The organism is Lentzea kentuckyensis, from assembly GCF_002150765.1.
GTDB classification, from domain to species: Bacteria; Actinomycetota; Actinomycetes; order Mycobacteriales; family Pseudonocardiaceae; genus Lentzea; species Lentzea kentuckyensis.
In genome coordinates this window covers 280-57950 of sequence record NZ_MUYM01000007.1, presented here as the reverse complement: position 1 = coordinate 57950, position 57671 = coordinate 280, and the positions used below count along the sequence as shown (strand labels likewise).

Sequence of the window (57671 nt, the reverse complement as noted above, 5' to 3'; positions counted from 1 at the left end):
GGCTACGGCGACGGCGGTGGCGGCCCCACCCGCGAGATGATGGAGACCGCGCACCGCGTCGCGAACCTCGAAGGCTCGCCGACGGTCAAGGTCGAGCCGCCGCGCGAGTTCTTCCAGGCGGCGCAGGACGAGTACCCGGACGCGCCGGTGTGGGCGGGCGAGCTGTACCTGGAGAAGCACCGCGCCACCTACACCACGCAGGCCAAGACCAAGCAGGGCAACCGGCGCAGCGAACACCTGTTGCGCGAGGCCGAGCACTGGACCACCGCGGCCGCGCTCGGGGGCCACGACTACCCGTACGAAGAGCTGGACCGGCTGTGGAAGACCGTGCTGCTGCACCAGTTCCACGACATCCTGCCGGGCAGCTCGATCGCCTGGGTCCACCGCGAGGCCGAGGCCACCTACGCCCGCGTGGCCGCCGAGCTGAGGGCGCTGACCACCAAGGCCATCGACGCGATCAAGGGTGAGGGTGACGACGAGCTGACGTTCGACGTGCTCGGCGGCGACGCGCCGAAACCGTTCGTGGCGCCGGAGAACGGCGTCCTGGACAACGGCCGGCTCCGCGTCACGATCGACGCCGACGGCATCGTGTTGTCCGTCTTCGACCTGGAGGAGGACCGCGAGGTCCTGCCGCCACACGGGTTCGCCGGCATGCCGCAGCTGCACCGCGACAACCCGAACCAGTGGGACGCCTGGGACATCGACCCGTTCTACCGCAACTGGAAGGCCGACCTGATCCCGTCCGAACGCGTCGACGCCGCGGACGGCGTCGTGGTCCGGGCTGAGTTCGGCAACTCGGTGCTCACCCAGACCATCCGGCTGCGCGAGGGCGCCAAACAGGTCGACTTCGAGACCGAGGTCGACTGGCAGGAACGGGAGAAGCTGCTCAAGATCGCGTTCCCGCTCGATCTGCGCGCGGAGGTCTCGACCGCGGAAACCCAGTTCGGCCATCTGCACCGCCCGGTGCACACCAACACGTCCTGGGAAGCGGCGAAGTTCGAGATCTGCGCCCACCGCTTCCTGCACGTCGGCGAACCGGGCTACGGCGTCGCGGTGGTCAACGACTCGACCTACGGCCACGAGGTCACCCGCACCACCCGCGAGGACGGCGGAACCACCACGACCGTGCGCCTGTCCCTGCTGCGCGCGCCGAGGTTCCCCGACCCGGAGACGGACCAGGGCGAGCACCACTTCCGCTACGCGCTGGTCGTCGGCGGCCTGCCGGAGGCCATCGACGCCGGCTACCGCATCAACCTGCCGCCGCAGTCGGCCCGCGGCTCGCAGGCGCCAGAACCTTTGGTGCGCACGGACAACCCGGCGGTCCGGGTCGAGGCCGTGAAGCTGGCCGACGACCGGTCGGGCGATGTCGTCGTCCGTCTCTACGAGGCGCACGGCGGTCGTGCACGTGCTTCTATCAGCACTTCCTTCACCTACCAGGGCGTCCAGGAGACCGATCTGCTCGAACGGCCGCTGGGTGACGTGCCGGCCGAGGTGGTGCTGCGCCCCTTCCAGGTGATCACCCTGCGATTCACGAGGTAGCGACTGAGCCGAACGGAGCAATTCGGGGCGGGGTGGGCAACCAACACCCCGCCTCGCCGCGTTAGGAGGCGGGTGCCCTCGCAGGTGTTGGTGAGGGCAAGTGAAGAGGGGGACGTTTTCGCATGCCTTCATGGAGATCGATCGCGGTGGTCACCGCGATCGCACTGGGGTTGATCACGCCGGGTGTCGCGCACGCGGCGCCGCCGTCGAACGACGACTTCGACGCGTCGGCGGCCATCACCACGTTGCCGTTCACCGCACAGCTGGACCGGTCCGAGGCCACCAGGGCCCTCGACGACCCTCTCAACTGCAACAGCTGGGCCCCCGAGGGATCGGTGTGGTTCCACCACACGGCGACCGAGGACGGCTTCCTCCGCGTCGGCACCGCCGGCAGCGACCTGGACGTGAGGACGTCGGCGTTCACCGGCGACCGCGGTGACCTGCGGCCGGTGCAGTCCGGGTGCAGCGGCGGGCCGAACAGCCCGATGACGATCCGCGTGACCGCCGGGCAGACCTACCACTTCATGGTCACCGACGGGTACGACGGCCGTGGCGCGGCGACGAACCTCTCGGTGCAGCGCCTGGCACCGCTGCCCAACGACGACTTCGCCAACGCGCAGCCGCTGACGTCGCTGCCGTCGAGTACGCCGTCACCCGACTTCTCGACCGCGACGTTCCAGCTTGACGAGCCGTCCTCCACGCCATGCCGCACGACCGAGGGCGCACGTTCGGTCTGGTACTCCTACACGCCGTCCGTGACGCAGTCCGTCGTCGCCAGAGTGCGGGTCAACGGAGGCAGTGGCCCGACGCTCGCCGTCTACGAGGGCGCGTCACTGCCGGAGCTGCGGTCGCTCGGCTGCACCGAGTCGTCGTACCGCGGTGGCAAGCCGTTCCGGCTCGTCGCCGGCACGACCTACCACCTGCAGCTGCAGGTGTGGACCTCGACGGTCGAACCGTCCACTTTGGAGCTGGAGGCGGCTCTCCCGCTGACGACCGACGTGTCCTCCGGTTCGTCCGGCGAGCGGTCGATCTTCAACGACATCAACTTCTCGCTCTACCACCAGAACAACTACGACCAGCCGGTCTCGACGGAGTGGGACTTCGGTGACGGCACGGTCCTGCCGGCGAGCACCGACACGTCCAAGACCCACCGCTACTCCGCCGACGGCAACTACACCGTGACGGTGCGCGCGAGCACCCAGGACGGCCGCACGACGACCGACACCACCACCGTGGTCGTGAAGACGCACGACGTCGGCATCGCCAAGTTCGCCGTGCCCGCCTCTGCCACGGCCGGGCAGCAGAAGCCGATCTCGGTGCAGGTGTCGAACACGCGGTACCTGGAGAAGAACGTCACGGTGACGCTCTACCGGTACGGCGACTTCGGCTGGGTGGAGGTCGGTCAGCAGAAGCTCGACGTGCCGGCGCACCCGACCCGCAAGGTCACCTTCCCGTTCGCGTACACGTTCACGCCCGAGGACGCCGTGCGGGGCAAGGCGACGTTCCGCGCTGTCGTCTCGGTGCCGTACCCGACGTTCGACGCGCTGCCGCTGGACAACGAGGCGATCTCCACCGCCACGACCGTCCGGCCCGCGGCCACCGTCCACGCCGTCGCGAACTGAGCTGGGGGAACCATGTTGAGACGCACACGTTTGTCCGCACTGGCGTTCGTCACCGCGGCCCTCGCCGCGCTGGCACCGGCCGTCGCGCACGCCGCACCGGCCGCCGACGACTTCGACTCGGCCACCGAGATCACCTCGCTGCCGCTGACCACGACGACCACCACCAGCGGTTCCACCAAGGCCGACGACGACCCGAACCCGTGCAACTTCTGGGGTCAGGGCTCGGTGTGGCTGAAGTACACGGCCACAAGCGACAAACTGCTGCGGGCGACCGCGCGCAAGAGCTCGTGGGGCACGATGCTGGCCGTCTACACAGGACAGCGTGGCGCACTGGCCCTGGAACCGGCCGGGTGCGTCGTGAACGACAGCTACACCGTGCACGCCAAGGCCGGCACCACGTACTACTTCATGCTGGTCGAGTACAGCGCCGACTACGGAGGTGACATCTCGTTCGCCCTGCGCGACGGCACTGCGGAGGCGAACGACAACCAGGCGTCGGCCACGACGACGACCGTGCCCAGCGACCACCAGGGCGACCTGTCCCTCGCCACCGCCGAACCCGGCGAGGTGCCGTCGAGCTGCGACGCCACCGCGGTGCGCTCGGTCTGGTACCGGTACACGCCCACCAGCGCGCGCTACGTCCAGGTGACGTCGTCGCAGGCGATCAGCGTTCACCGCGCGACCGATCTGTCCGAAGTGGACTGCGTGAAGGCCGGTGAGGGCACCTACGGCGGCGCGGTGTTCAACGCCGCGGCGAACCAGACCTACCTGGTCAGGCTGGCCGCCGCACCGGAGCGCGCGGGCAGGTTCACGGTGGCCCTGCGGACCGCACCGCCGATCTCGCCCTACCTGTCCACGTGGCCCGGTACCCCGAACGTGGTGACCGACACCACCCTCGGCGCCTCGGCCGGTGACCCGATCAGCCAGCCGGTCGCGACGGGCACCATCGATCTCGGTGACGGCACGGTCATCCCGGTCACGGGCGGGAACGTGACGCACCGGTTCACCAAGGACGGCGATTACCGCGTCACGACCACGGTCACGACCACTGACGGCCGCACCGGCAGCACCGTGCGGACGTTGAAGGTCGAGACGCACGACGTCTCGGTCGCCGCCCTGACCGTGCCGGCCTCGGCGCGCGCCGGCCAGACCAAGCAGATCAAGGCGTCGATCGCCAACATCCGCAGGGACGACAACGTCCTGGTCACCCTCTACCGGTCCGGCCCTGGCGGTGCGGGCGAACGGGAGATCGGCCGCCTCACCCAGCTGGTCGTGGCCTCGCCGGACGGCAGGACCGAGTTCCCGTTCGCCTACACCTACTCGCCGGAGGACGCGGTCGCGGGCCAGGTCCAGTTCCGGGTCCGGGCCGAGGTGCTCGGCTACGGCTGGGCGGCCGACGACAAGCGCGACGACAACGAGGCCCGTGCCACCACGGCGTCGGTGAAGCCCGCCGCCGCGGGCAGCTCCCGGGCCGACTGAGCGAAGCGCGTCCCATGGCCCCTTACGAGCACCGCGGGCTTCGTCCGATCCAGCCGGCGGACCGCGGCGTAAGGGGTCGCACGGCGTTCCCTTAGGTGATCGTCCGATGCAGGAGGCCACCCCTCAGGAGCAATCTCACTCTCGTCAGCGAACGAACTGAGGAGTGAGTCAGATGGAGTGGACGCCCGAAGCGATCAAGGCGGAGATGGACTACCGGCAGGCGGCGCTGCGCGAGGACGCCCGTCGTGTCCAGGAGTTCTACCGCAACGGCGGGAAGCCACGTTCGTGGTGGCACCGCATGACGCACCGCCACGAGCCTGAGGTGCCCAACGGCCAACAGGCTGCGTAATGCCGGGGGTAGCCGTGAGGGGTGGTTCCGCTCGTCCTGGAACCACCCCTCACGGCTGTTGCGCTAGTGCGGCGCTAGGCCTTAGCGGTCCACGCCTTGACCTTGTCGGCGTTGGCGTCGACCCACTTCTTGGCCGCGTCCTCGGGCTTCATCTTGTCCTCGGCGATGTACTTCGCCACGGTGTTCTGGTCCTCGTTGGTCCACTTGAAGTTCTTGACCAGCTGGAAGGCCGGACCGTTCGCGTCGGCGAACTTCTTGGACACGATCTTGTCGAGGTCGTAGTCCGGGTAGTCGCAGGCGACCTTCTCGGCGTCGGCGTCACAGCCCGCCTTGTACTCGGGCAGCTTCACCTTCTCCAGCTTGACCTCGTTGAGCAGCCACTGCGGCGAGTAGAAGTAGCCGATGACCCACTTCTTGTCCTTCTCCGCCTGGCGGAAGGCCTGGATCAACGCGGTCTCGCTGCCGCCGTAGACGACCTTGTAGTTGAGGCTCAGGTTCTTCACCAGAGCCTCGTCGTTCGTCACGAACGACGGGTCGCCGTCGAGCAGCTGGCCCTTGTCGCCGGACTCGGACGTCTTGAACTGGTCGGCGTACTTGTTGAGGTTGTTCCAGTCGAGGATGTCGGGGTGCTCCTTGGCGAGCCACGGCGGCACGTACCAGCCGATCTGGCCCTTCACCCCGGTCGACCCCGCGCTGACGGCGGTCTTCTGCTCGTCGATGTACTTCTTGCGCAGGTCGTCGTGACCCCAGTTCTCGACCACGGCGTCTACCTCACCGGTGCCGAAGCCCTGCCAGGCCACCTCTTCCTTGAGCTCCTTCTTGGTGACCTTGCACTTGAGCTCCTTCTCGGCCACGTACGCGAGCACAGCCGCGTTCGCCTCGTAGCCGACCCACGGGTTGACCGCGAGGTTGAACGTGCCGCAGTCGCCGGTCGCGCCCGAGGAGGAGTCACCGACCTTGGCGCCACTGCAACCAGAAAGCGCGAGTGCCCCTACGAGCACCGCTCCCAGCACGTTGTGCCTAGCCACTTTCCAGACCTCCTAGTTGGTCCACCGCTTGGCCGCCGCCTGAGTGAGGCGGTCGAGCATCACGCCCAGCACGACGATCGCGACACCGGCCGCGAGCCCCTTGCCGTACAACTGACCCTGCGAGAAGCCGGCCACCACGTCGTAGCCGAGCGCGCCGGCGCCGACGAGACCGCCGACGACGACCATCGAGAGCACGTAGATCAGCCCCTGGTTGGCGGCGAGCGTCAACGCCCCGCGCGCCATCGGCAGCTGCACCTTCACGATCGTCTGCCACGAGCTGGACCCGAGCGCCGTGGACGCCTCGACCGTCGTGGGCGACACCGCGCGGATGCCGTCCGCGATGATCTTGATGGCGACCGGTGCCGCGAACACCACGGCGGCGATGATCGCCGTGAACCTGCTGGCGGAGAACAACGCCAGGAACGGCACCAGGTACACGAACGCGGGCATCACCTGCCCGGCGTCCAGGATCGGCCGGATGAACCGGTCCGCCTGCTTGCTGCGTCCCATCCAGACACCGACCACGATCCCGAGGATCATCACCATGATCGTGGCGACCAGCGTGGACGCCAGCGTGATCATCGAGTCCTGCCACAGGCCGGTCGCCACCAGCAGACCCAGGCACACGGCCGAAACCACCGCGGCCCGGACCCCGCCGATCAGGAACGACAGCGCCACGATCACCAGCGCCACCAGGAACCACGGCGACTCCGCCAGCAGCGCCTGCAGCGGGTTGATCAGCACGAACGTCACGAAGTCCTTGAAGCCACCGGTGATCAGCGGCAGCGAGTCCTGCGCCCACTCCGTCACGGCCGTCGCGCCCTGCCGGATCGAGCTGCCGATCTCCACGTCGGACTGGAACTCGGCCGCCCACAGGTAGGTGTAGGAGAGGTACACCAGCACGCCCGTGACACCCAGCCCGCCGAAGAGGGCCCAGCGCGGCAGCTTGCGGCGTTCGGTCGCGGCGGTCGTCACGCGGTCCAGCACGATCGCCAGCACCACGATCGCCAGACCAGCGTTGAACGCCGTGCCGACGTCGAGCGTCTGCAACGCCTTCACGACCGTCTTGCCGAGACCCGGCGCGTCGATCAGCGCGGCGATCGTGACCATCGACAGCGCGGCCATGATCGTCTGGTTCACGCCGAGCACGATCGTCTTGCGCGCGGACGGCAGCAACACCTTCACCAGCGTCTGCTGCCGGGTCGCGCCCAGGGATTCGGAGGCCTCGACGGTGTTGCGCGGCACCGAGCGGATGGCGTGCGCGGTGATCCGGATCGCCGGCGGCGCCGCGTAGATCAGCGTGGCGATCGTCGCCGAGGCCGGGCCGATCAGGAAGAACAGCGTCAGCGGCGCCAGGTAGACGAACGTCGGCATGGTCTGCATGAAGTCGAGCACCGGCGTGATCAACCGGTTGGCCCGATCGGACAGTCCCGCCCAGATCCCGAGCGGAATGCCGAACAGCAACGAGATCACCACGGCGGAGAGCGTCAGCGAGAGCGTGTCCATGCTCTCCTGCCACAAACCCTGCAGCCCCAGGAAGACGAAGCCCGCGACCGTCAGCAGCGCCACCCGCCAGCCGGCGACGACGAGGCTGACGAAGCCCGCGATGCCGACCACGCCGAGCCAGCCGATCACCGGCACCGGCCGGCCGAACGACGGCTGCGCGATCAACGCCTGCACGAAGGTCACGAACTCGTCGATGACGAGCCGGATCTCGTTGAAGAAGTAGAGGAACACCGGGTTGGAGTTCCTGGACGCGCCGATCGCGTCGTTGATGTCGTTGACCCACCGGTGCAACGGGGTCAGTGCGGACGCGTCGAGCGGCAACGTCCCGATGTTGCGGAACAGCAGCCACAGCACCAACCAGGCGAGCACGATTCCGCCGATGATGAGGGCCTGCTTGTATCGATGCAACAGTCGTGGAAGCTGCCGAGGGGCGGCGACGGCAACCATTCACGCCTCCCCGGCGACGACCCCGAGGATCTCCTCGTCCGCCACGACACCGAGCAGTTCGCCGTCCCGCACGACCTTCACCGGCTTGTCCGCGCTGAGCACGCTGCGCACGGCCTCGCGCACAACGGTTTCCGGCGACAGCTCCGGCCCGTCCAGCTCGTCGTCGGGACGTGGCGGCCGCATGATCCACTTCAGCGTCAGCACGTTCGAGCGCGGCACGTCCTTCACGAAGTCGCGCACGTAGTCGTCCGCGGGCGCGCCGACCAGCTCGTCACCGGTGCCGACCTGCACGACCTGCCCGTCCCGCATGATCAGGATGCGGTCGCCGAGCTTGAGCGCCTCGCTCAGGTCGTGAGTGATGAAGACCATCGTCTTGCCGACCTCGCGGTGCAGCCGGATGACCTCGGACTGCATGTCGCGCCGGATCAGCGGATCCAGCGCGGAGAAAGGTTCATCGAAAAACAATACATCTGGATCTCCGGCGAGAGCCCGCGCGAGACCGACGCGCTGCTGCATGCCGCCGGAGAGCTGGTCCGGATAGGACTTCTCGTAACCGGTCAGGCCCACGAGGTCGATCACTTCCTGTGACCGCTCTCCACGTTTCACCCGTGGTACCCCGCGGATTTCCAGTCCGTAACCGACGTTGTCGGCGACCGTCCGATGAGGAAGCAAACCGAAGTGCTGGAACACCATGGAGAACTTGTTCCGGCGCAGGTCACGGAGACGTTTTGGATCAGCCTCGAGAATGTTCTCGCCCTCGAACATGATCGTGCCGGCGGTCGGCTCCACCAGTCTCGTCAGACAGCGGACCAGTGTGGACTTGCCCGAACCGGACAGCCCCATGACCACGAACATCTCACCCGGAGCGACCTCGAAGTCCACTCCGCGCACTGCCGCGACGGCACCTGTGCGATCCATCAGCTCCGACCGTGACAACGATTTCAACTCGTCCGATGCCACCACTTGAGACGCGTTGGAGCCGAACACCTTCCACAGGTCCCTGACCGAAATCACGGGATCCACGCCAAACCACTCCGACCTGTTGCGTACTACGCACAACGTTTCTCGATGCGCGACAGCATCGACCTTCGCACGGATGCGGTCAAGGGTTACGACGAATGGAGTCCTAAAAGGACAACCAATCATCCCATGACTTGACTGAGTTCGACCGGACGGGAAAAGCTGAACTGAGCGGTCTCCTGTACCGCTCTTCCCCTCCACGAGGAGCTGTTCGTGCAAGCCCCCAGAATCGCTCTGGCAATGATCTTAGTGTTGACAATTGCCGGGTGCGGCGGTGGATCGACGTCGTCATCCCCGCGCTCCAGCTCGGCAGCGCCGAAGGAGCCCTGCGACTCCATCACAATCGCGGTCAACCCGTGGGTCGGTTACGAGGCGAACGCGGCGGTCGTCGCGTATCTCGCCGACAAGAGGCTCGGCTGCAAGGTGACCAAGAAGGAAGTCGACGAGCAGACGGCCTGGCAGGGCCTCGACTCCGGCGAGATCGACGTGGTCCTGGAGAACTGGGGCCACGAGGACCTGAAGCAGAAGTACATCGAGGAGAAGCACACCGCCGTGCGGGTGGGCCCGACCGGCAACAAGGGCGTGATCGGCTGGTACGTGCCGCCGTGGATGAAGAAAGAGTTCCCGGACATCACGAACTGGCAGAACCTCAACAAGTACGCGGAGAAGTTCAAGACCGCGCAGTCCGACGGCAAGGGCCAGTTGCTCGACGGTGACCCCTCGTACGTGACCAACGACGAGGCGCTGGTGAAGAACCTGGGCCTCAACTACAAGGTCGTCTACGCGGGCAGCGAGCAGGCGCTGATCAAGGCGTTCCGCCAGGCCGAGGAGAAGAAGACGCCGCTGATCGGCTACTTCTTCGAACCACAGTGGCTGAAACTCGACATCGAGCTGGTCAAGGTCGACCTGCCCGCGTACACGGCGGGCTGTGACGCGGACGCGGCCAAGGTCGCCTGCGACTACCCGCGCTACGAGCTCGACAAGATCGCGTCCAAGAAGTTCATGGACAAGGGCGGCCCCGCCGCGCGGCTGATCCAGAACTTCCAGTGGAGCAACGACGAGCAGAACACGGTCGCTTCGTTCATCGCGAAGTACAAGATGTCGCCGGACGAGGCGGCGAAGCGGTGGGTCGAGGCGAACCCTGACCGGGTCGACGACTGGCTGACCAAGGCCAAGCCGTAATCCTTCGGCCTCAACCGTTGCCGCGGGACCACCACTTCTCGTCGGGGCCGGAGATGTCCTCGACGCTCAGCCTGCGCACGGACCCCGCTCGCTTGAGCCGGGCTTCCAGCTGGTCCTTTCGTTGCGCGAGCCGGCGGTAGATCTCCACCGCGGAGGTCTCCTGCCGGCCCTGCTGCCTTTCGACGGTTCGCCAGTTGCCGAGGAACTCGAGCGTGAGGTCGGCCACTGCCTGCCCGGCGTGCGCGGTCAGTTCGTCCGCCGGCGTGGCGAACCGCCCGGCGTGGAACGCCAGGTTCCTGGTGACGTAGAGCCACTCCAGCACCGCGGCCATCGTGTCCTCCTGCTCGCGCAACCACCCCGCGAGCACCTTCGAGTCCGCGAGCCGCGCCTGCCAGATCTCGGCCAGGTCCCGCACCAGCCCGCCCTCGTTCTCGGCGAGCGCGGCGACGGCGTCCTGAGCGGCCCTGAGCCGTTCGCCGGGCCGGTTGTGCCCGATCAGCACCTCCAGCCACGCGTCCACCGACTTCAGGTGGTGCTTCACGCCGGTGGTGGGCACCTGCGCGTCGAGGGGTCCGCGCAACGCCTTGTCGTGGTTGGTGACCACGACGTGCAGGCTGATCAGGTGCTGCCGCAACATCTGCAGCGCGCACGCCTTGGCCAGCCACGCGATCTTGCTCGGATCCAGCCCCGTCGCCTCCAGCGCGCTCCACGCCAGCCCGGCGCTGGCCATCGGCGCGTCGACCTGACGGGCGAGGTTCGCCACCCGCATCGCACTGCGCAACTCGGCGGGCCAGTACGGCGTGAGCGGGTAGGCGTTGCCGACCGTGCGCCGATGCTCGGTGCCACGCGTGACGCGTCCAGCCGGCCCGCTGACCTGCCACAGCGGCGCGATGTTCAGCTCGGTCAGCCGCTCCCCCGCCGCGTACTGGTCGAGCACCTCGCTGAGGATCCGCCTCCCGAGCAACGCCGCCGTGTGCGCGTCGGCCGCGTTCACCGGCAACCGCACCAGCACCGACGAGCCGTCGACGGCGTCCTTCAGGAAATCGTCCTTCGGCAACCTGTTGCGGTGCAACGGCTCCTGCCTGACCAACGGCAACAGCTGGTCCAGGTGCCGCAGAACACGCGCACCCCGCACCACCAACGCCACGACGTGCCGGCGCGGCTCCGGCCAGAACACCTCTTCCAGGTCGTCACCGGGCTTCTTGAGCCACCGCAACAGGTCGGCGCGCAACTGCCTGCCGTCCCGGCCGTGCACCGCCACCACGACCGCCACCTCGGCGATCATCCTGGCACGCAACGGAAGTTCGACGCCGTTCCACAGTGGAGTGATCCACTGCTTGACGGCCGTTTCCAGCGCCCGCGGATCGAGCTTCGCCGCAGCCGCAGCCGTGACCTGCGGATCGAGCTTCTGCCCGTCGGCCACGATGGCCGCGTCGACGTCCAGCAGCGTCCGCCGCGCCTCGGCCAGCTCCTGAGCACCACCGTGCGCATAGGCGGGCTTCGCGGCGTCCATGCACACGAGCGAGGTGGCGATGATGCGGCGCAACAGGTTCCACCGCGGCTGATCCTCGGCGGCGTGGTTCTCGAGAGCGGTCCGCGCCCGCGTGACGGCGAGAAACGCGCTGTTGAGCCCCGCCACATGCTCACCGAGGTGCGCGTCGGGGTCGAGTGCGCGCAACACGCCCTGCAACAACGCCCGCTGCCCGCGATCGAGCTTGGCGTCGTCGAACACCTGCCGCAACCGGGCGTCGAGGTACTGGTAGCGCACGCGACGACCCTAGTGCGGTGGCCGCCGGCCTTTGCCTCGTATTTCGACGTTCAGACGGTGCATCGTGGTGCCGGCCCCGCGTCCTCGTACTGGTTGTACGGAGGCGCGGGGCCGGTGCCGCGAGGTGCCCTGCTGAGCGCCGGAAGACGTCGCGAAGGCCGGCGGTCACGGCACTGGTGCGGTGGCGGCGCTGGAACACTGGACTTCATGGACAACAGGAAGGCGCTCTTCGCGGGTGCGGACGGCCAGTCGCTCGCCGGCCGCCTCGAACTGCCCGCCACAGAGGTCGTGGCGACCGCCGTGTTCGCCCACTGCTTCACCTGCGGCAAGGACTCGGTGGCCGCGACCCGCATCTCCCGCGAACTCGCCGAACGCGGCGTCGCGGTGCTGCGCTTCGACTTCACCGGCCTCGGCCAGTCCGGCGGCGACTTCGCGAACACCACCTTCACCTCCAACGTCGACGACCTGGTGTGCGCCGCCAACCACCTGCGCGACACCATCGGCGCCCCGAGCGTCCTCATCGGACACTCACTGGGCGGCGCCGCCGTGCTCACCGCCGCCCGCCAGATCCCCGAGGTCAAAGCCGTCGTCACCATCGGCGCACCAGCGGACACCACCCACGTCGAACACCTCCTCGGCTCGTCCAAAGACGAGATCGAGACACACGGCGTCGCCGAGGTGGTGCTGGCCGGCCGGCCGTTCCGGATCAGCAACGACTTCCTGCTGGACATCAACCAGCAGGACCAGGCGGCGTGCATCGCCGGCCTGAACCGCGCGCTGCTGGTCATGCACTCGCCGCACGACGACCTGGTGGGCGTGGACAACGCCAGGATCATCTTCGACTCGGCCCGCCACCCGAAGTCGTTCGTGTCGCTCGACGGCGCCGACCACCTGCTGACCGACCGCGCGGACGCGACGTACGTGGCGGAAGTGCTCGCCGCCTGGGCCAGCCGCTACCTGTAGACACGAAAACCCGCAGCGACTCCTCGCTGCGGGTTTTCGTCAACCGTCGGGGCGACAGGATTTGAACCTGCGACCCCCCGCTCCCAAAGCGGGTGCGCTACCAAACTGCGCCACGCCCCGGTTGCAACCAGCTTACCGCCACCCGCTAAGGTATTAACCGCAGCCCCTCAAGGGCGGCAACGCGGGCGTAGCTCAATGGTAGAGCCCTAGTCTTCCAAACTAGCTACGCGGGTTCGATTCCCGTCGCCCGCTCGCGGCTGAGGCTGCTCACTGTATGCGGAGAGCGCAGACAGTGAGCAGCCTCTCGCCTTTCCTCTGGGGGCCGAGCCCCCAGACCCCCAGCCGAGGGATACCCCCGGACCCCCATCAGACGGCGTCGCCGGGTGAGCATGCGCTGGTGTGCCGGCGTAAAGGGCAGACACTGAGCAGCCTCTCGCCTTAGCTTGAGGCCCAGCCCCCGCAGCCGGAGAGACGCCCAACCCCTCAACCGGCGTCGCCGGAAGAGCACGCGCTGGCGTGCCGACGGAAAGCGCAGACACCGAGCAGCCTCTCGCCTCAGCTTGAGGCCCAGCCCCCACAGCCGGAGAGACGCCCAACCCCTCAACCGGCGTCGCCGGAAGAGCACGCGCTGGCGTGCCAGCGGAAAGCGCAGACACCGAGCAGCCTCTCGCCTCAGCTTGAGGCCCAGCCCCCACAGCCGGAGAGACGCCCAACCNNAAGAGCACGCGCTGGCGTGCCAGCGGAAAGCGCAGACACCGAGCAGCCTCTCGCCTCAGCTTGAGGCCCAGCCCCCACAGCCGGAGAGACGCCCAACCCCTCAACCGGCGTCGCCGGAAGAGCACGCGCTGGCGTGCCGGCGGAAAGCGCAGACACCGAGCAGCCTCTCGCCTCAGCTTGGGGCCCAGCCCCCGCAGCCGGAGAGATGCCCAGGCCCCTCAGCTGGCTTTGCCGGAAGAGCATGCGCTGGCGTGCCGGCGGGAAGCAGTGACGTGGTCAGGCCCTCGCTGGGCGGCTCGGCTGGGAGGACCGCGCGCCTACAGCTGTGGAAAGTGGACCTGGTCCGATCTCCGTGTGGTGGCTGGGGCTCGGGAAGCCTGTGACTGGGTGGTGGTGAGGTGGCTCACACTGCGGCGATGCCGATTTGGGTGTGGTGGTGTTTGGGGCGTTCGATTTCGTCCAGCACGGCCAGTGCGAAGTCCGCGTAGGTCAGCTCGTCGGCCGGATCTGCGGCGCCTAGCCGGTAACTGCCCGTTGTCGTGCCGCCGAACATGCCTACCGGGCTCATCACCAGCCAGTCCGCGTTGGACGCGGCCAGCACCTCTACGCCTGCCGCGTGTCCCAGGCAGAAAGGGCGGTGCTCGTCCGGGAAGTCCGGGCTGTCGATCACCCGCACGCCTGGCGCTGTCTCCAGCAGGGTGTAGATGCCGACCACGATGATCCGGCCCGCCCCGGACGCCACCAGGGCGTGCGCCGCCTCGCGGTAGAACTCGGCCGGGTCGCGGGTGAGGTCGGCCACCGCGCTCACCGCCACGTCGTGGCCGGCCGCGATCTCCGCCGCCGCCTGCACACCGGGGTCCCGGCCGACCTTCGTCACCGAGTGGCCGCGCGACTCCGCCGCGGCCACGATCTCCCGTCCCGCCTTGCCGGACGCTCCGAAAACAACGATCTTCGCCATGAGCGCGACGGTAGGGTGCTGGTGTCCGGTTTCCGCAACGATATCGGGGGTGACCAGGTGCGATGCGACTGCGATGACCTTGCGGGAGACCTGCCATACCGCATCGGTGACAAGTGGACCGCGCACGTGTTGCGAGGGTTGCAGCACGGGCGCCGGCGGTTCACCGAACTGCGTGCCGGGATGCCGGAGGTGACGCCCAAAGTGCTCACCGAGACGTTGCGGGCGATGGAGCACGACGGCACGGTGAGCCGCGAAGCGTTCGACGAGAACCCGCCGCGGGTCGAGTACGAACTGACCGAGCAGGGCCGCAAGGTGCTCGGACTGCTCGACCTGTGCTGCGACTGGGCCCGCGCGAACTGGACCCCGGAGAACCTGGTGGAGACCAATGCGTCTTGAGCAGATCGTCATCGACAGCAACGACCCCGCGCGCCTCGTGCGGTTCTGGGCCGAGCTCCTCGGCGGCGAACCGGTGAACCGGGAACACGGCTGGGCGCACGTCGAACCGCCCGACGGGCCGCGGATGTCGTTCCAGCCGGTGCCCGAGCGCAAGGACGTGAAGAACCGGCTGCACCTCGACTTCGAGGTCGACGACATCGAGGCCTCGGTCGTGAAGGCGGTCAACCTCGGGGCGCAACGCGAAGGCCTGATCGTCACCGACGAGAAGGGCAGCTTCCAGGTCATGCGCGACCCCGAGGGCAACGAGTTCTGCTTCGTCCACTGAGCCGGATACCAGCGGGGTGAGTTTCCCGCGCGACTACTGAACCGCCCGCCAGAGCGCCTCACCGAAGCGGATCGCGAGAACCAGGAGCAGCACGCCGATCGCGAAGCTGATGAGGCACCGGACGATGACCAGGAGTTTGGCGCCCTTCACGCAGCCATGATTCAACGCCACCAGGCAAGAACAACAGGGCCCAACGGAACCAATAACATGCGGGCGTGACCGATTGCCTGTTCTGCCGCATCGTGGCGGGCGAGATCCCGGCGAGCGTCGTGACGGAGACCGACACGACGCTCGCGTTCCGCGACATCGACCCCAAGGCGCCCACGCACGTCCTGGTGATCCCCAAGGAACACCACCGCGCGATCGGCGACGTCGACCCGGTGCTCGCGGGCCAGATCGTCGCGACCGCGCACCAGGTCGCGAAGCAGGAGGGCGTCGACGAGTCCGGCTACCGGCTCGTCTTCAACACCGGCAAGGACGGCGGCCAGACCGTCTTCCACGTGCACTGCCACGTCCTGGGCGGACGCGGCCTCACGTGGCCTCCGGGGTAGTCCCGTCCGGGATGGCCATGTCGCGCACGAACTGTGCGTCGACCGGGGCGCCGTGACCCGGCACGACGATCCGCGGGTTGAGCTCCAGCATCAGATTCAGCACGTTGCGCCAGTTCGACGGCGTGGCATCCGAACCGGCCTGAACGGGCGCCCCCTCCTCCACGAGGTCGCCGGCGAACACCACGCCGACGTCCGGCACGTGCACGATCACGTCGTGCGAGCTGTGCGCGGGCCCGAAGTGGTACAGGTCCACCCGCCGGCCGCCGACGTCCAGCGTGACCGTGTCGCGGAACGTGTGCGTGGGCGCGATGAGCGTGCCCTCGAAGGGCTCCGAGTAGTACCTGGCGCGGCTTTCGAGCAGCGTTTCGTCCACGACGCAGTCCTCGTGCGCCCACACCTCGCACGGCAGGAACGCGTCGGTCGCCAGCACGTGGTCGAAGTGGTTGTGCGTCAACACGATCCGCGACGGCCGGACTTCGTTGGCCAGCGCCGGGTCCATGCCGGAGTCCACCAGCAGCGAATCACCTGATCCAGTGATGAGGCCGAGGGTCAGGTCCAGCTCGGTGTGCCGCCGGACGAAGACGCCGTCTGCCAACTCGATCAACACAGTTCGATCACCGCAGCACCCCTTCGACCAGCACCGGCACCGCGCCGCTGACACCGATCTGCACCGCGAGGTCCACGTCCGCCCGATGCCCGTTCTCGATCAGTTCTCGCCCCGAACCGCACTCACGTACCGCGGTCGCGACATCGGTGTTCGTGAACGCCGCCGCCGCGAGTTGGGCCTCCGGAGAGGCCTTGCCGGCGAGCGCCGCCAGCACCGCGCCCGCGCCCAGGTAGTCCTCGACGCACGGCCGCAACGGCCCGAACTCCCGCGGCCCGGACTTGAGGATGTCGAGACCCCACCGCTCACCGCCGGGGATCACGCCGATGGTGTCCCCCAGTTCCTGAGCCCGCTCGGCCACCGCCGCCGCGTTGCGCAGGCACGCCGCGAGCACGTGAGCCCCGGTCTCGCTCGCCAACGTGCACAGGTTCGACCCGTTCGGTGACGGCAGCTCGACCAATCCGGTCGCGTCGAAGAGTGATGCTGGTCGCAGCGTCTTCCCGGACTCGGGCTTCCAGCGCGACGGCCGGACCTGGCCGCCGTTGCCGACCACCAGGTCGACGGACGTCGTGAACGACAGCACGTCAACGACAATCAGCACGTCACAGTCCCGCAGAGCGTTGACACCCTCGGGCCCCCATTCCAGCTTCAGCTGGTACCCCTCCTGGCTGAACACACCCCCCAGCGTGTCAGACTCCGTGACGTGCGCGTTTATCTGGCAGCAGACCACGCGGGCTTCGAGCTGAAGTCCCACCTGTCCACGGCTCTCACCGAGCAGGGTTACGAGGTCGTCGACGTCGGTGCCCACACCTACGACGCCCAGGACGACTACGTGTCGTTCTGCGTCGACGCCGCAGAGCAGGTCGTGGCCAACCCCGGCAGCCTCGGCGTCGTGATCGGCGGCTCGGGCAACGGCGAGCAGATCGCCGCGAACAAGGTGAACGGTGCCCGCGCCGCGCTGGCGTGGAACGTCGACACCGCCCAGCTGGCCCGTGAGCACAACGACGCCAACCTCGTCGGCATCGGCGCCCGCCAGCACACCACCGAGGAGGCGACCGCGATCGTGTCGGCGTTCCTCGAGACCAAGTTCTCCGGCGAGGCCCGGCACCAGCGGAGGATCGACCAGGTCAGCGCCTATGAGAACAAGGCCTGATGCCTGAAGGCCACACGCTGCACCGCCTCGCCCGGCTGCACCAGCGCCGGTACGCGGGCAAGCCCGTGTCCGTCACAAGTCCACAGGGACGCTTCGCGGCGTCCCTTGTGGACGGACGCAAACTCGTCAGGGCAGAGGCGCACGGAAAGCACCTCTTCCACGTCTACGGCCCGGACGCGATCGTGCACGTCCACCTCGGGCTGTACGGAACCTTCACCGAGTCACCGCTGCCGGTCCTGCTGCCGGTCGGCCAGGTCCGCATGCGGATGGTCGGCGAGACGCACTGGACGGACCTGCGTGGCCCGACCGCGTGCGAGGTGCTCAACTCCGACGAGGTCAAGGCGATCCGCGAACGGCTCGGACCCGACCCGCTGCGCAAGGACAACGACAAAACCGGCGGCCCGGACCGCGCCTACGAACGGATCATCCGGTCGAAGCAGCCGCTGGCCGTGCTGCTGATGGACCAGAAGATCCTCGCGGGCGTCGGCAACGTCTACCGGGCCGAGGTGCTGTTCCGGCACAACGTGAACCCGCTGCTGGTCGGCAACAAGGTCAGCCGCGAACTGTGGAACGCCCTGTGGGACGACCTGGTCGTGCTGATGAAGGACGGCGTGAAGGTCGGCCAGATCAACACGGTCCGCCCCGAGCACCTGCCCAAGGCCATGGGCCGCGCGCCACGCGTGGATCGGCACGGCGGTGAGGTGTACGTCTACCGCCGTGCCGGGGAGCCGTGCCTGATCTGCGGCACCGAGGTCCTGACCACGGAAATCGCGGCGCGCAACCTGTTCTGGTGCCCTGCCTGCCAGCCCTGAATTTTCCCGGGGTGGGGTTTTCGGGCCGGCTGGAAAGTGCTCAGTTCGTGAGCACTTAAAAGTCGAACCCGCCCATGTCGCCGAAGTCGAAGCCGCCGGCGTCACCCATGTCGGCGGCGCCGCTCATGTCGCCCCCGAAGTCACCGGCACCCAGGTCACCGCCGAAGTCACCGGCGCCCATGTCCGCCATGCCGTAGTCACCGATGCCGTGCATGCCGGAGAACATTGCGTCCATCAGCAGGAACGTGCCCACGCCCCATGCGCCGGCCACGAGCGCGGGCTTCCACCACGGCTCGGAGTACCAGCCACGCGGCACCGGGCGTCCGGCGACCATGCCACCGGGGTAGTAGTAGGGCGTGCCCGAACCGGAGTGCGGCGACGCGGCGTACTGGTGCCCCTCGACGCTGACCTGGCGGTCCTCGCTGACGGCACCCGCCTGCTTCTGCCCGGCGCTCTCGGGCAGCGCGGGACCGGGGTCCATGCCCATGGCCTCACGTGCGGCGCGCACGTAGTGCAGCCCCTCCATCGCGGTCTCGGTGACCAGCCGCGCCTGCGGGATCGTGCGGGCCTGCTCCATCTGCGACCCGGCGGCGGTGAAGCGCTCGGACGCGTCGGCCATCGCCTGGGTGGACGCGGCGTTGGTGCCGGTGAGGCTCATCACCTGCCCGCCGAGCCGTTCGACCCAGCGGCGCGCCTCCGCCTTGGCGTCGTCGAGCTCCCGCGCCTTGCGCGCGTTGCTCTGGCTGACCAGGTAGAACACCCCTGCCACCAGCAGTACCAGTACGACAACCCACACGATGGTGCCCACGGCTTACCTCCCACACCAGGTAAACCGTCAACGAGCAGACACCGGCCGTAGTTCCGTCAGAACACCTCTGGGCAGTGCGGCTCCTGTGAGCTGAGGAACGCCATCGTCAGCGTGTCCACGTGTCCTGGCGTGTGTTCCACCACGCGGTGTGCACGCATGAGCACAGAAAGCCGTACGCCACCGAGGAAAGCACTGCCGAGAGCGGCGGCGTCAAGCGACACGTCCGCAGGGTCTTCGGTGCGCGTCACGACCGCGTCGCCGTTCTTGACCGTGAGCCGCCAACGGCCGGAGTTCCACGGGCAGAAGGAGTCCTCGACCTCGATCACACTGTCCACATCGGACGAGTAGCGCCGCAGCGGCAGAGCGCGGTCGACGTCGACGATCCGCAGCCACAGCGCGTCACCGAAGTCGCGCGACACCTTCCGCGGGTTGTCGACCATGTGCTGGATCGGGTCGTCGGTGGCGGTGTAGAAGGAGATCTCCGTCGCCAGGTCGATGTCCAGCAGGAACCGGTACAGGTCGACGTACGCCTGTTCGGTCTCGCACACCAGCTCCCGCACGTGCAGCTCTTCCTGCGGCCCGCGCGGACTGCGGCCGCCCTTGACGCGGAAGACCACGTAGCCCTCGGGGTGCAGGCAGTAGCGGTAGGACGTCAGGCCGTCGCGATCGACCTCGCGGTCGGCGAGCTGCACGTCCCACGTCGCGTCGACCCGGCTGAGCCAGCCGACCCGCGTGCGGCGCACCCGGTCGTGCACCTCGCGCATGAACGGCATCGCCTCGTCGCGGGTGACCTGGCGGATCCGGGTGTCGCTGACCGACACGCCGGGATGGAACGCCATCCGCGTCGGCATCGTCATCCGGTTGATGCTGCTGGCCAGCTCGCCGTAGCCGAACCGGCGGTAGATCGAGCCCTCCGACGCCCAGAGGATCGCGATCGCCTCACCCGACTCGTGCATGGCGTCCAGCTGCGTCTTCATGAGCAACGACGCGACGCCCCGCCGGCGATGGCCCGGTTTGACGGTCACCACCGTCACCGCGCCGACCGGTGCCAGGACGTTGCCCGGCAGGGTGATCTCGCGGCTGAGGATCCCGGCGGTGCCGACGATCTCGTCGCCGTCGAGGACCGCGTGCGCCCGGTCGTGCTCGAGCACCTTGAGCCACTTGCTGTCGACGCCTCTGGGGTCGTCGAGGAACGCCCACGCCATCACCCGCGAGAACTCGGGCATGTCGGATTCGGTGATGGTCCTGATGCTCAGCGCCGAGTCAGCCATGGCAGCAGTGATACGCCGCCACGGCATCGCCCGCAGCTCAATTACCGCTGGACCGACTTGACCTCGCAGAACTCGTCCAGCCCGAACCTGCCGAACTCACGGCCGTTGCCCGACTGGCGGTAGCCGCCGAACGGCGCACTCGTGTTGAACGCGGCGGCGTTGATGTCGACCTGGCCGGTGCGCAGGCGCTTGGCCACCCGCATCGCCCGGTCGGTGTCGGCGGAGAACACGCCGCCCGCCAGGCCGTAGACGGTGGAGTTCGCGATCCGCACCGCGTCGTCCTCGTCCGCGTACGGCATGACCGACAGGACCGGCCCGAAGATCTCCTCCTGGGCGATGGTCATCTCCGGCGTCACGCCACCGAACACCGTCGGCGCGACGTAGAAGCCCTGGGGCAGCGGCGCGTCCGGTCCACCGGCCGCCAGCCGCGCGCCCTCCTCCACACCCTTGCGGATGTAGCCGACCACGCGGTCGCGCTGCGCCTTGGACACGGCCGGGCCGATGCGCGTCGACGGATCCGCCGGGTCGGCCGAGGTGTACTTGGCAGCGGCCTGCGCGGCCAGTTCGACGGCCTCGTCGTGACGGTCGGCGGGCACGAGCAGACGGGTCCACGCGCTGCACGCCTGGCCGTTGTTCATGAACGAGTTGGCGACCGCGATCTTCACCGCGCGCCCGAGGTCGGCATCGTCGAGCACGATGCACGCCGACTTGCCGCCCAGCTCCAGCGCGACCCGCTTGACCGTCTCGGACGCCACCGCGGACACCCGCCGACCGGCCCGCGTGGACCCGGTGAACGACACCATGTCCACGTCCGGGTGCGCGGCCAGCGCCTCGCCGACGACCGGCCCGGTGCCGTGCACCAGCCCGAAGACACCCCGCGGGGTCACCGCGGTGATGATCTCGGTGAGCAGGTCGGCTGTCCCCGGCGCGAGCTCGCTCGGCTTGAGCACCACGGTGTTGCCCGCGGCGAGCGCCGGCACGACCTTCGCGACCATCTGCTGCAGCGGGAAGTTCCACGGCGTGATGGCCGCGACGACCCCGATCGGCTCGCGGAAGATCAGCGAGTTGCCGATCTCCTCGGGCTCGAAGTAGCCGCGCTCCAGCACGTCCGCGACGCCCTCCGCGATGGCGATGGGGTTCGCGACCTGCACCTTTCGGCTGAAGGTGATGGGCGTGCCCATCTCCCGGGTCATGGTCGCCGCGAGCTCGTCCGCACGGGCGCGCAGTCCGTCGATGATCGTCCGGACCACCTTCGCCCGTTCTTCCACCGAGGTTTGCGACCACGCTGGGAAGGCGGCCACCGCGGCGGCCACGGCCGCGTCGACATCGGCCGGTGTGCCTTCGGCGAGCGTGCCGACGACTTCCTCGGTGGCGGGGTTGACGACCTCGATCACGAGAGCCCTCCAGGCGGATGTGACACCTAACGCGCTGACAAGGGTCAGACTGTCACATCGACGCGCGGTCCACGAGGGGTGGGCACGCGTTCCACGAGAGGTGGTGGAGGCGAGGACGCGGCAATGGCGGACGCGGCGGTGAACGCACGCGGCGATGGGCGGACGCGACGGCGAGCACACACCAACACGGCAGCGCCACACCACAGCAGCGTGGAACGCTCACTGACCCGAAGCTGCCACAACACCCCCAAGCCGCCACTCGCGCAGCACTCGCAGGTGCACCGCCGCCCACGTCCGGTACGGCCGCCACGCCTCGGACACCTCCGCCAACGGCCTGCCGTACCGCTCGCGGACCTCATCGGTGAGCCGGGCTTCGTTGTGCGGCACGGCGTCCGGCGCGTTCGCCCCGCGCAGCACCACCAACTCGGCCGCGAACGGCCCCAGTCCCTTGACCTGCTGCACCGCCAGCACCGCCGCCGCAGGCTTCATCGCGCGCAACGCGACCGCGTCCAGCAGACCGTCCAGCGCCGCCTCGGCCACGGCACGCAGGTACTCGGGTTTGCGGCCGGGCAGGTCCAGATCGAGCCCGAGCAACTCCGCCGGTGCCGGGAACACGCCGTCCCGGAGCAGCGAAGCCTTCAGCCGAGCCGCCTGCGACATCCGAATCCGCTGCGACAGCACCGACCACGCCGCCGCCTCGTACGGCGAGTAGAAGCCGCACGGCCGTAAGCCGGGCAACGCGGCCTGAGCCTCGGCGATCACCGGATCGCGAGCACCGACCTCCGGCCACGCCCGCCCGTCGACGTCCAGCGACAGGAACCGGCACACCTGCGCCGCGGCGACGTCCAGATCACCATCACCGGAAAGCGCGAGAACAGCAGTGGCGCCGCGCTGGGTCACGGAGACCGCAGCACGACGCCACTCACCCTCGACCAGGAACGTCGACTGCAGCGCCTCTCCCTCGCGCTGAGGCAACGCGGCCGGCGTGAAGCCCTCCCAGAAAGCCCTGGACGTCGCCAACGACCAGGGTCCCTGAACTGCGACTTCAACGAGGTGCTGTGCCATGTCCAAGGACGTTAGCGAGCACCCCTGACAAAAAATCCAGCTGAAGACCCCGCAAGGCCTCAGCTGAAGTCGAGCTCACCCGTTCGAGTGCGCTTGAGCTCGAAGAAGTACGGGAAGCCGGCGAGCATCCTGGCACCGTCGAAGATCGTGCCGGCCTCGTCGCCCCGCGGGATCTTCGTGAGCACCGGACCGAAGAACGCCACACCGTCGATGTGGATGGTCGGCGTGCCGACGTCCATACCGACCGGGTCCATCCCGCGGTGGTGCGAGGCCCGCAGCGCCTCGTCGTACTCGGTCGAGGTGGCGGCCTCGGCGAGCTCGGCCGGCAGGTCGGCGTCCGCGAGCGCCAGCTTGATGATCTCGTCGAAGTCCTTGTTGCCCTCGTTGTGGATGCGCGTGCCCATCGCCGTGTACAGCTTCGGCAGCACCTCGTTGCCGAACTTCTCCTCGGCGGCGATGGCGACGCGGACCGGACCCCAGCCCTTGCTCATGAGCTCCTGGTACTGCTCGGGCAGGTCGCGGCCCTCGTTCAGCACAGAGAGACTCATCACGTGGAAGCTCAGGTCGATGTCACGGACCTTCTCCACCTCGAGGATCCACCGGGAGGAGATCCAGGCGAACGGACAAAGAGGGTCGAAGTAGAAGTCGACCTTCGCCTTGTCGGCCATGCGTGCCCCTTCAGTCGCGTTCTGTCGCGTTGGGTGCGGTTATCGCCCCATCAGCCCAACCAGATCACCCTGTCATCTCTTCCCGTACGCCGGTTCCGTGATTGGATGCGGGAGTCATAACCATTCCCGACGACGTCAGCGCGTAACCAAACGCGTGGCAGACGAGGTGACCAGTGGCCGCGCCCAACCTCACCCGCGACCAGGCTCAGGAACGTGCTGAGCTGCTGGAAGTGGAGTCCTACCGGATCGAGCTGGACCTGACCGACGGCGGCGGAAAGCCGGGTTCGGACACGTTCCGCTCCACCACCACCGTGGTGTTCCGCAGCCGGACTCCGGGTGCTTCCTCGTGGATCGACATCGTGGCGGCGACCGTGCACCGCGCTGTGCTCAACGGCAGCGAGCTCGACGTCTCCTCCTACCGCGAGGAGGACGGCGTCAAGTTGCCGGACCTCGCGGAGACAAACGAGCTCACCATCGAGGCCGACTGCCGGTACATGAACACCGGCGAGGGCCTGCACCGGTTCGTCGACCCGGTCGACGGCGGCGTGTACCTCTACTCGCAGTTCGAGACCGCGGACGCCAAGCGCATGTTCGCGTGCTTCGACCAGCCCGACCTGAAGTCCGTCTACTCCATGAAGGTGACGGCTCCGCACGACTGGAAGGTCATCTCGAACGGCGAGATCACCGCCACCGAGGACGGCGAGGGCGGCGCGGACGTGCACACGTTCGCCACCACCAAGCCGATGTCGACCTACATCGTGGCGCTGGTCGCTGGCCCGTACGCGGAGTGGCGCGACGAGTTCGTCGAGGGTGACTTCAAGATCCCGCTGGGCATCTACTGCCGCGCCTCGCTCGCTCCTCACATGGACGCAGAGCGGCTGTTCACCGAGACCAAGCAGGGCTTCGGGTTCTTCCACAAGGCCTTCGGGGTGCAGTACCCGTTCGGCAAGTACGACCAGTGCTTCGTGCCGGAGTTCAACGCGGGCGCGATGGAGAACGCCGGCTGCGTCACGTTCCTCGAGGACTACGTCTTCCGCAGCCGCGTCACCCGCTACCTCTACGAGCGGCGCGCCGAGACCGTGCTGCACGAGATGGCGCACATGTGGTTCGGCGACCTCGTGACCATGCGCTGGTGGGACGACCTGTGGCTGAACGAGTCGTTCGCCACCTGGGCGTCCGTGCTCGCGCAGGCCGAGGCCACCGAGTACCGCCAGGCGTGGACGACGTTCGCGAAGATCGAGAAGTCCTGGGCGTACCGGCAAGACCAGCTGCCGAGCACGCACCCCGTCGCCGCGGACATCTCCGACGTGCAGGCGGTCGAGGTCAACTTCGACGGCATCACCTACGCCAAGGGCGCCTCGGTGCTCAAGCAGCTCGTCGCGTACGTCGGGCTGGAGAACTTCCTGGCGGGCCTGCGGGTCTACTTCGCCAAGCACGCGTGGGGCAACGCGACGCTGGCCGACCTGCTGGGCGCGCTGGAGGAGGCGTCCGGCCGCGACCTGTCGTGGTGGAGCGCGCAGTGGCTGGAGACCACGGGCCTGAACCTGTTGCGTCCCAAGTTCACCGTTGACGCGGACGGCCGCTTCACCGAGTTCGCCGTGCTGCAGGGCGGCGCGCGTCCGGGTGCCGGCGAACTGCGCACGCACCGCATCGCGATCGGTGTCTACGACGCGGACGAGTCGGGCAAGCTCGTGCGCACGCACCGCCACGAGCTCGACGTGACCGGCGACCGCACCGAGGTTCCCGAACTGGTCGGCGTGCACCGCGGCAAGATCGTGCTGGTCAACGACGACGACCTCACCTACTGCACGATGCGCCTCGACCCGGACTCGCTGGCCGCGCTGATCGACCACATCTCCGACATCGCCGAGCCGCTGCCGCGCACGCTGTGCTGGTCGGCCGCGTGGGAGATGACCCGTGAGGCCGAGCTGAAGGCCCGCGACTTCGTGAACCTGGTGCTCAGCGCCCTGCACTCCGAGTCCGAGGTCGGTGTGGTGCAACGACTTCTGCTGCAGGCCCAGACCTCGCTGTCGTCCTACGCGGACGACTCGTGGCGGGCGGAGGGCTGGCGCCGGTTCGTGGCGAAGGCGCTGGAACTGGCCCAGGCCGCCGAGCCGGGGTCCGACCACCAGCTGGCGTTCGTGAACGCGCTCTCGTCGTCGGTGCTCGACGAGTCCACTTTGGAGATCCTGCGCGGCTGGTACGACGGCAGCGCGGTCCTGGAAGGCCTGGACGTCGACACCGACCTGCGCTGGCGGCTGCTGCAGGCCCTGGTCGCGCACGGCAAGGCCGACCTGGCGGAGATCAACGCCGAGGAGGAGCGCGACCCGACCTCCACCGGCCACCGCCGTGCCCAGTCGGCCCGCGCGCTGCGTCCGACGATCGCGGCCAAGGACGAGGCGTGGGACCGTGCGGTGAACGACGACGACCTGCCCAACGCGGTCAGCGAGGCGATCATCGCCGGCATCTCCCACCCCGGCCAGAAGGAGCTGCTCGCGCCGTACGTCGAGCGCTACTTCCGCGACGTGAAGGGCGTGTGGGACCGCCGCACCTCCGAGCGCGCGCAGTCCATGGTGGTCGGCATGTTCCCGGCGTGGTCGATCGCGAAGTCCACTGTGGAGGCCGCCGACGCGTGGCTGGCGGACGAGCACCCGCCGGCGCTGCGCCGCCTGGTGTCCGAGGGGCGCGCGGGCATCGTGCGTGCCCTGGCCGCCCAGGAGTTCGACCGCTCCTGACGAGCTGAAGTGAAAGCCCCGCAATGTGTTCGCGCGTTGCGGGGCTTTCGCATAGCGTCGGGATCATGATCGGTGAACTGGTGGAACGCTGGCACCGCGGCTGGATCGCGGCCGACGGACTGACCTCCGAGTACCGCGACGGCTACCTGGTCGTCGACGTGAACCGGTCGCGCCGCAGGTACGAGTGGATCGCCACCGACGACGCGGAAGCCGCCGCCATGGCCGAGGTCGTGGCCGCCACGACCGAACCGAACTGGCTGAGCGTTCCGACGCACGACCCGCGGAAGGTGGTCGCGGCGATCGAAGCGGCCGGGATGGTCGTGGCCCGGCCGGACGAGACGTTCATGAAACGCGACCTCGCCAGCCATCCCGCACCGGAACCGCCGGCGGGCTACGCGCTCGAGGTGCGCCGGGATCCGATCATCGGGGTCAGGGTGCTGACGGCCGACGGCGAAGAAGCGGCGAGCGGGCTGATGGCCGTTGTCGGCGAAGACGCTGTCGCGCACCGGATCAGCACCGACGAGGCACACCGGCGGCGTGGGCTCGGCAGCGTGGTGATGGGCGCGCTCGCCCGGGAAGCCGTGCGGGACGGGGCGAGGACCGGGTTGCTGTTCTCCTCGACCGAAGGCGTGCACCTCTACCGCAAGCTCGGCTGGGAGAAGATCTCCGACCTCGTGGTGGCCCGGAACGAGGTCAGCGCATAGAAAACGCCCCCGGCGAAACACCGGGGGCGTTCGGAAAGCGAATCAGGAACGGGGTGCGCTGCCTGCCTGGTCGGTCAGCATGCGCAGGCCCGACACGAGGCCGCCCGCGAGGTCGCCCTCCTTGAAGGACGCCACCATGCTCATCACCGCGAGCTTGGCGCCGCGGTCGGCGAGCCGGCGGTGCGACTCCTCGCCCGTCACGATCTCGACGACGCGCTCACCCGGCGACACGGCCACGAGGACGTGGTGCGCCGGACGGTCGGTCGAGGCGTGCAGCTCCTGCGCGCGCTCGTGCGCGTTCGCGCCGAGCTCGCCCAGGTAGACGCTGAAGTCGAGGCCCGTGGTGCGGCTGGAGAGCGTCAGCGCCTCGTCCAGCTGCGCGAGCTGGGCGGGCGTGAACGGCAGCTCCGGCGCGTGCGGCTCGTACATCTTCGCCACGGAGACGCGGCCGCTGTTGGTCACGACAGAGCCGACCGGCAGCGTCGACGGGTCGACGGCCTCGATCGCTTTACCAGTTGCCACGGGCACCTCCCTTGGCAGTCGAGCCCGAGGCAGCGGGCTCGGCGGCACTGTGGTGGTCCGCGCTCAACCCGGCCGGGTTCGCGCTCCACCACACCGGGGCGTAGCCCCACTCCTGGCCGGGCCGGTACCGGGGAATCCGGGTGGCCTTTGGCCTCACCGTCAGCAGCGTGATCACGCCATAAATCGCCAGCGGGATCAGCGCGAAGACGAGAACGGTCTCCACGATGGTCACGGCGGGTACGGTAGCCCAACTCGGCCACGCGCGAGCGGCCGGGCCAGCAAGATCACGGTCACTCCCCACGATCGAGCTCGCGACGACGCGGACCGGCACCTAACAGAGCAGCTACCGCTGTGCACCCGGCAAGGCCGGAAACCACCGGTTCGGCGAGGCCCGACACCCGGATGGAGTAGAACGCCGGCACGGTCGAGCTGTGATTGCCACGGCAACTATGAGTGATCACGTCCGATGTGAACCGCTGCGGCGAGCGAGACGGCCCGCGGCGCCTGCCGTGCCCACGAGCGACACCGCCCAGGCGGCGACGAGTGCTCAGAAACCACGTCCACGCAGGCCTTTTGACTATGACGCACGTCACGTTCCACCGGCTTGGGCGCTACAGAGCGTGTCCATACCGGCCAGTAAGGGCAATGAGTGCTCTCGTGCGGCGCAGCGGTTACACCCGGTCAGTCCTCACCCGGTCGGATGCGAACGGGTGCCGGTTTGGGGTCTTGTTCCCGGAACACCCACCTCTTAGCTTTTCACCTATACGGGTCTTGCGCACCCGCCCCGAGCGTCTTGGAGGACACAAAATGTTCACGATGACCCGCCCCCAGGCCGTGACCTTCACTCTTCCGAGCTACAAGGACGATTCAGTGCGTATTACGGCCAGTGACTCCGTTCGCATCACGGCGAGCGACTCCGTTCGGATCACCGCGTCCGATTCGGTGCGCATCACGGCCGCGGACTCGGTGCGCATCACCATGGCGGACTCCGTGCGCATCACGGCGAGCGATTCGGTCAGGATCACCATGTCCGATTCGGTCAGGATCACGGCGCGTGAGGACTCCGTGCGGATCACCATGGACGACTCGGTGCGCATCACGGCCCACGACGACTCGGTCCGCATCACCGCCGAGGACGACTCGGTCCGCATCACGATGGACGACTCCGTGCGGATCACCGCGCACGACGACAGCGTCCGCATCACGGCGCGTCAGAACGACTTCTCCCTCGCGGCCTGACCCGCAAGCAGATCAGGCCGCAGGTTCACCCAGGTACGGCAACCACTGCGGATCAGCCTCGGCCACCCCGGCGAGCAACCGCCAGTGCGGGCCCCGCGGCGCGGCAGGTACGACCCGCAGCCGCCAGCCCAGTTCGGACAGCAGCTTGTCCGCCTTGCGGTGGTTGCACTTCGCACAGCAGGCGACGCAGTTGGTCCAGGTGTGAGGTCCGCCACGCGAGCGCGGCACGACGTGGTCGATCGTCTCGGCCCGCCCGCCGCAGTAGGCGCAGCGATAACGGTCGCGGTGCATGAGCCCGGCACGGGTCATCGGCACGCGACCGCGATAAGGCACACGAACGTAGGTGCTCAGCCGGATCACGGACGGCACGAGCACTTCGGACTTCGACGAGTGCAGCACGAGCCCTGAGGCATCTCCGTGCACGACTTCGGCTTTCCCGCACACCACCAGGACGACCGCCCGGCGCAGTGACAACGCCGTGAGCGGCTCGAACGTGGCGTTCAGCAGCAGGACCTTGCGTCTTCCCCAGGGGAAAACCGCCGGCGTCGGACCGGAACCTCCCCCATCTCGATCCCCATCCGGTACCGCCCGCAGCTCGGGCTGATTTCGGCATGGGGGGACCGTCGGCGCCGTCTCGCCTGGTAGCGAGCCGCCGATAGGGGTCGGTTGTCGGTCTGGCACGCGACCACCTCCACCGGTTCAGCCATAGGAGACCACACTTACCAGGAAAAAATCACGTGTGATAAGTGACGCGTCATGGATGTGTGATCAAACCCGGGGTGAACGCGCTCCCTATCGGAGATGGTTTTCATCGCCCGCTACCCTTGACAAGGTGACAGAGGCTCCTTCCACCCCACTGCCTGCGACGATCATGTACCCGATCGCCGAACGGCTAAACCTCGCCGAGCAGATTCACGGCCGCGACATTGCGGATCCGTATCGCTGGCTCGAGGACACGGCGGACCCCCGCACCGAGGCGTGGTCGCAGGCGCAGGACGTGCTCGCGCGCTCCTGGCTCGACGCCGTGCCGGGCCGCGAACGGCTCGCCACCAGGCTGAAGGAGCTGATGCGCACGGGTTCGGTGTCCACGCCGACCTGGCGCGCGGGCAGGGCGTTCTTCACCCGCCGCGGTCCCGAGCAGGACCACCCGGTGGTCATGGTGCGGGAGATCGACGGCACCGAACGCGCGCTGCTCGACGTGAGCGCCCTCGACCCGTCCGGCCGGACCACTCTGGACGGCTGGTCCCCCAGCCTCGAGGGCACGCGCCTGGCGTACCAGGTGTCGGTCGGCGGCAACGAGCACTCGTTGCTGCACGTCATCGACGTCGAGACGGGCGAGCTCATCGAGGGTCCGATCGACCGGTGCCGCTACTCGGCGATCGGCTGGCTGCCGGGTGGTGAGGAGTTCTTCTACGTCCGTCAGCTCGACCCGGCGTTGCTGCCCGACGACGAGAAGCTGTTCCACCGCCGTGTGTGGCGCCACCGCGTCGGCAGCGCCCCGGAGACGGACCTCAAGGTGCACGGCGACGGCCAGGCGCACACCTTCTACTACTCGCTCAACCTCTCGCAGGACGGCCGCTGGCTGATCGTGAGCGGTGCGCCCAGCACGATGAAGCACGACTCGGTGTGGATCGCGGACCTGCACGGTGACGCCGCGCTCAAGCCCGTGATCCTGACCGAGGCGGGTGCGCAGTGCTCGGCGTTCGTCGCCCGTGACGGCAGGCTCTACCTGCACACCAACCACGGCGCTCCCCGGCAGCGCCTGTGCGTCGCCGACCCCGCGAACCCCACCGAGTGGACCGAGCTCATCAGCGAGGAACCGGACTCGGTGCTCGACGGCGTGCGCTGGCTGAACGGCGACCTGGTCGTCCTGCGCACCAGGCACGCGGTGTCCGAACTGCACCTGCACGACGCCGTGACAGGCGCGCACAAGCAGGCGATTCCGCTGCCCGGCACCGGTTCGTTGCACGGCATGTCCGTTGTGGACGCGCTGACGGACCACGACCAGGACACGCTGTGGTTCGGGTGGACGGACTTCGTGACGCCGCAGTCGGTGTTCCGCTTCTCCACGTCCACCGGCGAGACCGTGCTGCACGAGGCCGCGCCCGGCCGCGTCGAACTGCCGACGGTGACGACGCAGCAGATCTCGTACACGTCCAAGGACGGCACCACGGTCCGGATGTTCGTCGTGAGCGGCGAACAGAAGCCGGACCTGCCGCGTCCCGCGCTGCTCACCGGCTACGGCGGCTTCGCGATCGGCCGCGGCCCCGGCTACAGCGCGACCACGCTGGCCTGGGTGGAAGCAGGCGGTGTGTGGGTGCACGCGTCGTTGCGCGGTGGCGACGAAGAGGGCGAGGACTGGCACGTCGCCGGCATGCGCGCGAACAAGCAGAACGTGTTCGACGACTTCCACGCCGCCGCGGAGCGTTTGGTGCGCGACGGGTGGACCACGCCGCAGCAGTTGTCGATCATGGGCGGCTCGAACGGCGGCCTGCTCGTCGGCGCCGCTCTCACCCAGCGCCCTGAGCTCTACGCGGCCGTGGTGTGCTCAGCGCCACTGCTCGACATGGTGCGCTACGAGAAGTTCCTGCTCGGACGGTTGTGGGCCGATGAGTACGGCAGCGCAAGCGTTTCCGAGGAGCTGGGCTGGCTGCTCTCCTACTCTCCTTATCACCGAGTGGTAACGGACGTTGAGTACCCTTCTGTGTTGTTCACGGTGTTCGAGTCGGATTCCCGTGTGGACCCCAACCACGCCAGGAAGATGTGCGCGGCACTGCAGCACGCTTCGTCAAGTGATCCGACCAAGCACCCGGTGCTGATCCGCCGCGAGACCGAGGTCGGTCACGCCGGCAGGTCGGTCAGCCGGACGGTCGCTCTCGCCGTGGACCAGTTGACGTTTCTCGCGAATGCCACCGGCATGGAGTTGTAGGAGGGCACGACCACGTGTTGGCGCCGAGTCCAGTGGATGACGTCACGAACAAGGCCGCGGAGGCGGTCGACTTCGTGGACAAATACGGCCCGGTGATCCTCGCGGGCGCGATCAAGATCGTCGTGATCCTGATCGCCGCCTTCGTGCTGAGAGCCGTGCTGCGCAAGATCATCGACCGGATCACCATCCCCGGCAAGGAAGGCAAGAAGCCGGGGCTGCTCAAGCCGTTGCGGGAACGCGCACCTCAGGCGCTCGGGAACCTCGTCTCCGAACGCCGGGAGCAGCGCGCCCGCACGATCGGCTCGGTGCTGAAGTCCATCGTCACGATCCTGATCTTCGGAATAGCGTTCCTGGAGATCATGATCGTGGTCGGGCTGGACGTCACGCCCGTGCTGACCTCGGCGGGCATCCTGGGCGTCGCGATCGGTTTCGGCGCCCAGAACCTGGTCAAGGACTTCCTGTCCGGCATGTTCATGCTGCTGGAGGACCAGTACGGCGTCGGTGACGTCGTGGACCTCGGCCCGTCGATCACCGGCACCGTCGAGGCGGTCGCGCTGCGCACCACCACGATCCGCGACACCGGCGGCACCGTCTGGTACGTCCGCAACGGCGAGATCCTGCGCGTCGGCAACTCGTCTCAGGGCTTCGCGGTCGCGGTCGTCGACCTGCCGCTGAGCTACGGCGCGAACCTCGCCGAGGCGACCAAGGTGCTGGAGCGCCGGGTCGCCGAGGTTGCTGGGATGGAACCGCTCAAGACGGACATCACGGCCAAACCCGAGGTGCTCGGCGTCGAGAAGTTCACGCCGGAGGGCATCACCCTGCGGGTCACCGTGAAGACGCGGCCCGGCCGTCAGTGGGCGGTCCAGCGCAACCTGCGCGCGCAGCTGATGCCGGCGCTGGAAGAAGCGGGCTTCACGGCCAAGTGAGTTAGAACACCCATTCGAGACGGTGATCACCCGGCGTCCTGCCAGTTCACACCCCTATGGCGAAACGAACAGCCGGGGCGGCCTGCGCGCAGTGGCTCGCGTGAGTCAGGATGGTTGGGTGGGAAACCCCGTGAGCTTCTTCGAACAGGTCGGTGGCGAGGAGACGTTCCACCGCATCGTCGCGCGCTTCTACAAAGAGGTGAAGGCCGACGACGTCCTCCTGCCGCTGTACCCGGAAGAGGACCTCGGACCTGCGGAGGAGCGGCTGCGGCTGTTCCTCATGCAGTACTGGGGCGGCCCCCACACCTACTCGGAGAACCGGGGCCACCCGAGGCTGCGAATGCGTCACGTGCCGTTCTCGATCGGCCCGATCGAGCGCGACGCGTGGCTGCGCTGCATGCGGATCGCCGTCGACGAAGCGGGTCTGGACGAGGCCCACCGCAAGCAGCTCTGGGACTACCTGGAGATGGCCGCGAACAGCCTGATGAACAGCTGGTCCTGAGCGCCTATCACCCGATCGGGTCCTTTCGCAGCGAGACGAATGGCAGGATGACCCCCCGTGCGACGATCCTCCGACCTCAGCCCCGAGATCGCCGAAGAGTCCGCCTGGTGGCGTGACGCCGTCTTCTACCAGGTGTACGTGCGCTCCTTCGCCGACTCCAACGGCGACGGCGTCGGCGACCTCGACGGCATCAGGTCCCGCCTCGGCTACCTGGAACTGCTCGGTGTCGACGCCCTCTGGCTCACCCCGTTCTACCGCTCACCGATGGCCGACCACGGCTACGACGTCGCCGATCCCCGCGACGTGGACCCGCTGTTCGGCGACCTGGCCGCGTTCGACCGGCTGGTGGCGGACGCGCACGAGCACAACATCCGCGTGACGGTCGACCTGGTCCCGAACCACACGAGCGACCTGCACGAGTGGTTCCAGGAGGCGCTGCAGGCCGGTCCGGGCAGCATGGAGCGGTCCCGCTACATCTTCCGCGAGGGCCGCGGTTTCGACGGCTCGCAGCCGCCGAACAACTGGGTGTCCGTCTTCGGCGGCCCCGCCTGGACCCGCGTGCCCGACGGCCAGTGGTACCTGCACCTGTTCGCGCCGGAGCAGCCCGACCTCAACTGGGACCACCCGGAGGTCCGCGCCGACCTGGAGCACACGCTGCGGTTCTGGCTCGACCGCGGCGTCGACGGCTTCCGCATCGACGTGGCGCACGGCATGGCCAAGCCAGAAGGCCTGCCGGACATGGAGATCCGCACGCAGGTGCCGGGTGTGCTGTCCGACGACGCGCACGACCCGCGGTTCGACAACGACGGCGTGCACGAGATCCACCGCATGATCCGCAAGGTCATGGACGGCTACCCCGGCACCATGGCCGTCGGCGAGATCTGGGTGAAGGACGACGAGCGCTTCGCGGCCTACGTCCGTCCCGACGAGCTGCACCTGGGCTTCAACTTCCGGCTGGTCGAGGCCGACTTCGACGCCGACGCCGTCCGTTCGGCCATCGAGCACTCGCTGGGCGCGGTCGCGCTGTCCGGCACGCCCGCGACGTGGACGTTGTCCAACCACGACGTCGTACGCCACGTGACCCGCTACGGCGGCGGCGCGCTGGGCGAGCAGCGGGCCCGCGCGATGGCGCTGGTCGAGCTGGCGCTGCCGGGCGTGATCTACCTCTACAACGGCGAAGAACTCGGCCTGCCGAACGTGGAACTGCCCGACTGGGCGCTGCAGGACCCGACCTGGGAGCGCTCTGGCCACACCGAGCGCGGCCGGGACGGCTGCCGGGTGCCGATCCCGTGGGAGGGCACCACGCCGCCGTTCGGGTTCTCCACGGCCGTCAACACCTGGCTGCCGCAGCCGAACGAGTGGGACCACCTCACGGCCGAGGCGCAGCTGGAGGACCCGGGCTCGATGCTCTCGCTGTACCGCGAGGCGCTCGAGCACCGGAAGTCCAACGCGGGCTTCTCCGGCGAGGAGCTGGAGTGGTACGGCGCCCCTGCGGGCTGCTTCGCGTTCCGGCGCAAGGGCGGCGGGCTGATCTGCGCGCTGAACACGTCCGGTGCGTCCGTGCCGCTGCCGCCCGGTCAGGTGCTGCTGTCGTCCGGTCCGATGGACGGCGACCAGTTGCCGCCGGACACCGCGGTCTGGCTGGCCTGAGCCGCAGAGCCGGTGACGAGCCGTGGCCGGCGGTAGGGCCGGTAGTTCTCGGCGCGGTCGTCGTACGGATAGGGCACGATCCGGATCACAGTGCCGTGCCCACCGCGTTGCTCGAAAGCCCAGTACCACTCGCGGCGGTCGTCCGCCCAGGCAACGAAGATCGTGGCGTGCCTGGTCGTGCGGTCGCCGATCGCGTCGATCAGCACATCGCCTGGTCTCAGCTCGTCCTTCGTGATCGGCACGCTCACCGCCACGAGGTCGACGGTGTTGAGACCGCCACGAGCGGAGGACAGTCCCCAGGCCATCGAGACGAACCCGGAGCAGTCGGTGCGGTAGGTGCCGTGTTCGTTGGCGTGCAGAACGTCCTGGTTGTACGGAACGCCTATCCAGCTGGCGGCCCTGGTCAGCACGCCGATCGCGTCACCGTCCACTTCAGACAGCGGTGGACGGTGCGGTCGTCTTGCGGCTCATGGCTGGTCTCCCGTTGCGTTCCCGGTGTCCTTGCGACCGGCGAAGACTCGCTGAGACCTCTGGAAGAAAGCTCAAACCGCGGCTTCAGGTTGTTTTGAGAACCGTGGGCCACACTGTCAGGCCCGCACGTTGTCCTCGACCGCCAGCAGCGCCCCGACCACCACGACCAGTGCCGCGACCTGCGCGATGGCGAGCCACAACCCGATCGGCACGGTCGCCAGCGCCGCCACCGCGGCGAGCGCCCGCCACTTGACGGTGCCGATCCGCAGCCGGTGGCGGAAGTAGGCCTGGCCGATGAGGAAGATCGCGACACCGCCGCCCAACGCCAGCGCGCCGCTGAGGTAGAGGTGTTCGGTGGCGTGGCCGATCGTCTTCTTCACGCCGACCGCCACGACAACGATGCCGAGCAGGATCGGCGCGTGTGCCCAGCCGAACGCCGACAGCGCCGCGCGGGCTCGTTCGGACTGCGTCATGTTCACGAGACTGTGCTCGGCCCGCATGTCCTGGTCGCGGCCGAAGTAGCACCACCACAGCTGGTAGACGAGCGCGAGACCGAGCAACGCGGCCACCACGATCTGCAGGTTGAGCGGCAACCCCGCCGCCCCGATGCCGATCGCGATGATCGACTCTCCGAGCGCGACGATGACCACGAGGCCGTGCCGCTCGACGAAGTGCGCCGACCTGATCTGGAACTCGCCGTGCCGCCGGTTCACGTACGGCGACACGACCATCAGCACGACGGCCGCGGTCCAGGCCGCCGCCCGTGCGGCAGGTGGCAGGAAGCCGCCGACCATCACCAGGCCCGCCGAGCCGAGGTTGAACGGTGCCAGCCGCGCCATCGCCGCGGCCGAACCCGGTCCGCCCGCCGAGATGAACAGTCCGGAGTGCACCAGGTTCACGATCAGATACCCGATGCCGAACGCCGGTCCGGCCGCCCCGAACGCGTTCGGAATCGCCAGCGCGATGACCAGGAACCCGCCCATGCCGGCCATCAGCAGCACCCGCCGCAGCGCGGTGTTCGGCGGGACGGCGTTCGTGAGCCAGACGTACCCGAAGTACATCCACAGGATCACGAACAGCATGATCACGACCTGGCCGAAGCCCAGCGGTGACGTGTCGTCAGCGAGCGTGCTGGTCAGCTGGGTGATCGTGAAGACGAAGACCAGGTCGAAGAAGAGCTCCAGGGTCGAGACCCGGTACTCGGTCTCCTCCTGCGGTTGCGTTTCGGCGGACACGCGCGACATCGTGCCACGGGTATCCGCTTGCGGCGCCCTGAATTCTCCGACACCGAACCTGCAGCAAACTCGAGGTAAAAGGAGCAGCGCCCCGGGACCTGGTCCCGGGGCGCTGCTCGTGCTTTGTGGTCAGTCAGGCGATTGCGCGCACCTGCGACCAGTCGCCGCCGATGGTCCACGTCACCCCGGCGTACGGTACGCCGCTGGGGTTGACCAGCGAACCGTTGGCATACACCGACAGCTTGCCGTCGGCCTCAACAGCCACGACGTCGGCGTACCCGTCACCGGACGCGTCGCTCACCGTGAAATGCTTGACCCCGGACCAGTTGCTGCCCCGGATCCGCCAGGTCTCGCCGGTGAACGGCTTGCCACCACTCACCAGCGACGCGTTGTTGTACCCGAACAGCTCGCCGTTGCCGTCCACCGCGATGATGTCGGCGAAACCGTCGCGGTTGATGTCCGCGACACCGAGGTGCTTGACGTTGCCCCAGTTGGTGCCGAGCCGCCAGGTCTCCCCCGCGAACGGCTTGCCACCAGGATTGACCTTGCTGCCGTTGGCGTACACGACCAGCGCACCCGAACCGTCCACCGCGACCAGGTCGCCCCAGCCGTCGCCGGTCACGTCCGCGATCGCCAGTTGCTTGACGCCCGCCCAGGTACCGGGATAGGTCCACGTCACGCCGGCGAACGGCTTGCCGCCCGGGTTGACCAGCGAACCGTTGGCGTACACCGACAATCTCCCGTCAGCCTCGGTCGCGACCAGGTCCGCGTAGCCGTCGCCGGTCACGTCACCCGACGCGAGCAGCTTCGCGTTGCTCCAGTTGCTGCCGGTGTTGCGCCACGTCTCCGAGGTGAACGGCTTGCGGTCGACGCTCACCAGAGACGCGTTGTTGTAGCCGAACAACTCGCCGTTCCCGTCCACCGCGACCAGGTCGCCGAAACCGTCCCGGTTGACGTCGCTCACCCGGTCCAGCGGGATCGCGACCTCGGCCAGCAGGGCTCTCGCCTTGCCTTCGGCCTGGTCGTACCGGTCCGGGAAAGCGGAGCGCTGGACCGACTGGGCAAGTTGCCCCGGGGTCAGGCCGGGGTTGGCGCGGTCGTTGCCGACCGCCCTCGTGAAGAAGGAGTTGGACGCGTAGCTCACGTTCCTGACCTGCTCCGGCGTCCCCCAGCCCATCGACGGCCGCTGCTGGAACACCCCGAGAGAGTCGCTGTCACCGCAGTCCAGGTTGTTCATGTGCGACTCGATCCAGCCCGTCTCGAAGCCCGCGAGCATCACCTTGTCCGATACACCGAGGTCGCGGCCGACCTGGTAGACGATCTTGGTGACGTTCGGGTCGTGGTTCGGCGGGACCACGCAGTCCTCGCTCACGTCCTGCACGCTCGGGGCGTCGCCAGGCCTCGCGTGCGCTTCCGTCGCGACACCGGTGACCACCGCGGCGGCCAGAACACCGATCACAAGTCGTTGCAACACAGACATTTCTCCACTCTTTCCTCTTCGGCAGGTGATCGGATCAGGCCAGGGTGCGGACGCCGGACCAGTCGCCGGCCGCGGTCCAGGAGACGCCGGCGTAGGGAACGCCGTTGGGGTTGACCAGAGAACCGTTGGCGTACATGGACAACTTGCCGTCGGGCTCGACCGCGATGATGTCGGCGTAACCGTCGCCCGAGGCGTCCATGACCGTGAACTGCTTGACGCCGGACCAGTTGCTGCCGCGGATCCGCCACGTCTCACCCGTGAACGGCTTGCCGTCACCACTGACCAGGGACGCGTTGTTGTAGCCGAAGAGCTCACCGTTGCCGTCCACGGCCACGATGTCGCCGAAGCCGTCGCGGTTGAGGTCGGCGACACCGACCTGTTTGACGTTGCCCCAGCTGGTGCCGAGTCGCCAGGTCTCGCCGGCGAACGGCTTGCCGCCCGGGTTCACCTTGCTGCCGTTGCTGTACACGGCCAGTGCGCCCGAACGCTCCACCACGATCAGATCGCCCCAGCCGTCCCCGGTCACGTCCGCGACCGCCAGGTGCGCCACGGCACTCCAGTTGCCTTCGTAGCGCCAGGTCACCGCACCGTAAGGCTTGCCGTCCTGGTTGACGAGCGAGCCGTTCGCGTAGACGACGAGCGAATTCCCTTCCACTCCAACGAGATCCGCATAACCATCGCCGGTCACGTCACCCGAGGCAAGGGTGCTGACACCGGACCAGTTGCTGCCCTTGTTCCGCCACGTCTCCACGGTGAACGGGGATCGGTCACCGCTCACCAGCGAGGCGTTGTGGTAGCCGAACAGCTCGCCATTGGCCGCCACGCCGACGAGGTCGCCGAAGCCGTCCCGGTTGACGTCGCTCACCCGATCCAGGGGATGTCCGTCGACGATCTTGTTGTAGCGCCAGGGAAGGAAGCTGGTGTTGTTGTTGAAGTACGGGTAGGGAATCGCGCGGCGAACCGTGCTCTGGGTGTCGCCCGCCTGCTCGATGCCGATGTAGGACGTCCTCGCGTCGTTCGCCCACGCCTCGAAGATGACCACGTGGCCGGCGTCGCCTCCCGTGCCGGGCCCGAGGTTTCCGAGCACGTCACCGGGTTTGAGGTCGTCCTTGCCGATGCGGGAGGAGACACCGGGGATGGTCTCCGTGCTCCGGCTGACCCCGAGCTTCCACGCCATCGACACAAATCCGGAACAGTCGCGCCGGTACCCCTGGAAGGGCGAGTTCGTGTCCTGGCTGTACGGCACCGGTCCACCGTTGTAGGCGGTGAGCCAGGCCTTCGCCCTGGCGATCACCTCGGGCCTGGTGATCGACTCGTCCACGTCCGACGCGGCGAGACCGACGACCGGCGTCTCCGTTCCCTGTCCCCCAACGGTTTCCCGCGCCTCGGCCGGACCTGCCAGCGCGAGTGCGGCGAGCGCCGTGACGACTCCCAGTCCAGCGAATCTCTTGAGCCTCATCCCAAACCCCCAAGGAGTTCCGCAGACCCGATGTCCGCGGTGCTGGGATCACTCTGGGTCGAGGACCTTCAAGAGATCTGAAGATCGAATTTGAGGTCGTCCCTCGCGCGCCTCGCGGGCACCGTGCCGCCGGAAGATCGCCAGCGCCTCGGCCCACGCCGCGTCGTCGCCGAGCGCCGACAGGTCTCGCAACGTCCTGGCGCGGAAGATCGGCAGGGACAACGCCTCCCACCACCGCAGCGATCGTTCGAGGTGGTGTCGTGCCTCCTCGGTTCGGCCCTGCGCGAGCTCCAGCTCGCCGAGGGTGCGCAGTACCAGCGCCTGACCGAACCCGTCCTGCATCTCGTTGCACGTCACCAGACACGCCACCAGGTCGTCCCTGACCTCGGCGCCGCGGCCCTGCCTGATCAGGACCTTCGCCAGTGCCTGAGTCGCGTACGCCGTCATGAGCCTGTCGCCGATGTCCCTCAACATGTCCAGCGCCTCGGCGCAGCACGCCTCCGCCTCGGCATTACGGCCCGCGGCGCGGTGCACGATGCCGATCGAGCGCAACGCGATCGCCTCGGCCCTGCGGTCGCCGAGTCGCCGGTAGGCCTCTCGCGCCCGCAGGCTCGCGTCGAGGGCGGCGCCGAGCTCTCCCCGTTCCGTCAGCACCCTGCCGATTCCGTGCACCGCCTGGGCGATTGCGCTCGGATCGTCGAGGTCGGGCAGCGCGCTCGTCAGCGATACCAGCGCGTCCGCCAGCATGCCGCGCTCGCGTTGCACGCTGCTCAGCGCCAGCTGGACACTCGCCTGGCCGTGTCGGTCCCCGCTTTGGCCGTAGGCGGTGATGGCCCGCCGGTAGTAGTCCTCAGCCTCGTCGAAGCGGTCCTGCTCGAAGCGGAGCCAGCCGAGTCCCGTCAGCAGCCGGGCCTCCCCCGCCCGGTCCCCTGTGCGCCGGGCCGCACCGAGCGCCGCGTCGTGCGTGCGCCACCACAACCCGAACAGGTTGTGAACGGCGAACCTGGACGAGCACAGCGCTGCCGCGAGCGTGGTCGCGTCCTCGCTGAGGTCGAGCTCGCTGACCCGTTCCGTCGTCGCGACGAGCCCAGCTTGCTCCGTCACGAACCACTGTTCGGGGTCGGCCAGCAGCTCCTCCACCACCCGCTCGTCGAGGTGCGGCACGGCTTCGAGGCGATCGCTCACGAACGTCGCGTGCGGCATCCGATTGCCGGCGATCTGCGTCAGCGCCAGTGCCGACCTGGCCGCCCGGGACGCGGCAGCGTGGACGTCCTGCGACGACTCCTCCGCCTCACCCCGTTCACGCGCGAACGCGCGAACGAGGTCGTGCAGGTGATACCGGACCATGCCGCCGACCATCGACATGTCCACGAACTGCGCGTCCACCAGGCGTTCGACGGTGTCCTCCGCCTCCGGCACCGGGCAGTCGAGCAGGGCGGCCACGATCCAGCTCCCGAAGTCGGGAACACCGAGCAGCCCGAGCCTGCGCAACGCCACACGTTCCCGCACGGGCAGGCCGTCGTAACTCAGCGCGAAGCTGCCGCGCACCTCCAGATCACCGACCCGCAGCTCCCGCAGCACGTCACGTTGGTCCATCAGCCGGTCGGCCAGTCTACGCAACGGCCACAGCGAACGTGCCGCGAGCCGGGCAGCCGCGATCCTCAACGCGAGCGGGAGGTTCCCGCACAACCGCGCAATTCGCAGCGCCTGTTCGCGATCGGCGCCGACCCGGTCCACCCCGGCCACCCTGCCGAGCAGCTCAACCGCCTCCTCGTCGCCGAACACGTCGAGGCCGAGATGACTGGCGCCGCCGAGCGCGTCCAGGCGCTGGCGGCTGGTGACGAGGAGAGCGCACCGGTGGCCGCCCGGCAACAGCGGGCGGACCTGTCGCTCGTCGGTGGCGTCGTCGAGCACGACGAGCACGCGCCGGTCGGCCAACAACGTCCGGTAGAGCTGGGCGCGTTCCTCCACCGCGTCCGGGATCGCCGCGTTCGCGACACCGAGCGCACGCAGGAACTTCGCCAGCACGTCCGTCGGCTCCGCGCGCACCGGTTGCAGTCCGCCGAGGTCCGCGAACAACCGTCCGTCCGGGAAGTGGTCCCCGACGTCGTGCGCCACGTGCACCGCGAGAGCCGACTTGCCGACCCCCGGCTTGCCGGAGATCACACACAGCCGTGCGCCTTCGCGCAGCCGTCGAGTGAGCCGATTCGCTTCCCTGCCACGGCCAGTGAAGTCACCGATGCCGAACGGCAGTTGGTCCGGGCGCTTCGACAACGGCGCGGCGGGTGTCTCACCGTCATCGCTGCGCAGGACCCGTTCGTGCGCGGCACGCAACTCCGGTCCCGGCTCGACCCCCAACTCCTCGAGGAGGACGGCGCGGCCTTCCCCGTAGCAGGCGAGCGCATCAGCCTGACGCCCTGCCTGGTGTAGCGCACGCATGAGCAGGCCGCGCAACCGTTCCCGCAACGGATGTTCCGCGACGGCCGCCGTCAGCCCGACCACCAGCGACTCACCGCGGTCGAGCCCCAGCTTCGCCTCGGCGGCGTCCTGCACGGTGACCAACCGCAGCTCTTCCAGTCGGGTGCGCTCGGCCTCGCCCCACGCTCCCTGCACGTCGGCCAGCGCCGGCCCGCGCCACAGGTCCAGCGCCACGTCGAGCCGTCTCACGGCCTCCGCGGGTGACCCGTCGGCCAGCAGTGCGCGGCCTTCCTCGACCAACTGGATGAAGATGTGCAGGTCGACCTGGTCACGAGGGGCGCTGAACTGATAACCGCCGCCTCGCTTGCCGATGACGTCACCCAGTGCCCGCCGCAACGTCGACACGTAGGTGTAGAGCGAGGACCTGGCGTTGTCCGGTGGCTCCTCGCCCCACACGACGTCGACGATGCGGTCCACCCCGACCACCCGCCCGGCGTTCGCCGCCAGCAGCGCGAACACGGTTTTCGGCTTGGGACCGCCGAGCGAGACGGGTCTGTCGTCGACCTGCGCCTCGACCGGTCCGAGCAGCCGGAAACGCATGCATTCCCCCATTAGTTCGGCCGAGGTGTCATCACCTCGCCCCGGAGCGCGGGCAGCACGAAGCGACCACACACTCCAGGGAATCACCAGACTGACGCCCAGGACAGTCCGTGTCATTAAAGTGATCGATCAACTCGACTGTAGACTTCTCGCGTGGAGCACGTCAACGAGACGACGGCCGCATCGGCAGAGGTGCCTCGGACGTTGGCGGAGAAGGTCGACCACCTCTTCCGCGAGGTGCGCCCACGAGGTCGGAAACCGTTCACCCACCCCGAAGTCTCCGCTGCGACAGGTCTGTCGACGGGGCTGCTGTCCGCGTTGCGTTCGGGCAAGAACACCAATCCGACGAAGGACACCCTGGAGCGGCTGGCCGAGTTCTTCGGCATCCCGGTCGCCTATTTCTTCGACGATCAGACGACCGAACAGGTCACCGCGCAGATCGGACTGGCGGCCGCGATGCGCGACGCGGGGGTCGCGAGCGCCGCGACCAGGATGATCGGCCTTTCCCCCGGCAGCGTGGACGCCGTGCGCGCGCTGACCGAGCAGCTGCGCAGGCTGGAGGGACTCGAGTGAGCAGGCTTGCCGCGAAGCTGGTTCTGCCACGCCCGTTCGATGTCCACGAACTGTGCCGCCGTCTCAGCGCCGAGCGTGGCAGACCGATCGTGCTGACGTCGTTGCCGATGACGCTGCTGGGGCCTTGCGGCCTCTGGCTCGCCGGCGAGCGCGCCGACATCATCTGCTACGAGCAGAACACCTCGGTGCTGCACCAGGAGCACATCATCCTGCACGAGCTCGGCCACATCCTGCACGAGCACAGCGGCGCGGAGACGATGTCGGAGCTCTTCCCGGATCTCGGCGGGGAAACCCTGCGGATCATGATGGCGCGTCAGCACGACACCTTTTCCGGACGAGCCGAACGGCAGGCGGAGAACTTCGCTTACAAGGTGCTCGGCAGGGCCAGCAGGGCCTCGGGATTTCGCAGAGCGTTGGAGGATTGAGCATGGCACCCGCCATCGCGGCCCACCTGGTCCTGATCACGGTGATCGCCGCCGGCGCGCTGAACCGCTACCTGGCCTGGCGGCGCAACCCGTCCGACCGCGCGGCGCGCGCGGTGTTCTTCGCGCTGGTGTGCATGGAGATCTCGAACGTCCTCGGGCTCGCCGCCGTCTACTGGCCGATCCACCGCGCGTTCGGCGAGTTGCCGGGGTTCCCGCAGGTGGTGCAGCACCTGGCGAGCATGGGCATGTCGTTCTACGCCGTGATGTTCACGCTCGCCGTCGTCAAGCCGGACGAGCCGGTGCGCTCGCGTGTCCGGTTGCTCGCTGTGGCACTGGGGCTGCTGGCAGTCTGCTATCTGCTCGGTCCCGTCCGGCTTGGGTTGCCGTTGCTCGGTGAACGGGGACACGCGGACGTCGGCATCGCCGCATACGTACTGGTGTGGCAGTTGTACGGCTCGATCGCGATGGCCGACGTGCTGAGGATCGTGTGGACCAATCGCACCCAAGAGCACGGCGTGCTCAGGACGAGCCTGACCTTGATGGGGATTGGCTGTGTCCTGTCCATCGTGCACGCGGTGCACAAAACGTCCTACGCGTTCGCCGTGTGGCTGGGTTTCCCGCTGCCTTGGGCCGAGCACGGGCTGTCCGGAGCGCAGATCCTGCTGGTCGTTCCCGCGGGATTGTTCCTGCTCGCAGGTCTGCTGCTGCCGTCGACGAGCGCGGCCACCCGCAGGCGTCGTCTGCACCGGCAGCTGGCCCCTCTGGCGACAGCGCTCGGGATCACCGAACACGGCGTGCGCGGTTCACGGGCGCGGCTGCTGAACCGTGTGATCGGCATCCGGGACGCGCTGATCGGCCCGCTGCGTTCCCGGCTGGATGCCTCCGTCCACGAAGCGGCACAGGCCTCCGCCACGAGTGCGGGGCTCACGGCGGAGGACGCGCGCGCTCACGCCGAGGCCGCGTGCATCGACGCGGCCCTGCGCGGTGAACCAGGAGGCCGGCCTCCCGAGTTCTTCGCACCCGAGCCCGACGAGGAAGCGGACTGGCTCGCCAAGGTGAGCGCGGCCTACGTCGAACTTCAGACGATCAGCGGCAACATCGAGTGCCGGCGGCGCACCACCGCGCCGTAGCGGGCGTCGATCCGCAGCCACGCGTCGGTCGCGGTGACCCGGACATCGCCTTCCTCACCGAGGAAACCCATGCCCGACAACGCGAACAGGACACGCAGCGGCACCTTCACGTCCAGTCCGGACCCGCTCACCGTGAGCACGGTCTGGTCCATCAGGGAGGCCGGCGGCGTGCCCTGCGGCCCGGTGTTCTCCCGGGCCACCTCGACGCCTTCGTCCGCGATCTTCGCGATCACCTCGACGGGCAGCCGGTCCACCAGGAGCCAGCCGTCGGCGGGCGGCAGGGCCGAGCGCCACATCAGGTCCTTGGCGGGCCCGGGATCGATGCGTTCGTCCCGCATGACCGCGAGGCCCGTCAGCAGCTCGGAGCCGGACACCGTGACGTCGGCCGGATTCGCCTGCCCCGCAACGGTTCGCGTGGCCAGCGCGTCGAACGGCGTGGCGACCCACGCGTCGAGCAGCTCCTCGTTGCGGTTGCGCAGCCGCACCACGGTCTGCCCGTCCAACCGCACGGCCCGCGCGGCGAACGCCCCGAGGTCGTCTCTTTCGGCCGCGTCGGCCAACACCAGCTCAGGCACCATTTCCCCCTGCCCGCCACCCGGCGAGAAAGTCACGCTCGGCCTCGGTCAGCCGACGCGGCCGCGCGGTGGTCACGTTGTAGGGCGCCATGAGCGTCTCCGCCCTGGTGACCACCGGGCTGTTCGGATCACGGCTGCCGCGCACGACGTAGTCGAGTGTGAACGACGCGGACTTCAGCTCCCGCACCGACATCTCGACCATGATGTCCTCGCCGGTGAACACGATCGGCGCGAGGTACTCGACCACGAGCTTGGCCACGACCATGCCCTCGGCCATCTCCTTGACCCCGTGGCGCGCCGCCTCGGTGAACAGCAGCTCGATCCGGGCCTCTTCCAGCAACGTCACCGTGTTCGCGTGGTTGACGTGGCCGAACGCATCCATGTCCGACCATCGCGGCCGCACACCAGTGACGAAGACACCCATGCAGGGACCCTACCGCCCACCAACCTTCACAGGATCTCCACGCCAGCCGATTGAAAGTCGATAGCCAGCTCTCGATACTCGATCTATGTTCCGCGTACTGGTGATCTTCCTGCAGACCCTGCTCGCCGTCGCGTTCGTCGGCGGCCTCTTCGCGCAGGCCGTGGTGATCCCGACGGCCGCGGCGGACGAGGTCGCGTTCTTCCCGCCCTACGAGTCCGTGCAAGTGCCGTTCGTGGCGTTCGCGATCGTCTTCGTCGCGTGCTGCCAGGCCCTGCTGGTGGCGTTGTGGGGAGTGCTGCACCGGGCAGGCAACGGCACCGTGTTCGAGTCCGGCGCGCTCACGTGGACGAACCTCGCGGTCGGCGCTGTCGCGGCCGGGGCCGTGGTGCTCGGGTCGGTGTGCGGCTACGTCTTCTTCACCGACATTCCCACGCCCTACGACGGCATGGAGCTCCTCGGCCTGTGGATGGGGAGCGGTGCCGCCACGATCGTGGCGGCCGTTTGCGCGTTGATGCTCCTGATCGTGCGGTACTGGCAGCGTCACGCGATCGCGCAGCGTGCCGAGCTGGAGCAGGTCCTCTGACCTGCTCCAGCTCCGGGCACTACCTGACCATGCTCCGCACCTGGCGGGCGGCGACGGACAGGGTGGCCAGGTCCAGCTGGTGGACCCGGTTGATCTCTTCGAGCGCGCCGCGCGAGCGAGCCAGGCGGGAGGCGTTGGCCTGCTCCCACTTGGTGATCTTCTCGCTCGCGGTGTCGCCCTCGTCGCTCGCCCTCAGCACGTCGATGGAGATGGCCCGCAACGACGAGTAGAAGTCGTCGCGCAGAGCCAGCCGGGCCAGGGCGTGCCAGCGGTTGCCGCGCTCCAGGCTCGTCACCGAGTCCAGCATGTGGTCGATGTCGAGGTGGTCGGACAGCGCGAAGTACACCTCGGCCGTCTCCCGGTGCGTGCGCTCCGGACCCGCTCCGCCGGTCGGTCCGAACTCGCGTTCGGCCAGCTCGGCGATCTCGGTGACGTCGAGCAGGCCGTACATGTAGAGCAGCGCCGCGACCTTGCGGGCCAGCTCGGCGGGGACGCCCTGTTCGACGTACCGGTCCGCCTTGCCCGCGACGACGTCGTATTCCTTGCCCTGCAACAGGTCCAGGGCGAACGGGCTGAGCTCCTCGACCACGCCGCGGAAGCGGTTGATCGTCGAGCCCACCGCGAGCGGCTGCGGGCGGTTCGAGAGCAGCCAGCGGGACGCGCGGTCCAGCAGCCGGCGGGTCTCCAGGACCATGCTGTCCTGGACCTCCGTCGGCACCACGTTGTCCAGCGCCTGGATCTCGCGCCAGATCGACGGCAGGTCGAAGACCTCGGTGACCACGGCGTAGGAACGGACCGCGTCGGTCGCCGACGCGCTCATCTCCTCGGCCAGGCGGAAGGCGTAGGACACGCCACCGCCGTCGACGACCTCGTTGACGACGACCGTGGTGATGATCTCCTTCGCCAGCGGGTGGTTCGGGATGGCCAGGCCGAAACGCTCGCGCAGCAGGCTCGGGAAGTAGTCCGGCAGCTTGTTCTTGAACGTGTCGATCGTCGGGATGTCGCTCGCGAGCAGCTCTTCCTTCAGCGTGAGCTTGGTGAACGCGAGCAGCGTGGCCAGCTCCGGTGAGGTGAGGCCCGTGCCCTGCTTCTCCAGCGTCTTGAACTCCGCGGCGCTCGGCAACGCCTCCAGCTTGCGGTTGAGCGCACCGCGCTGCTCGAGGTCGGCCGTGAGACGCGCGTGCACCGACAGCATCGGTACGGCGTGCGCCCGGCTGACGCCGAGGACGTTGTTCTGCGAGTAGTTGTCCGCCAGCACGAGCTCGCCGACCTCGTCGGTCATCTCGGCCAGGACCTCGTTGCGCTGCTGCTGCTCCAGCGACCCTTCCCGGACCAGGTGGTCCAGCAGGATCTTGATGTTGACCTCGTGGTCGGAGCAGTCGACGCCGGCGGAGTTGTCGAGCGCGTCGGTGTTGACCTTGCCGCCGCTGCGCGCGAACTCGATGCGGCCGCGCTGGGTGAGGCCCAGGTTGCCGCCCTCACCGACGACCTTGACCCGCAGCTCGTCGCCGTTGACGCGGATCGAGTCGTTCGCCTTGTCGCCGACGTCGGCGTGCGACTCGGTCGACGCCTTGACGTACGTGCCGATGCCGCCGTTCCACAGCAGGTCGACCGGCGCCAGCAGGATCGCCTTCTTGAGCTCCGGCGGCGACAGCTTCTCCACGCCCTCTGGCAGTCCCAGCGCGACGCGGGCCTGTTCGGAGAGCGGGATCGACTTGGCCGTGAGCGGGAAGATGCCGCCGCCCTCGCTGATCAGCGAGCGGTCGTAGTCGTCCCACGACGAGCGGGGCACGTTGAACAGCCGCACGCGCTCGGCGTACGAGGTGTCCGCGACCGGGTTCGGGTCGATGAAGATGTGCCGGTGGTCGAACGCGGCCACGAGCCGGATGTGCTCGGACAGCATCATGCCGTTGCCGAACACGTCACCGGACATGTCGCCGATGCCGACGACGGTGAACTCCTCGGTCTGCGTGTCCACGCCGAGTTCGCGGAAGGAGCGCTTCACGCTCTCCCACGCGCCCTTGGCCGTGATGCCCATGGCCTTGTGGTCGTAACCGATCGAGCCACCGGAGGCGAACGCGTCGCCCAGCCAGAAGCCGTAGCTCTGGCTGACGCCGTTCGCGATGTCGGAGAACGTCGCGGTGCCCTTGTCCGCGGCCACGACCAGGTACGTGTCGTCGCCGTCGTAGCGCACGACCTGCGGCGCGGGCACGACCTCGTTGTTGATCAGGTTGTCGGTGAGGTCGAGCAGGCCCGAGATGAACATCTTGTAGCAGGCGATGCCTTCGGACATGAAGTTCTCGCGGTCGATGCCGGGGTCGCCGGTCGCCGGGATCGGGCGCTTGACGACGAAGCCGCCCTTCGCGCCGACCGGCACGATCACCGCGTTCTTCACGGCCTGCGCCTTGACCAGGCCGAGGATCTCCGTGCGGAAGTCCTCGCGGCGGTCGGACCAGCGCAGACCACCGCGCGCGACGCTGCCGAACCGCAGGTGCACGCCCTCGATCCGAGGCGAGTACACGAAGATCTCGAACTTCGGCCGCGGCGCCGGCAGGTCCGGGATGGCCTGGGGGTTGAGCTTGACCGACAGGTACGGGCGGGCGTTGCCGTCGGCGTCGCGGAAGAAGTAGTTCGTCCGCAGCGTGGCGTTGATCAGCGTGAGCAGGCTGCGCAGGATGCGGTCCGCGTCGAGGCTGGTCACGTCGTCGATCAGCTTGCCGGTCTCGACGACCATCGTCTCGGTGCGGTCGGCCCGCGTGGCGTCGTCCAGTCTCGGGTCGAACCGGGACTCGAACAACGCCACCAGCGCGATCGCCACGCTCGTGTGTCCGAGCACGGCGTCCTCGATGTAGTCCTGCGAGTACGGCGTGCCGGCCTGCCGCAGGTACTTCGCGTACGCGCGCAGCATCGCGGCCTGCTGCCAGGTGAGCCCGGCCTGCAGCACCAGCGAGTTGAACCGGTCGACCTCGGCCTCACCGCGCCACACGGCCGCGAACGCGTCCTGGAACCGCACCCGCACGTTGTCGAGGTCGGCCTCGGACAGCTGGGCGAGCGCGGCCTGGTCGATGCGCAGGCCGAAGTCGTAGATCCAGCACTGCACGCCGTCTTCGCGAGCGATCTCGTACGGCCGTTCGTCGACCACGATGACGCCCATGCGCTGCAGCATCGGCAGCACGTCCGACAGCGTGATGCCGTCGCCGGTCACGAACAGCTTGAAGCGCCGTTCCCCCGGCTCGGCGTTCTCTGGCACGTAGAACACCATGTCGAGGTCGCCCTCGACGAGCGCCTCGATGCGCCGGTAGTCCTCAAGGCCTGTGGAGGCCGGGAAGTCCTCCTTGTAGGCCTCCGGGAAGACCGAGGCGAACCGCTGGCCCTGCTCCGTCGCCGACTCGGCACCGAGGTCGTCGCCACCGACGGCCTCGACCATGCGGTCGTCCCAGCTGCGCACGGCCTCGGCGAGCTTGGCCTGGATCGCGTGGACCTCCGGCTCCAGCGTGCGCGCCGGGTCGGTGTGCACCATGAAGTGCACGCGCGCGAGAGCGGACTCGCCGATGCGCGCGCTGTACTCGAGGTTCAGGCCGCCGAGCTCGGCGAGCAGCACCTCCTGCATCGCGAGGCGGCTCGTCGTCGTGTAGCGGTCGCGCGGCAGGTAGACCAGGCACGAGAAGAAGCGGCCGAACGGGTCGCGGCGCAGGAACAGCCGCAGCCTGCGGCGTTCCGCAAGCGCGATGACACCCGTCGTGGTCTGGTACAGCGTGTCGCTGTCGACCGAGAACAGCTCGGTGCGCGGGTAGTTCTGGATCACCTCGAGCATCCGCTGGCCCGAGTACGACTGCAGCGGGAAGCCCGCGCGGTGGATCACCTCGCGCACGCGGCGCTCGATCACCGGGATGTCGAGCACGTCCTCGTGCAGCGCGGTGGTGCTGAAGATGCCCAGGAACCGGTGCTCACCGGAGACGTTGCCCTCGGAGTCGAACGTCTTCACGCCCACGTAGTACGGGTAGACGCTGCGGTGCACGCTGCTCTGCGCGCTCGCCTGGGTGAGGACGAGCAGGTCGGGGCTGAGCGCCTGCGCGCCGTTGTCCGGCCCCGCGGTGAGGCTGCGCGCCGCGAGGCTGTCCTGGCGCAGCACGCCGAGCCCACTCGCGAGCACCGCCCGCAGCGCCGGCTCGCCGTCCTCCTGCACCAGCTCGTACTGCCGGTAGCCCATGAAGGTGAAGTGCCCGTCAGCGAGCCACTTGAGCAGCTTCGAGCCGTCGGTGGTGTCCTCGGCCGGGTCCTTGCCGAGCTCCTCTGCCAGCTGCAGAGCCGTCGACACCATCCGGTCGGTGTCCTCGACGACCTCGCGGACGTCGGTCAGCACCGTCAGCAGCCGGGTCTCGAGCTCGCGGGCACGATCGGCGTCGGTGATGAGGTCGACCTCGATGTTCATCCACGACTCGGCCAGCGCGTCCGCGGGCGGGTCGGCCGGATCGGCGGTCGGCAGCACCTCGGTGCGCTCACCGGTGACCGGGTCACGCCGCACGACGACGATGGGGTGCACAACGCGCTGCACCTGCACACCACCGCGGGTGAGCTCGGACGCGACCGAGTCCACGAGGTACGGCATGTCGTCCGTGACGACCTGGACCACCGTGACGGGGCATTGCCACCCGTCGGTCGTGCGCGTTGGGTTGAGGATGCGCACCGCGGCGCGTCCTGGGACGCGGCTCTCGGCGAGCTGGTAGTTCGACCGCACCGCTCCGACCAGGTCCACCGGGTCGTCGTCGTTGACTTCCTCGGCGGGCACGTGCCGGTAGAAGAGGCGGATCAGATCAGCGAGTTCGGGTGCATTGGCGGCGGCCCGTTCGATCAGCTCGTCACGGACCTGTTCAGGACTGGCCGTTGGACTGTCGCCGTCCGCGGTGGTGACCGCAGTGGCGTCGTCGGTTCGGGTCGGGGCTCCAGTCGAGGTCATCTTCAGGCGACTCCACGCTATCCGGCACCTCTGTGTGCCGGGTTCGCCCCCACCCTAGATGGGATGGCGGCCGTGTCCGGCAACAGGAGGGGCACTGACGAACCACTGAATCGAGGGCTGAATCGAGTCACATCATCAGTGGCGACAAGGCATTCCGCATGATGGACGCGACAGCACCCAGGCAGGCCCGACGAGCGGGCCAGACCCGGCTTCCGACCGGTCCACGCACACGATCGATCATGGGCCCGACGGTCCCGGGAAGACCGCCGAACCGGCAACATTCGCCCACCAGCCGCCAGGCAACTCGCCTCGGCGCACCCGGCGGGCAAGGCGCTCCGCGGTGCGAGTGTGGTGTTGCCCACCATCACGCTTACGCGCCCGGCAGAGTCCAACCTGCGGGACCGTTCAGCCCGATCGGACGGATGGGCCCGGTGGTCTCGCTGTCCGATGCGCCGACGGGGGCGATCGGGCCGGTCTTCTCCTGCTCGGACTCCACTAAGGGCTGAGCGGACTCCGGGCCGGGTCGACCTGCCGGCTGCGCCGGGAGGAAGTACTCCGAGCCCGGCCCTTCGCCGATCGACGGCGACTGCGAGCCGAACGAGCTCAGCGGGTTGTCCGCGACCGGTTCAGCCGGGGACTGCTGGGCGCCGAAGGACGGGGTCGAGCGGTAGAGCGAGTCCCCGATGGGTGAGCCCGCGGCTGAGTCCTGCTGCGAGCCGAAGGACGAGCCGGGCCGAAAGAGGGGGTCCGCGCCGGCCTCGCCTGGCAACGCCTGCGTGCCGAAGGAAGCGCCAGGCCGAAACCCAGAATCCTCACCCGACTCCGACCGCGAACCGAACGAAGAGCCGGCCCCAAATCCCGAGTCCCCTTCCGACGCCGGCTGCGAGCCGAAGGACGAGTCAGGTCCAAATCCAGCGTCGCCACCAGATTCCGCAGGGACAGACGGCGTCCCAGACCCAAACCCAGGGCCCTCCCCCGGCTCCGGCTGCATGCCAAACGAAGAACCAGTCCGGAACCCTGAGTCCGACTCCGACTGCGAACCGAAAGACGAGCCAGGCCGAAATCCCAAGTCCTCACGGGACTCCGCAGGCACCGATGACGACCCAGGCCGAATCCCCGCGCCCTCACCCGGCTCCGCCGACAGCGGCTGGGTGCTGAACGACGAGCCAGGGCCGAAGCCGGAGTCCTCACCCGACGCCGCTTCCGCGGGCGACTGCGGTGGGAGCGGCTGCGAGCCGAAGGACTCCCCTGGGCGAAAGAGCGAGTCCGCGGCGGAGGGCCGTTCCTCCTCGTCGCCGGATCGCTCGGGAGCGACGGCGGAGTCCCCGGCGCCCTCTGACTCGGCTGACCAGTCCGGGACGGTCAGATCGGCGGTATCGACCTGCTCCTCGTCGGAGCGGCGGCCCGTCTCGTAGGCGACGAGCGCTTCTGCCAGCAGGTCGGCGAGGCTCAGGTCGCTGGGCTTGCGGCGGCTGCTCGGACGGCCCGTTCGCGTGTTGGACTCGCCGGTGGTCTCGGTGCCGACCGGCTTGCCCGCGGGTTCGCTGTCGGCAGGGACGGTGAGTCCGGTCTCCGTGGGGGCGTCCGGCTCGGGCTCCGTCGCGAAGAAGTCGTACTGCGGGGTCGCGTCGGGCTCGGCGCCCACGCCGGGTTCGGTGGCGGTGTCCGGTGTGTTGGCATCGGGCTGGGTGCCGAAGCCGCCGAAGCCCGACTGGGTGCCGAAGCCGGATTGTGTGCCGAAGCCGGGCTGGGTGCCGAAGGTCGGCTGCGTCCCGAAGTTCTGGGTGCCGAAGCTCGACTGGCCGCCGAAGCCGGGCTGGGCGGTGCTGTCGGGCGGTGCCGGCTGATCCGCGGCGCGGGGCAGGCGGACCGGGACGGTGGGGACGTCGCCGGTGTCGTCCTCCACGTCCGCCGAGCTCAGGAACGTGCTCGACAGCAGGTCCGGTGCCGGGGCCTGCGGGATCTCGTCCGGGGTGGGTACCGACGGGATCGGGTCCGGGATGGGCGGCAGCGGCTGCTGGTCGGGATCCGGCTTCGGTTCCGGGTCTGGGTGCTCCGCCGGCTCCGGGGACGGGACGGAGGCGGACGGCCGCTGGGACTTCGGGGTGCTGAAGTCGAGCGAGCTGAAGTCGAGGTCGGGGAGCTTGCGCTCGTCGTCCTGGGCGGGGGTGGCCGGGAAGCCCGAGGCCGGGGTGTACGGCGGGTAGGCCGGTTCGTCCAGGTGCGGGCCGAAGTCCGGGGCCGCCGGCGGACGGCCGAACGCCGCGGACAGGCCGGAGCGACCGGGGCGGTCCGGCATCTCCGGGTCCGCGAAGTAGTTCGGGGGGTCGGCGGGCGCGGCGTGCGACCCGGCCGGGGAGTCCTGCGGTGCGGCGGAATCCGGGGCCGCGGCGTCGTCTTCGCGGCGGCGGGACGGCGGTTCCACGCGCCACGACGGGGTTGCGGGCTCGGCCTCGTTGTCACGGGCGCGGCGACGGCCACCTGCTCGCAGGCCCTGGGCCTTGAGCATGTCCAGGACGCTTTCCGGCTGCGGGTTCGAGGCTTCCGCGCGGGCGGCGGCTTCCGCGCGCGCCGCCTCCTCGCGTTCCGCGGCTTGGCGGGCGACCTCCTGGTGCGCCGCTTCCTGACGCGCCACGTCCCGCCGAACGGCCTCCAGCCGGGCGGCCTCGCGCCGGGCTTCCTCCAGGCGAGCGGCCTCTTGTCGCGCCGCTTCCTGACGGGCTGCTTCCTGGCGTGCGGCTTCCGCGCGGGCTGCTTCCTGACGCGCGGCCTCCTGGCGGGCGGCTTCCTCCGCCGCGCGGGCCTCGCGTTCGGCCTGGGCGCGTTGTTCCTCGCGGGCCTGGCGTTCCGCCTCGATCTGGCGGCGGGCCTCGCGCTGCAGCTCCATGAGTTGCTGCTCGACCTTGCGCTTGCGTTCCTGCTCCGGGCTCAGCGACGGCTGCGATGCCGGCGTCTCGTCGGGCTGAGATGTCTGGAGCTGGGGTGCCTGCGGCTCGGGAGCGGCAGGGGTTTCGGCGAGGGTGTTCGGCTCGTCGTCGTCGATCTCGCCCGCGGCCACACGGGCGGCGCGGCGGCGACCGCTCACCATGGCGCCCGCGGAGGCGATCAGGCCCGAGGCGGGGACGGTGCGGTCGGAGGACGGGGTTGCGGCGGGCGGTTCCACGGGCTCCGGGGTTTTGTCGTCGGGCTCACCGAACGGCTGGACCATGCGCCACCGGTCGGCGGCGTGCTGGCGTGCCGCGGACAAACCCTCCACGGTCATGTCTTCGGCAGCGCGGCGAACGCGCTTGACCGTCAGGCCGTCGCCTTTGCGGACCTGGACAGGTCTCCACTGGCGCAGCTGTTGTTTCAGGGCGGCGGACAGCACGCCGTCGGTGACGATCGGCATGCCCTCGACCGGGCGGAGCACGCTCGCCAGTTGCTGGTGCAGGTCAGCGGGCTGGCGGTGGACGCCGGAGAACTCGGCGGCCAGTCTCGCGCGCACCGCGTAGACGGCACGCGCCCGGCGGCGTTCGGCGGCGTGGGCGGAGCGCAGGTTCGTGAGCGCGTCGGCCAGCTCGCCGGACACCTCGTGCACGTGGGCCAGCGCGAGCAGGCTTTCCGCCAGCAGGGTGTCGAGCTGGTGGCGTTCGGCGCTCGCCGCCGCCTCGCGCAGCATTTCGCGAGCCAGCGCGACCCGGCCAGCGGGCAGATGCACGCGGGTGGCCAGCGCCAGGCGCAACCAGCCGGTCGTCGACGCCGACGGTGCTCGCACCGGGAGATCGAGCATCGGGCCGCCGACCTCGCTCGCGTCGAGCAGGCGGTTCGCGTCCATCAACGCGAGCACCAGCTCCAGCGTGAGCCGGCCGATCCCCTGGCCGCTGTCCGCGGACGGGTCGGAGAACCTGCTCAGCAGGTCGAGACCTTCCCGCGCGGCACCGACGGCGGCGGCGATGTCGCCCCACCGCCGGTGTTGCGCCGCCTGCACGGCGCGGATCAGGCCGCGCAGCAACAGGCGGGTGTCGTCGTCGAGCGTCGGGTCGGCGACGTAGAGCTGGTCCGCTTCCGCGAGCGCCCGCGTGGGTTCGTCGCCGCGGCCGACCGTGACGAGGCATTCGCTGGCCTGCACCAGAGCCGACGCCCGCAGCTCCGCGGGCACGTCCTGCGCTTCCAGCACGGGCGTCACCGCGGCGAACCCCGTCAGCGGGGCTCCCACGGACCGCGCGCACGCCGCGAGCTCCACCCGCAGCAGCCACGCGGTCTCGTGTTCACCGGCTGCCTCGGCGGCCTTCAACGCGTCGATCGCCCGGTCGGCGATGCGGACGCCGCGGCCGACCCGGTTGCCCGCGAAGACCACCAGCGACTCCGCCCGCAGGCGGTCGGCTTCGTCGTGACGGGCGGAGGCGAGCGCGAGTGCGCGCTCGCCCAGCACCAGAGCGAGCTCCGGTGCCCGCCAACGCAGCCGCCAGGCGGGCACGACCAGCGTGCTCACCTCGACGTTCGCCTGCGTCTCGCCCCTCGCCGCCACGACGTCGCCGTTGCCCTCTCAGTCCCGTGTCAGCTTGCGGTACGTGACACGGTGCGGCCTTGCGGCATCGGCACCCAGGCGCTCGAGCTTGTTCTTCTCGTAGCCCTCGAAGTTGCCCTCGAACCAGTACCACTTCGACGGGTCTTCGTCCGTGCCCTCCCACGCGAGGATGTGCGTGGCGACGCGGTCGAGGAACCACCGGTCGTGGGAGATCACCACGGCGCAGCCGGGGAACTGCTCGAGAGCGTTCTCCAGTGAGCCCAGGGTCTCGACGTCCAGGTCGTTGGTCGGCTCGTCCAGCAGGATCAGGTTGCCGCCGAGCTTGAGCGTGAGCGCGAGGTTGAGGCGGTTGCGCTCACCACCGGACAGCACGCCCGCGGGCTTCTGCTGGTCAGGGCCCTTGAAGCCGAACGCGCTGACGTACGCGCGCGAGGGCATCTCGACGTTGCCGACGTGGATGTAGTCGAGTCCGCCGGACACGACCTCCCACACGTTCTTCTTCGGGTCGATGCCGCCGCGGTTCTGGTCGACGTAGGACAGCAGGACCGTCTCGCCGACCTTCACCTCGCCGGCGTCCGGCTTCTCCAGCCCGACGACGGTCTTGAACAGCGTCGTCTTGCCGACGCCGTTCGGCCCGATGACGCCCACGATGCCGTTGCGCGGCAACGTGAACGACAGACCGTCGATCAGGACCCGGTCGCCGAAGCCCTTCTTCAGCTTCTCGGCCTCGACCACGACGTTGCCCAGACGCGGGCCCGGCGGGATCTGGATCTCCTCGAAGTCGAGCTTGCGGGTCTTCTCCGCCTCGGCCGCCATCTCCTCGTAGCGGTCGAGTCGCGCCTTGGACTTGGCCTGGCGGGCCTTGGCGCCGGAGCGCACCCACTCCAGCTCGTCCTTGAGGCGCTTCTGCAGCTTCTGGTCCTTCTTGCCCTGGACGGCCAGACGCTCGGCCTTCTTCTCCAGGTAGGTCGAGTAGTTGCCCTCGTACGGGTGGGTCCGGCCGCGGTCGATCTCGAGGATCCACTCGGCGAGGTTGTCCAGGAAGTACCGGTCGTGGGTGACGGCGAGCACGGCGCCGGAGTACTGCGCGAGGTGCTGCTCCAGCCACAGGACGCTCTCCGCGTCCAGGTGGTTGGTGGGCTCGTCGAGCAGCAGCAGGTCGGGCTTGCTCAGCAGCAGCTTGCACAGCGCGACACGGCGGCGCTCACCACCGGAGAGCTTGGTGACGTCGGCGTCCGGCGGCGGGCAGCGCAGGGCGTCCATCGCCTGCTCCAGCTGGGAGTCGAGGTCCCACGCGTCGGCGTGGTCGAGCTCCTCCTGGAGCTTGCCCATCTCCTCCATCAGCTCGTCGGAGTAGTCGGTCGCCATCAGCTCGGCGATCTCGTTGAAGCGGTCCAGCTTCACCTTGATCTCGCCCAGGCCCTCCTGGACGTTGCCGAGGACGGTCTTCTCCTCGTTGAGCGGCGGTTCCTGCTGCAGGATGCCCACGGTGTAACCGGGCGACAGGTACGCCTCGCCGTTGTTCGGCGTGTCCAACCCCGCCATGATCTTGAGCACGCTCGACTTGCCGGCGCCGTTGGGACCGACCACACCGATCTTCGCGCCGGGGTAGAACATGATCGTGACGTCATCGAGGATGACCTTGTCACCGTGCGCCTTGCGCACCTTTTTCATGGTGTAGATGAACTCGGCCATGGCGGCGATCGTAGAGCGGTGCCCGGAGGCCACTGACCTCGGTCGCCGACAAGCAGGCGTTCACCCCCGGTTCGAGCGTCACGCGACTCGGTGACCTGCCCGTTCCGTTCGAACATGAACGACTCTCGGCGATCGGTCCTCGTCGGCCCCGATCTACGAGCTTCCCTCCTTCTTCGTGGATCGCAGTAGGTACATCTTCTCCGGCGGCGCATCAGGTTCGGGTGGGTTCCCCAACACCCGGAACCCGTTTGCCCCAAACGGCGCAAGCCCGCTCAGAACGGGATGGGCTCTTCGGCCAGATCGTCGC

At 68.8% G+C, this 57671-nt stretch carries 47 protein-coding genes and 2 tRNA genes (1 of these 49 running past the window's edge); 23 read left to right on the top strand and 26 right to left on the bottom strand.

The genetic code is table 11. The features are described 5' to 3' along the window. The 4 genes from B0F77_RS05235 to B0F77_RS47710 all read left to right on the top strand — a co-directional run. Positions 1–1539: the 3' portion of an alpha-mannosidase gene (locus B0F77_RS05235; protein WP_086661627.1), read on the top strand. Its footprint begins 1368 nt before the window's first position; only the last 1539 of its 2907 coding nucleotides appear in the window; the start codon falls outside the window, past its left edge; the stop codon is at positions 1537–1539. A 122-nt stretch (positions 1540–1661) separates the two neighbouring features. Continuing rightward, a complete protein-coding gene (locus tag B0F77_RS05230) occupies positions 1662–3161 on the top strand; it encodes a PKD domain-containing protein (protein WP_086661626.1) in 1500 nt (499 codons plus the stop codon). 15 nt (positions 3162–3176) lie between these two features. Next, the gene (locus B0F77_RS05225; RefSeq protein WP_245847836.1) at positions 3177–4640 is read left to right on the top strand and encodes a PKD domain-containing protein; all 1464 of its coding nucleotides are present in this window, start codon (positions 3177–3179) and stop codon (positions 4638–4640) included. 172 nt (positions 4641–4812) lie between these two features. Then, complete coding sequence (locus tag B0F77_RS47710) at positions 4813–4989, top strand: hypothetical protein (RefSeq protein ID WP_158102606.1); 177 nt, start codon at positions 4813–4815, stop codon at positions 4987–4989. Between the two features lie 74 nt (positions 4990–5063). Here B0F77_RS47710 and B0F77_RS05220 read toward each other — a convergent pair whose 3' ends face one another. The 3 genes from B0F77_RS05220 to B0F77_RS05210 are packed head-to-tail and all read right to left on the bottom strand — an operon-like array spanning position 5064 to position 8888. Beyond that, positions 5064–6017, bottom strand: coding sequence for an ABC transporter substrate-binding protein (locus B0F77_RS05220; protein ID WP_086661624.1), 954 nt, complete (start codon positions 6015–6017; stop codon positions 5064–5066). 12 nt (positions 6018–6029) lie between these two features. Then, a complete protein-coding gene (locus B0F77_RS05215) occupies positions 6030–7931 on the bottom strand; it encodes an ABC transporter permease (RefSeq protein ID WP_211293667.1) in 1902 nt (633 codons plus the stop codon). Positions 7932–7970: 39 nt separating this feature from the next. After that, positions 7971–8888 carry a quaternary amine ABC transporter ATP-binding protein gene (locus B0F77_RS05210; protein ID WP_211293666.1) on the bottom strand — a complete coding sequence of 306 codons (918 nt, stop codon included), beginning with the start codon at positions 8886–8888 and terminating at the stop codon, positions 7971–7973. Positions 8889–9242: 354 nt separating this feature from the next. Between B0F77_RS05210 and B0F77_RS05205 the strand changes: the two genes are divergently transcribed. Continuing rightward, complete coding sequence (locus tag B0F77_RS05205; protein WP_245847835.1) at positions 9243–10172, top strand: ABC transporter substrate-binding protein; 930 nt, start codon at positions 9243–9245, stop codon at positions 10170–10172. A gap of 10 nt (positions 10173–10182) precedes the next feature. Here B0F77_RS05205 and B0F77_RS05200 read toward each other — a convergent pair whose 3' ends face one another. Further along, positions 10183–11940 carry a hypothetical protein gene (locus tag B0F77_RS05200; RefSeq protein WP_086661620.1) on the bottom strand — a complete coding sequence of 586 codons (1758 nt, stop codon included), beginning with the start codon at positions 11938–11940 and terminating at the stop codon, positions 10183–10185. A 207-nt stretch (positions 11941–12147) separates the two neighbouring features. Between B0F77_RS05200 and B0F77_RS05195 the strand changes: the two genes are divergently transcribed. Further along, positions 12148–12903, top strand: a complete 756-nt coding sequence (locus B0F77_RS05195; protein ID WP_086661619.1) for an alpha/beta hydrolase family protein — start codon at positions 12148–12150, stop codon at positions 12901–12903. 46 nt (positions 12904–12949) lie between these two features. Here B0F77_RS05195 and B0F77_RS05190 read toward each other — a convergent pair. Further along, positions 12950–13023, bottom strand: a tRNA-Pro gene (locus B0F77_RS05190). 61 nt (positions 13024–13084) lie between these two features. Here B0F77_RS05190 and B0F77_RS05185 point away from each other — a divergent pair. Further along, positions 13085–13155, top strand: a tRNA-Gly gene (locus tag B0F77_RS05185). A gap of 868 nt (positions 13156–14023) precedes the next feature. On the opposite strand, the gene B0F77_RS05180 is transcribed toward B0F77_RS05185, so the two are convergent. After that, positions 14024–14578, bottom strand: coding sequence for an NAD(P)-dependent oxidoreductase (locus B0F77_RS05180; RefSeq protein WP_086661618.1), 555 nt, complete (start codon positions 14576–14578; stop codon positions 14024–14026). Positions 14579–14635: 57 nt separating this feature from the next. Between B0F77_RS05180 and B0F77_RS05175 the strand changes: the two genes are divergently transcribed. From B0F77_RS05175 to B0F77_RS05165, 3 genes are all read left to right on the top strand, one after another. Continuing rightward, positions 14636–14974, top strand: coding sequence for a winged helix-turn-helix transcriptional regulator (locus tag B0F77_RS05175; protein WP_211293665.1), 339 nt, complete (start codon positions 14636–14638; stop codon positions 14972–14974). Next, positions 14964–15299 (top strand): VOC family protein, encoded by a 336-nt coding sequence (locus tag B0F77_RS05170; protein ID WP_086661617.1) that lies wholly within the window; start codon positions 14964–14966, stop codon positions 15297–15299. The genes B0F77_RS05175 and B0F77_RS05170 overlap by 11 nt, the downstream gene beginning before the upstream one ends. 215 nt (positions 15300–15514) lie before the next feature. Further along, positions 15515–15850, top strand: a complete 336-nt coding sequence (locus B0F77_RS05165; RefSeq protein ID WP_086661616.1) for a histidine triad nucleotide-binding protein — start codon at positions 15515–15517, stop codon at positions 15848–15850. Here the strand turns inward: B0F77_RS05165 and B0F77_RS05160 are convergent. Both B0F77_RS05160 and B0F77_RS05155 read right to left on the bottom strand, forming a co-directional pair. Further along, positions 15831–16457: an MBL fold metallo-hydrolase gene (locus tag B0F77_RS05160; protein ID WP_086661615.1), complete on the bottom strand. Its 627-nt coding sequence runs from the start codon at positions 16455–16457 to the stop codon at positions 15831–15833. The genes B0F77_RS05165 and B0F77_RS05160 overlap by 20 nt on opposite strands. Positions 16458–16464: 7 nt before the next feature. Beyond that, the gene (locus B0F77_RS05155; protein ID WP_342746776.1) at positions 16465–17055 is read right to left on the bottom strand and encodes a 2-phosphosulfolactate phosphatase; all 591 of its coding nucleotides are present in this window, start codon (positions 17053–17055) and stop codon (positions 16465–16467) included. A gap of 102 nt (positions 17056–17157) precedes the next feature. On the opposite strand from B0F77_RS05155, the gene B0F77_RS05150 reads away from it, so the two are divergent. Beyond that, complete coding sequence (locus tag B0F77_RS05150) at positions 17158–17607, top strand: ribose-5-phosphate isomerase (RefSeq protein ID WP_086661613.1); 450 nt, start codon at positions 17158–17160, stop codon at positions 17605–17607. Beyond that, entirely contained in the window at positions 17607–18419 is an 813-nt protein-coding gene (locus tag B0F77_RS05145) for an Fpg/Nei family DNA glycosylase (RefSeq protein WP_086661612.1), read from the top strand. The genes B0F77_RS05150 and B0F77_RS05145 overlap by 1 nt, the downstream gene beginning before the upstream one ends. Positions 18420–18474: 55 nt before the next feature. Here the strand turns inward: B0F77_RS05145 and B0F77_RS05140 are convergent, their stop codons facing one another. The 5 genes from B0F77_RS05140 to B0F77_RS05120 form a co-directional block, all read right to left on the bottom strand. Further along, positions 18475–19227, bottom strand: a complete 753-nt coding sequence (locus tag B0F77_RS05140; RefSeq protein ID WP_086661611.1) for a coiled-coil domain-containing protein — start codon at positions 19225–19227, stop codon at positions 18475–18477. A gap of 56 nt (positions 19228–19283) precedes the next feature. Beyond that, positions 19284–20498, bottom strand: coding sequence for a GNAT family N-acetyltransferase (locus B0F77_RS05135; RefSeq protein ID WP_086661610.1), 1215 nt, complete (start codon positions 20496–20498; stop codon positions 19284–19286). A gap of 41 nt (positions 20499–20539) precedes the next feature. Then, on the bottom strand, positions 20540–21892 hold the full coding sequence (locus B0F77_RS05130; protein WP_086661609.1) for an aldehyde dehydrogenase family protein: 1353 nt from the start codon (positions 21890–21892) through the stop codon (positions 20540–20542). Between the two features lie 219 nt (positions 21893–22111). Continuing rightward, positions 22112–22957 carry a DNA-3-methyladenine glycosylase family protein gene (locus tag B0F77_RS05125; protein ID WP_086661608.1) on the bottom strand — a complete coding sequence of 282 codons (846 nt, stop codon included), beginning with the start codon at positions 22955–22957 and terminating at the stop codon, positions 22112–22114. 59 nt (positions 22958–23016) lie between these two features. Continuing rightward, positions 23017–23625 (bottom strand): mycothiol-dependent nitroreductase Rv2466c family protein, encoded by a 609-nt coding sequence (locus tag B0F77_RS05120; RefSeq protein WP_086661607.1) that lies wholly within the window; start codon positions 23623–23625, stop codon positions 23017–23019. A 173-nt stretch (positions 23626–23798) separates the two neighbouring features. Between B0F77_RS05120 and pepN the strand changes: the two genes are divergently transcribed. Then, positions 23799–26360 carry an aminopeptidase N gene (gene pepN / locus B0F77_RS05115; protein WP_086661606.1) on the top strand — a complete coding sequence of 854 codons (2562 nt, stop codon included), beginning with the start codon at positions 23799–23801 and terminating at the stop codon, positions 26358–26360. Between the two features lie 65 nt (positions 26361–26425). Then, positions 26426–27064: a GNAT family N-acetyltransferase gene (locus tag B0F77_RS05110; RefSeq protein ID WP_211293664.1), complete on the top strand. Its 639-nt coding sequence runs from the start codon at positions 26426–26428 to the stop codon at positions 27062–27064. A 42-nt stretch (positions 27065–27106) separates the two neighbouring features. On the opposite strand, the gene B0F77_RS05105 is transcribed toward B0F77_RS05110, so the two are convergent. Both B0F77_RS05105 and ctaJ read right to left on the bottom strand, forming a co-directional pair. Further along, positions 27107–27586 carry a DUF5130 family protein gene (locus B0F77_RS05105; protein WP_086661605.1) on the bottom strand — a complete coding sequence of 160 codons (480 nt, stop codon included), beginning with the start codon at positions 27584–27586 and terminating at the stop codon, positions 27107–27109. Then, positions 27573–27818, bottom strand: a complete 246-nt coding sequence (ctaJ, locus tag B0F77_RS05100) for an aa3-type cytochrome oxidase subunit CtaJ (protein ID WP_086661604.1) — start codon at positions 27816–27818, stop codon at positions 27573–27575. The genes B0F77_RS05105 and ctaJ overlap by 14 nt, the downstream gene beginning before the upstream one ends. Before the next feature lie 638 nt (positions 27819–28456). Between ctaJ and B0F77_RS47705 the strand changes: the two genes are divergently transcribed. Next, the gene (locus B0F77_RS47705; RefSeq protein ID WP_158102605.1) at positions 28457–28825 is read left to right on the top strand and encodes a DUF2345 domain-containing protein; all 369 of its coding nucleotides are present in this window, start codon (positions 28457–28459) and stop codon (positions 28823–28825) included. 12 nt (positions 28826–28837) lie between these two features. On the opposite strand, the gene B0F77_RS05090 is transcribed toward B0F77_RS47705, so the two are convergent. Next, a complete protein-coding gene (locus B0F77_RS05090; protein WP_086661602.1) occupies positions 28838–29506 on the bottom strand; it encodes an HNH endonuclease in 669 nt (222 codons plus the stop codon). A gap of 151 nt (positions 29507–29657) precedes the next feature. Here B0F77_RS05090 and B0F77_RS05085 point away from each other — a divergent pair, with 151 nt between their 5' ends. The 4 genes from B0F77_RS05085 to B0F77_RS05070 all read left to right on the top strand — a co-directional run bounded on the left by B0F77_RS05085 (position 29658) and on the right by B0F77_RS05070 (position 34832). Further along, positions 29658–31754 (top strand): prolyl oligopeptidase family serine peptidase, encoded by a 2097-nt coding sequence (locus B0F77_RS05085; protein ID WP_342746775.1) that lies wholly within the window; start codon positions 29658–29660, stop codon positions 31752–31754. Between the two features lie 74 nt (positions 31755–31828). Continuing rightward, positions 31829–32680, top strand: coding sequence for a mechanosensitive ion channel family protein (locus B0F77_RS05080; protein WP_245847837.1), 852 nt, complete (start codon positions 31829–31831; stop codon positions 32678–32680). Positions 32681–32798: 118 nt separating this feature from the next. Then, a complete protein-coding gene (locus tag B0F77_RS05075; protein ID WP_086661599.1) occupies positions 32799–33182 on the top strand; it encodes a globin in 384 nt (127 codons plus the stop codon). 57 nt (positions 33183–33239) lie between these two features. Continuing rightward, positions 33240–34832, top strand: coding sequence for a glycoside hydrolase family 13 protein (locus tag B0F77_RS05070; protein WP_086661598.1), 1593 nt, complete (start codon positions 33240–33242; stop codon positions 34830–34832). Here B0F77_RS05070 and B0F77_RS05065 read toward each other — a convergent pair. From B0F77_RS05065 to B0F77_RS05045, 5 genes are all read right to left on the bottom strand, one after another. Further along, positions 34760–35263 (bottom strand): NlpC/P60 family protein, encoded by a 504-nt coding sequence (locus B0F77_RS05065; protein WP_086661597.1) that lies wholly within the window; start codon positions 35261–35263, stop codon positions 34760–34762. The two genes, B0F77_RS05070 and B0F77_RS05065, sit on opposite strands and share 73 nt — an antisense overlap. Positions 35264–35419: 156 nt before the next feature. Further along, entirely contained in the window at positions 35420–36538 is a 1119-nt protein-coding gene (locus tag B0F77_RS05060) for a low temperature requirement protein A (protein ID WP_211293663.1), read from the bottom strand. Positions 36539–36671: 133 nt separating this feature from the next. Beyond that, positions 36672–38012, bottom strand: a complete 1341-nt coding sequence (locus B0F77_RS05055; protein WP_143466573.1) for an FG-GAP repeat domain-containing protein — start codon at positions 38010–38012, stop codon at positions 36672–36674. Between the two features lie 40 nt (positions 38013–38052). Continuing rightward, positions 38053–39477 (bottom strand): C40 family peptidase, encoded by a 1425-nt coding sequence (locus tag B0F77_RS05050; RefSeq protein WP_086661594.1) that lies wholly within the window; start codon positions 39475–39477, stop codon positions 38053–38055. Between the two features lie 48 nt (positions 39478–39525). Further along, the gene (locus tag B0F77_RS05045) at positions 39526–42495 is read right to left on the bottom strand and encodes an AfsR/SARP family transcriptional regulator (RefSeq protein WP_086661593.1); all 2970 of its coding nucleotides are present in this window, start codon (positions 42493–42495) and stop codon (positions 39526–39528) included. 153 nt (positions 42496–42648) lie between these two features. Between B0F77_RS05045 and B0F77_RS05040 the strand changes: the two genes are divergently transcribed. The 3 genes from B0F77_RS05040 to B0F77_RS05030 are packed head-to-tail and all read left to right on the top strand — an operon-like array spanning position 42649 to position 44623. Then, on the top strand, positions 42649–43068 hold the full coding sequence (locus B0F77_RS05040; protein WP_086661592.1) for a helix-turn-helix domain-containing protein: 420 nt from the start codon (positions 42649–42651) through the stop codon (positions 43066–43068). Continuing rightward, positions 43065–43493 carry an ImmA/IrrE family metallo-endopeptidase gene (locus B0F77_RS05035; protein ID WP_086661591.1) on the top strand — a complete coding sequence of 143 codons (429 nt, stop codon included), beginning with the start codon at positions 43065–43067 and terminating at the stop codon, positions 43491–43493. Before B0F77_RS05040 ends, B0F77_RS05035 begins: the two co-directional genes overlap by 4 nt. A 2-nt stretch (positions 43494–43495) precedes the next feature. Further along, complete coding sequence (locus B0F77_RS05030) at positions 43496–44623, top strand: MAB_1171c family putative transporter (protein ID WP_086661590.1); 1128 nt, start codon at positions 43496–43498, stop codon at positions 44621–44623. On the opposite strand, the gene B0F77_RS05025 is transcribed toward B0F77_RS05030, so the two are convergent. Together B0F77_RS05025 and B0F77_RS05020 are read right to left on the bottom strand one after the other, a co-directional pair. Continuing rightward, a complete protein-coding gene (locus B0F77_RS05025) occupies positions 44572–45198 on the bottom strand; it encodes a DUF8010 domain-containing protein (RefSeq protein WP_086661636.1) in 627 nt (208 codons plus the stop codon). The two genes, B0F77_RS05030 and B0F77_RS05025, sit on opposite strands and share 52 nt — an antisense overlap. Further along, the gene (locus B0F77_RS05020; RefSeq protein WP_086661589.1) at positions 45191–45622 is read right to left on the bottom strand and encodes an acyl-CoA thioesterase; all 432 of its coding nucleotides are present in this window, start codon (positions 45620–45622) and stop codon (positions 45191–45193) included. The genes B0F77_RS05025 and B0F77_RS05020 overlap by 8 nt, the downstream gene beginning before the upstream one ends. An 85-nt stretch (positions 45623–45707) precedes the next feature. Between B0F77_RS05020 and B0F77_RS05015 the strand changes: the two genes are divergently transcribed. Continuing rightward, a complete protein-coding gene (locus B0F77_RS05015; RefSeq protein WP_086661588.1) occupies positions 45708–46205 on the top strand; it encodes a DUF2975 domain-containing protein in 498 nt (165 codons plus the stop codon). A gap of 19 nt (positions 46206–46224) precedes the next feature. Here B0F77_RS05015 and B0F77_RS05010 read toward each other — a convergent pair whose 3' ends face one another. The 3 genes from B0F77_RS05010 to ettA form a co-directional block, all read right to left on the bottom strand. Further along, positions 46225–51162, bottom strand: coding sequence for an NAD-glutamate dehydrogenase (locus B0F77_RS05010; protein ID WP_086661587.1), 4938 nt, complete (start codon positions 51160–51162; stop codon positions 46225–46227). 370 nt (positions 51163–51532) lie between these two features. Beyond that, positions 51533–55669 carry a hypothetical protein gene (locus tag B0F77_RS05005; protein ID WP_086661586.1) on the bottom strand — a complete coding sequence of 1379 codons (4137 nt, stop codon included), beginning with the start codon at positions 55667–55669 and terminating at the stop codon, positions 51533–51535. A gap of 18 nt (positions 55670–55687) precedes the next feature. Then, positions 55688–57364 (bottom strand): energy-dependent translational throttle protein EttA, encoded by a 1677-nt coding sequence (ettA, locus tag B0F77_RS05000; RefSeq protein WP_086661585.1) that lies wholly within the window; start codon positions 57362–57364, stop codon positions 55688–55690. Between the last annotated feature and the right edge of the window lie 307 nt (positions 57365–57671).

Bases quoted from the DNA above. Each gene is read 5' to 3' on its own strand.
- B0F77_RS05230 (WP_086661626.1), top strand. From the start codon at position 1,662: ATGCCTTCATGGAGATCGATCGCGGTGGTCACCGCGATCGCACTGGGG.
- B0F77_RS47710 (WP_158102606.1), top strand. From the start codon at position 4,813: ATGGAGTGGACGCCCGAAGCGATCAAGGCGGAGATGGACTACCGGCAG.
- B0F77_RS05210 (WP_211293666.1), bottom strand. From the start codon at position 8,888: ATGGATCGCACAGGTGCCGTCGCGGCAGTGCGCGGAGTGGACTTCGAG.
- B0F77_RS05195 (WP_086661619.1), top strand. From the start codon at position 12,148: ATGGACAACAGGAAGGCGCTCTTCGCGGGTGCGGACGGCCAGTCGCTC.
- B0F77_RS05180 (WP_086661618.1), bottom strand. From the start codon at position 14,578: ATGGCGAAGATCGTTGTTTTCGGAGCGTCCGGCAAGGCGGGACGGGAG.
- B0F77_RS05170 (WP_086661617.1), top strand. From the start codon at position 14,964: ATGCGTCTTGAGCAGATCGTCATCGACAGCAACGACCCCGCGCGCCTC.
- B0F77_RS05145 (WP_086661612.1), top strand. From the start codon at position 17,607: ATGCCTGAAGGCCACACGCTGCACCGCCTCGCCCGGCTGCACCAGCGC.
- B0F77_RS05135 (WP_086661610.1), bottom strand. From the start codon at position 20,498: ATGGCTGACTCGGCGCTGAGCATCAGGACCATCACCGAATCCGACATG.
- B0F77_RS05125 (WP_086661608.1), bottom strand. From the start codon at position 22,957: ATGGCACAGCACCTCGTTGAAGTCGCAGTTCAGGGACCCTGGTCGTTG.
- B0F77_RS05120 (WP_086661607.1), bottom strand. From the start codon at position 23,625: ATGGCCGACAAGGCGAAGGTCGACTTCTACTTCGACCCTCTTTGTCCG.
- B0F77_RS05110 (WP_211293664.1), top strand. From the start codon at position 26,426: ATGATCGGTGAACTGGTGGAACGCTGGCACCGCGGCTGGATCGCGGCC.
- B0F77_RS05050 (WP_086661594.1), bottom strand. From the start codon at position 39,477: ATGAGGCTCAAGAGATTCGCTGGACTGGGAGTCGTCACGGCGCTCGCC.
- B0F77_RS05045 (WP_086661593.1), bottom strand. From the start codon at position 42,495: ATGCGTTTCCGGCTGCTCGGACCGGTCGAGGCGCAGGTCGACGACAGA.
- B0F77_RS05030 (WP_086661590.1), top strand. From the start codon at position 43,496: ATGGCACCCGCCATCGCGGCCCACCTGGTCCTGATCACGGTGATCGCC.
- B0F77_RS05020 (WP_086661589.1), bottom strand. From the start codon at position 45,622: ATGGGTGTCTTCGTCACTGGTGTGCGGCCGCGATGGTCGGACATGGAT.
- B0F77_RS05015 (WP_086661588.1), top strand. From the start codon at position 45,708: ATGTTCCGCGTACTGGTGATCTTCCTGCAGACCCTGCTCGCCGTCGCG.
- B0F77_RS05010 (WP_086661587.1), bottom strand. From the start codon at position 51,162: ATGACCTCGACTGGAGCCCCGACCCGAACCGACGACGCCACTGCGGTC.
- ettA (WP_086661585.1), bottom strand. From the start codon at position 57,364: ATGGCCGAGTTCATCTACACCATGAAAAAGGTGCGCAAGGCGCACGGT.